The sequence below is a fragment of the Microvirga sp. TS319 genome (genome assembly GCF_041276405.1).
Lineage (GTDB): Bacteria > Pseudomonadota > Alphaproteobacteria > Rhizobiales > Beijerinckiaceae > Microvirga.
On record NZ_JBGGGT010000001.1, the window covers coordinates 448700 to 504927 of the forward strand.

General features: G+C 61.1%; 56 protein-coding genes, 1 tRNA gene and 1 pseudogene (1 of these 58 cut by a window edge). 34 read left to right on the plus strand and 24 right to left on the minus strand.

All coding sequences use genetic code 11. From position 1 onward, the window contains the following. The 5 genes from AB8841_RS02025 to AB8841_RS02045 all read left to right on the plus strand — a co-directional run. Positions 1 to 1823, plus strand: the 3' portion of a protein-coding gene (locus AB8841_RS02025; RefSeq protein ID WP_370434209.1) for a glycosyltransferase. It extends 148 nt beyond the left edge of the window; the window shows 1823 of its 1971 coding nt (coding positions 149-1971); its start codon lies beyond the left edge, outside the window; its stop codon occupies positions 1821 to 1823. Between the two features lie 23 nt (positions 1824 to 1846). Next, complete coding sequence (locus AB8841_RS02030) at positions 1847 to 2962, plus strand: cache domain-containing protein (protein ID WP_370434210.1); 1116 nt, start codon at positions 1847 to 1849, stop codon at positions 2960 to 2962. Positions 2963 to 3133: 171 nt separating this feature from the next. After that, entirely contained in the window at positions 3134 to 4066 is a 933-nt protein-coding gene (locus AB8841_RS02035) for a 3-keto-5-aminohexanoate cleavage protein (RefSeq protein WP_370434211.1), read from the plus strand. A gap of 164 nt (positions 4067 to 4230) precedes the next feature. Beyond that, on the plus strand, positions 4231 to 5430 hold the full coding sequence (locus tag AB8841_RS02040) for an ABC transporter substrate-binding protein (RefSeq protein WP_370434212.1): 1200 nt from the start codon (positions 4231 to 4233) through the stop codon (positions 5428 to 5430). A gap of 106 nt (positions 5431 to 5536) precedes the next feature. Continuing rightward, the gene (locus tag AB8841_RS02045; RefSeq protein ID WP_370434213.1) at positions 5537 to 6313 is read left to right on the plus strand and encodes an SDR family oxidoreductase; all 777 of its coding nucleotides are present in this window, start codon (positions 5537 to 5539) and stop codon (positions 6311 to 6313) included. 399 nt (positions 6314 to 6712) lie between these two features. Here AB8841_RS02045 and gcvA read toward each other — a convergent pair whose 3' ends face one another. Next, positions 6713 to 7621: a transcriptional regulator GcvA gene (gene gcvA, locus AB8841_RS02050; RefSeq protein ID WP_370434214.1), complete on the minus strand. Its 909-nt coding sequence runs from the start codon at positions 7619 to 7621 to the stop codon at positions 6713 to 6715. 129 nt (positions 7622 to 7750) lie between these two features. On the opposite strand from gcvA, the gene AB8841_RS02055 reads away from it, so the two are divergent. Next, positions 7751 to 8455: an SDR family oxidoreductase gene (locus AB8841_RS02055; protein ID WP_370434215.1), complete on the plus strand. Its 705-nt coding sequence runs from the start codon at positions 7751 to 7753 to the stop codon at positions 8453 to 8455. Between the two features lie 387 nt (positions 8456 to 8842). Here AB8841_RS02055 and AB8841_RS02060 read toward each other — a convergent pair whose 3' ends face one another. From AB8841_RS02060 to AB8841_RS02070, 3 genes are all read right to left on the minus strand, one after another. After that, a complete protein-coding gene (locus tag AB8841_RS02060; protein WP_370434216.1) occupies positions 8843 to 9061 on the minus strand; it encodes a YbdD/YjiX family protein in 219 nt (72 codons plus the stop codon). An 11-nt stretch (positions 9062 to 9072) separates the two neighbouring features. Beyond that, on the minus strand, positions 9073 to 11166 hold the full coding sequence (locus AB8841_RS02065; protein ID WP_370434217.1) for a carbon starvation CstA family protein: 2094 nt from the start codon (positions 11164 to 11166) through the stop codon (positions 9073 to 9075). A gap of 532 nt (positions 11167 to 11698) precedes the next feature. Beyond that, positions 11699 to 12313 (minus strand): 3'-5' exonuclease, encoded by a 615-nt coding sequence (locus AB8841_RS02070; protein ID WP_370434218.1) that lies wholly within the window; start codon positions 12311 to 12313, stop codon positions 11699 to 11701. Between the two features lie 159 nt (positions 12314 to 12472). On the opposite strand from AB8841_RS02070, the gene AB8841_RS02075 reads away from it, so the two are divergent. Beyond that, positions 12473 to 12832, plus strand: coding sequence for a hypothetical protein (locus tag AB8841_RS02075; protein WP_370434219.1), 360 nt, complete (start codon positions 12473 to 12475; stop codon positions 12830 to 12832). Between the two features lie 84 nt (positions 12833 to 12916). Continuing rightward, positions 12917 to 13411 carry an AAA family ATPase gene (locus tag AB8841_RS02080; RefSeq protein WP_370435505.1) on the plus strand — a complete coding sequence of 165 codons (495 nt, stop codon included), beginning with the start codon at positions 12917 to 12919 and terminating at the stop codon, positions 13409 to 13411. Positions 13412 to 13456: 45 nt separating this feature from the next. On the opposite strand, the gene AB8841_RS02085 is transcribed toward AB8841_RS02080, so the two are convergent. Then, positions 13457 to 13702, minus strand: a complete 246-nt coding sequence (locus tag AB8841_RS02085) for a hypothetical protein (RefSeq protein ID WP_370434220.1) — start codon at positions 13700 to 13702, stop codon at positions 13457 to 13459. 521 nt (positions 13703 to 14223) lie between these two features. On the opposite strand from AB8841_RS02085, the gene AB8841_RS02090 reads away from it, so the two are divergent. After that, positions 14224 to 15624, plus strand: coding sequence for a cytochrome P450 (locus AB8841_RS02090; RefSeq protein WP_370434221.1), 1401 nt, complete (start codon positions 14224 to 14226; stop codon positions 15622 to 15624). A 198-nt stretch (positions 15625 to 15822) separates the two neighbouring features. Here AB8841_RS02090 and AB8841_RS02095 read toward each other — a convergent pair whose 3' ends face one another. Beyond that, positions 15823 to 16041, minus strand: a complete 219-nt coding sequence (locus tag AB8841_RS02095) for a hypothetical protein (RefSeq protein ID WP_370434222.1) — start codon at positions 16039 to 16041, stop codon at positions 15823 to 15825. 376 nt (positions 16042 to 16417) lie between these two features. Further along, entirely contained in the window at positions 16418 to 16996 is a 579-nt protein-coding gene (locus AB8841_RS02100) for a L,D-transpeptidase (RefSeq protein ID WP_370434223.1), read from the minus strand. A 967-nt stretch (positions 16997 to 17963) separates the two neighbouring features. On the opposite strand from AB8841_RS02100, the gene AB8841_RS02105 reads away from it, so the two are divergent. After that, positions 17964 to 18719: a LuxR C-terminal-related transcriptional regulator gene (locus AB8841_RS02105; protein ID WP_370434224.1), complete on the plus strand. Its 756-nt coding sequence runs from the start codon at positions 17964 to 17966 to the stop codon at positions 18717 to 18719. Positions 18720 to 19556: 837 nt separating this feature from the next. Here the strand turns inward: AB8841_RS02105 and AB8841_RS02110 are convergent. Together AB8841_RS02110 and AB8841_RS02115 are read right to left on the minus strand one after the other, a co-directional pair. Continuing rightward, entirely contained in the window at positions 19557 to 20024 is a 468-nt protein-coding gene (locus AB8841_RS02110; protein ID WP_370434225.1) for a cupin domain-containing protein, read from the minus strand. A 1103-nt stretch (positions 20025 to 21127) separates the two neighbouring features. Continuing rightward, positions 21128 to 22180, minus strand: coding sequence for an ABC transporter substrate-binding protein (locus AB8841_RS02115; RefSeq protein WP_370434226.1), 1053 nt, complete (start codon positions 22178 to 22180; stop codon positions 21128 to 21130). A gap of 107 nt (positions 22181 to 22287) precedes the next feature. On the opposite strand from AB8841_RS02115, the gene AB8841_RS02120 reads away from it, so the two are divergent. The 10 genes from AB8841_RS02120 to AB8841_RS02165 all read left to right on the plus strand — a co-directional run bounded on the left by AB8841_RS02120 (position 22288) and on the right by AB8841_RS02165 (position 31739). After that, a complete protein-coding gene (locus tag AB8841_RS02120; RefSeq protein ID WP_370434227.1) occupies positions 22288 to 23253 on the plus strand; it encodes a LysR substrate-binding domain-containing protein in 966 nt (321 codons plus the stop codon). Positions 23254 to 23388: 135 nt separating this feature from the next. Continuing rightward, the gene (locus AB8841_RS02125; protein ID WP_370434228.1) at positions 23389 to 24732 is read left to right on the plus strand and encodes an acyclic terpene utilization AtuA family protein; all 1344 of its coding nucleotides are present in this window, start codon (positions 23389 to 23391) and stop codon (positions 24730 to 24732) included. A gap of 1 nt (position 24733) precedes the next feature. Next, positions 24734 to 25057: a DUF4387 domain-containing protein gene (locus AB8841_RS02130; RefSeq protein WP_370434229.1), complete on the plus strand. Its 324-nt coding sequence runs from the start codon at positions 24734 to 24736 to the stop codon at positions 25055 to 25057. A 32-nt stretch (positions 25058 to 25089) separates the two neighbouring features. Beyond that, complete coding sequence (locus tag AB8841_RS02135; RefSeq protein WP_370434230.1) at positions 25090 to 26163, plus strand: ABC transporter ATP-binding protein; 1074 nt, start codon at positions 25090 to 25092, stop codon at positions 26161 to 26163. 88 nt (positions 26164 to 26251) lie between these two features. Further along, positions 26252 to 27106: an ABC transporter permease gene (locus AB8841_RS02140; RefSeq protein ID WP_370434231.1), complete on the plus strand. Its 855-nt coding sequence runs from the start codon at positions 26252 to 26254 to the stop codon at positions 27104 to 27106. Then, a complete protein-coding gene (locus AB8841_RS02145) occupies positions 27103 to 27912 on the plus strand; it encodes an ABC transporter permease (RefSeq protein WP_370434232.1) in 810 nt (269 codons plus the stop codon). The genes AB8841_RS02140 and AB8841_RS02145 overlap by 4 nt, the downstream gene beginning before the upstream one ends. A gap of 62 nt (positions 27913 to 27974) precedes the next feature. Beyond that, positions 27975 to 29195, plus strand: coding sequence for a CaiB/BaiF CoA transferase family protein (locus AB8841_RS02150; RefSeq protein WP_370434233.1), 1221 nt, complete (start codon positions 27975 to 27977; stop codon positions 29193 to 29195). A 7-nt stretch (positions 29196 to 29202) separates the two neighbouring features. Further along, entirely contained in the window at positions 29203 to 30354 is a 1152-nt protein-coding gene (locus AB8841_RS02155) for a thiolase family protein (protein ID WP_370434234.1), read from the plus strand. Then, positions 30351 to 30764 (plus strand): Zn-ribbon domain-containing OB-fold protein, encoded by a 414-nt coding sequence (locus tag AB8841_RS02160; protein WP_370434235.1) that lies wholly within the window; start codon positions 30351 to 30353, stop codon positions 30762 to 30764. The genes AB8841_RS02155 and AB8841_RS02160 overlap by 4 nt, the downstream gene beginning before the upstream one ends. A gap of 30 nt (positions 30765 to 30794) precedes the next feature. Next, positions 30795 to 31739 (plus strand): ornithine cyclodeaminase family protein, encoded by a 945-nt coding sequence (locus tag AB8841_RS02165; protein ID WP_370434236.1) that lies wholly within the window; start codon positions 30795 to 30797, stop codon positions 31737 to 31739. Between the two features lie 180 nt (positions 31740 to 31919). On the opposite strand, the pseudogene AB8841_RS02170 reads toward AB8841_RS02165, so the two are convergent. Continuing rightward, positions 31920 to 32108: pseudogene (locus AB8841_RS02170) on the minus strand (IS6 family transposase); the annotation flags it as partial. Between the two features lie 213 nt (positions 32109 to 32321). On the opposite strand from AB8841_RS02170, the gene AB8841_RS02175 reads away from it, so the two are divergent. Continuing rightward, positions 32322 to 32696: a VOC family protein gene (locus AB8841_RS02175; protein WP_370434237.1), complete on the plus strand. Its 375-nt coding sequence runs from the start codon at positions 32322 to 32324 to the stop codon at positions 32694 to 32696. A 79-nt stretch (positions 32697 to 32775) separates the two neighbouring features. Here the strand turns inward: AB8841_RS02175 and AB8841_RS02180 are convergent, their stop codons facing one another. After that, positions 32776 to 33576 (minus strand): aldolase, encoded by an 801-nt coding sequence (locus tag AB8841_RS02180; protein ID WP_370434238.1) that lies wholly within the window; start codon positions 33574 to 33576, stop codon positions 32776 to 32778. Positions 33577 to 34216: 640 nt separating this feature from the next. Here AB8841_RS02180 and recA point away from each other — a divergent pair. The 3 genes from recA (at position 34217) to AB8841_RS02195 (ending at position 37455) form a co-directional block, all read left to right on the plus strand. Continuing rightward, positions 34217 to 35257, plus strand: a complete 1041-nt coding sequence (recA, locus tag AB8841_RS02185; protein ID WP_370434239.1) for a recombinase RecA — start codon at positions 34217 to 34219, stop codon at positions 35255 to 35257. Positions 35258 to 35586: 329 nt separating this feature from the next. Next, positions 35587 to 36129, plus strand: a complete 543-nt coding sequence (locus tag AB8841_RS02190; RefSeq protein WP_370435506.1) for a DNA-3-methyladenine glycosylase — start codon at positions 35587 to 35589, stop codon at positions 36127 to 36129. A 1152-nt stretch (positions 36130 to 37281) separates the two neighbouring features. Continuing rightward, the gene (locus AB8841_RS02195; RefSeq protein ID WP_370435507.1) at positions 37282 to 37455 is read left to right on the plus strand and encodes an MliC family protein; all 174 of its coding nucleotides are present in this window, start codon (positions 37282 to 37284) and stop codon (positions 37453 to 37455) included. Here the strand turns inward: AB8841_RS02195 and AB8841_RS02200 are convergent. Beyond that, positions 37391 to 37915 (minus strand): hypothetical protein, encoded by a 525-nt coding sequence (locus AB8841_RS02200; protein ID WP_370434240.1) that lies wholly within the window; start codon positions 37913 to 37915, stop codon positions 37391 to 37393. The genes AB8841_RS02195 and AB8841_RS02200 overlap by 65 nt on opposite strands. Positions 37916 to 38205: 290 nt before the next feature. Here AB8841_RS02200 and AB8841_RS02205 point away from each other — a divergent pair, with 290 nt between their 5' ends. Beyond that, a complete protein-coding gene (locus AB8841_RS02205; protein ID WP_370434241.1) occupies positions 38206 to 39309 on the plus strand; it encodes a helix-turn-helix transcriptional regulator in 1104 nt (367 codons plus the stop codon). A gap of 421 nt (positions 39310 to 39730) precedes the next feature. Further along, entirely contained in the window at positions 39731 to 40285 is a 555-nt protein-coding gene (locus AB8841_RS02210; RefSeq protein ID WP_370434242.1) for a hypothetical protein, read from the plus strand. 9 nt (positions 40286 to 40294) lie between these two features. Here AB8841_RS02210 and AB8841_RS02215 read toward each other — a convergent pair whose 3' ends face one another. The 8 genes from AB8841_RS02215 to AB8841_RS02250 are packed head-to-tail and all read right to left on the minus strand — an operon-like array spanning position 40295 to position 47906. After that, complete coding sequence (locus AB8841_RS02215; RefSeq protein ID WP_370434243.1) at positions 40295 to 41743, minus strand: amidase; 1449 nt, start codon at positions 41741 to 41743, stop codon at positions 40295 to 40297. Between the two features lie 12 nt (positions 41744 to 41755). Continuing rightward, positions 41756 to 42514 (minus strand): SDR family NAD(P)-dependent oxidoreductase, encoded by a 759-nt coding sequence (locus AB8841_RS02220; protein ID WP_370434244.1) that lies wholly within the window; start codon positions 42512 to 42514, stop codon positions 41756 to 41758. Between the two features lie 10 nt (positions 42515 to 42524). Then, entirely contained in the window at positions 42525 to 43286 is a 762-nt protein-coding gene (locus AB8841_RS02225) for an SDR family NAD(P)-dependent oxidoreductase (protein ID WP_370434245.1), read from the minus strand. Further along, positions 43283 to 44116, minus strand: a complete 834-nt coding sequence (locus tag AB8841_RS02230) for a polysaccharide deacetylase (RefSeq protein ID WP_370434246.1) — start codon at positions 44114 to 44116, stop codon at positions 43283 to 43285. Before AB8841_RS02230 ends, AB8841_RS02225 begins: the two co-directional genes overlap by 4 nt. A 14-nt stretch (positions 44117 to 44130) precedes the next feature. Next, complete coding sequence (locus AB8841_RS02235) at positions 44131 to 44928, minus strand: ABC transporter permease (protein WP_370434247.1); 798 nt, start codon at positions 44926 to 44928, stop codon at positions 44131 to 44133. Next, on the minus strand, positions 44925 to 45776 hold the full coding sequence (locus tag AB8841_RS02240) for an ABC transporter permease (protein WP_370434248.1): 852 nt from the start codon (positions 45774 to 45776) through the stop codon (positions 44925 to 44927). Before AB8841_RS02240 ends, AB8841_RS02235 begins: the two co-directional genes overlap by 4 nt. Further along, positions 45773 to 46855, minus strand: a complete 1083-nt coding sequence (locus tag AB8841_RS02245) for an ABC transporter ATP-binding protein (RefSeq protein ID WP_370434249.1) — start codon at positions 46853 to 46855, stop codon at positions 45773 to 45775. Before AB8841_RS02245 ends, AB8841_RS02240 begins: the two co-directional genes overlap by 4 nt. 28 nt (positions 46856 to 46883) lie before the next feature. Beyond that, on the minus strand, positions 46884 to 47906 hold the full coding sequence (locus AB8841_RS02250; RefSeq protein ID WP_370434250.1) for an ABC transporter substrate-binding protein: 1023 nt from the start codon (positions 47904 to 47906) through the stop codon (positions 46884 to 46886). Between the two features lie 215 nt (positions 47907 to 48121). On the opposite strand from AB8841_RS02250, the gene AB8841_RS02255 reads away from it, so the two are divergent. Beyond that, positions 48122 to 48655: a MarR family winged helix-turn-helix transcriptional regulator gene (locus tag AB8841_RS02255; protein WP_370434251.1), complete on the plus strand. Its 534-nt coding sequence runs from the start codon at positions 48122 to 48124 to the stop codon at positions 48653 to 48655. A 215-nt stretch (positions 48656 to 48870) separates the two neighbouring features. Here AB8841_RS02255 and AB8841_RS02260 read toward each other — a convergent pair whose 3' ends face one another. Beyond that, positions 48871 to 49341 (minus strand): opioid growth factor receptor-related protein, encoded by a 471-nt coding sequence (locus AB8841_RS02260; protein ID WP_370434252.1) that lies wholly within the window; start codon positions 49339 to 49341, stop codon positions 48871 to 48873. 174 nt (positions 49342 to 49515) lie between these two features. Here AB8841_RS02260 and AB8841_RS02265 point away from each other — a divergent pair, with 174 nt between their 5' ends. From AB8841_RS02265 to AB8841_RS02285, 5 genes are all read left to right on the plus strand, one after another. Then, positions 49516 to 49737: a hypothetical protein gene (locus tag AB8841_RS02265; protein WP_370434253.1), complete on the plus strand. Its 222-nt coding sequence runs from the start codon at positions 49516 to 49518 to the stop codon at positions 49735 to 49737. Positions 49738 to 49898: 161 nt separating this feature from the next. Continuing rightward, positions 49899 to 49974 (plus strand) — tRNA-Glu (locus AB8841_RS02270). Positions 49975 to 50279: 305 nt separating this feature from the next. Further along, entirely contained in the window at positions 50280 to 50906 is a 627-nt protein-coding gene (gene nthA / locus AB8841_RS02275) for a nitrile hydratase subunit alpha (protein ID WP_370434254.1), read from the plus strand. Further along, positions 50903 to 51562, plus strand: a complete 660-nt coding sequence (nthB, locus tag AB8841_RS02280) for a nitrile hydratase subunit beta (RefSeq protein WP_370434255.1) — start codon at positions 50903 to 50905, stop codon at positions 51560 to 51562. Before nthA ends, nthB begins: the two co-directional genes overlap by 4 nt. 4 nt (positions 51563 to 51566) lie before the next feature. Then, positions 51567 to 51932: a nitrile hydratase accessory protein gene (locus AB8841_RS02285; protein ID WP_370435508.1), complete on the plus strand. Its 366-nt coding sequence runs from the start codon at positions 51567 to 51569 to the stop codon at positions 51930 to 51932. A 165-nt stretch (positions 51933 to 52097) separates the two neighbouring features. On the opposite strand, the gene AB8841_RS02290 is transcribed toward AB8841_RS02285, so the two are convergent. After that, positions 52098 to 53297 (minus strand): MFS transporter, encoded by a 1200-nt coding sequence (locus tag AB8841_RS02290; RefSeq protein ID WP_370434256.1) that lies wholly within the window; start codon positions 53295 to 53297, stop codon positions 52098 to 52100. Between the two features lie 99 nt (positions 53298 to 53396). Between AB8841_RS02290 and AB8841_RS02295 the strand changes: the two genes are divergently transcribed. Next, complete coding sequence (locus tag AB8841_RS02295; RefSeq protein ID WP_370434257.1) at positions 53397 to 54290, plus strand: LysR family transcriptional regulator; 894 nt, start codon at positions 53397 to 53399, stop codon at positions 54288 to 54290. A 92-nt stretch (positions 54291 to 54382) separates the two neighbouring features. Here the strand turns inward: AB8841_RS02295 and AB8841_RS02300 are convergent, their stop codons facing one another. Both AB8841_RS02300 and AB8841_RS02305 read right to left on the minus strand, forming a co-directional pair. Further along, positions 54383 to 54742 (minus strand): glutathione binding-like protein, encoded by a 360-nt coding sequence (locus AB8841_RS02300; RefSeq protein ID WP_370434258.1) that lies wholly within the window; start codon positions 54740 to 54742, stop codon positions 54383 to 54385. A gap of 27 nt (positions 54743 to 54769) precedes the next feature. Then, the gene (locus tag AB8841_RS02305) at positions 54770 to 54916 is read right to left on the minus strand and encodes a glutathione S-transferase N-terminal domain-containing protein (RefSeq protein ID WP_370434259.1); all 147 of its coding nucleotides are present in this window, start codon (positions 54914 to 54916) and stop codon (positions 54770 to 54772) included. Positions 54917 to 55421: 505 nt separating this feature from the next. Between AB8841_RS02305 and AB8841_RS02310 the strand changes: the two genes are divergently transcribed. Continuing rightward, positions 55422 to 56105 carry a hypothetical protein gene (locus AB8841_RS02310; RefSeq protein ID WP_370434260.1) on the plus strand — a complete coding sequence of 228 codons (684 nt, stop codon included), beginning with the start codon at positions 55422 to 55424 and terminating at the stop codon, positions 56103 to 56105. Positions 56106 to 56228: the final 123 nt, after the last annotated feature.

A 56228-nucleotide genomic window follows, 5' to 3' on the forward strand; every position in this document is an offset into this window, starting at 1 on the left:
ACATGCTGTGGCGGATCACGGAAACCGTGCCGGGCAACGGGCTGACGACGGACTCGGTCGTGGGCTCGATCTTCGTGGCTATCGAAGCCCTGTCGCTGGTGTCGTCCACGCTGGCCTACCTGGTTCTCATGCGGCGCAAGGAGCGCCACGAGGAAGCCGACCGCAACCTGGGCTGGTGGGGGAGCGCTCCGCCGCGGGTCGATCTCTATATCGCGACCTACAACGAGGAACTCGAGGTTCTGGAGCGAACGCTCGCGGGCGCGCAAGCGCTGGATTACCCCAATCTGCGCGTCTTCGTTCTCGATGACGGACGCCGCGAATGGCTGACCGAGGCCTGCCGCCGCTACGGGGCTGAGCACAGGACACGGCCGACGAACGATCACGCGAAGGCGGGCAACATCAACTATACCCTGGATCAGCGCCTGAAGGAGGACGATGCTCCGGATTTCGTGGCGGTCCTCGACGCGGACTTCGTCCCACACCGCAATTTCGTCCGCCGCGCCGTTGCGCTGTTCCATGATCCCAAGGTCGGCCTTGTCCAGACGCCGCAGCACTTCTTCAACCCGGACCCGATTCAGCACAATCTCTATATTGCGTCCTCCTATCCGGACGAGCAGCGCTTCTTCTTCGATCATCTTGAGCCAGCGCGGGACGCCTGGGGCGTGGCCGTCTGCTGCGGGACCTCCTCGATGGTTCGCGTCTCGGCGCTCCGCGAGATCGGCGGTTTGCCGACCGATAGCGTGACGGAGGACTTCCTCCTGAGCATCCGGCTGGATAGCCATGGCTACCGGACCGTCTACCTCAACGAGGCGCTGACCGAAGGTCTCGCTCCGGAAGGCCTGCACGAATATGTCGTGCAGCGCGGACGCTGGTGTCTGGGGATGATGCAGATCGTACGCAACGTCTACAACCCCCTCGGCTTCAACAACCTTCGATTCATGCAGCGTCTGAGCCTTCTCGACTCGGTGCTGTTCTGGACGACGACGTTCCCGTTCCGCCTGACCGCGCTCGTCTGTCCGCTGCTCTACTGGTTCTTCGGCATCGTGGTCGTCAACGCCTCCGTGCCGGATCTCATCTCCTACTACCTTCCGTACTACGCCGCCGTCCTCATCTCTCTGAACTGGATTTCGGGCGGTCTGATCTGGCCTGTGCTCAACGACGTCTCTCAGCTCATTGCCGCATGGCCGATCACCCGCGCGGTCGCAATGGGCCTGCTGACCAAGGGGCCGCACAAGTTCCGGGTCACCGCCAAAGGCGGCGACCGGACCAGGACAATCGTGCAATGGCCGATGATGAAGCCGTTTGCCGTTCTCTTCGCGCTGACCGTGCTGGGTCTCGTCCTGCCGTTGCTCTTTCCGGAACATTTCGGCCATGTGGCGAAGGCCGGGGACGGCATCCGGATCATCCTGTTCTGGACGCTGTACAACCTGCTGGTGCTCACCGTCACCATGCTGGTCTGCGTCGAACGCCCTCGCGTCAACCGGCCTCAGCGCGATTCCGTCGAGATGGCCCTTCTGTCGGTCGGCATGCAACGGTTCTCGTCATGGGTGCTTGAGCTGGGCGTCGATCATGCACGGGTTCGGGGCGTGTCGCACCTTCCAGTAGGCGTCATGGGGACAATCACTCTGGCCGAGGTGGGCGATGTCGCCATCCGCGTCTCAGCGGAGACGAGCGACGGCTACCATCTTTCCCTGCGCCCGACACCTGAGCAGCGCGACGGGATTCTGCGCAAGCTCCACACGGCCGATGTCAGGCCAGGGGCCGGCCGGGGAGATATTCCTGAAATGGTTCGAGGCTGGATGCGGAGCCTGGTGTCTCGATAGGCGTGAAGCAAGGGAGTGCGAACATGCGCGTTGGGTTGAAAACACTTGTGTTCGTGATCGGCGCCTTGCTGATGCTCGCGCCAGCCATCGTGGCCGGCATGATGTTTACGGATGCCATGCAGAGACGGGCGGAAACGGCGAATGCCGCTCGTCTGCGGGTCCTCGGAGACATCGCGGCCAATCAACTCGGACGGCAGATGTATCGCCTCTGGCAAGATGTCGAAGGCATGTCGCGCATCGCCAATATGGGGGATCCCGAGGAGGCCCGCCGTCAGCTGACCTTGCTGAGCAGCGTCGATCGACGCTATACCTGGATCGGGGTGGCCGATGTCACGGGAAAGGTGATCGCCGCGTCACAGGGGATGCTCGAAGGGGCGAGCGTCGCCGAGAGACCTTGGTTTCGCCGGGGTCTCAACGGCCCGGCAGCGACCGACGTACACGAGGCCTTGCTTCTCGAAAAACTTCTCCCCGCGACCCCAGAGCCGCGTCGCTTCGTGGATTTCTCGGCTCCGATCAAGAACGCGCAGGCAGGCACGACGGGTGTGATCGGCGCCCATTTCGATTGGGCCCTAGTCAAGGATGGACTTCACGCTTTCAGAGGGCAGGGGGTCGAACTCCTCCTCGTTTCGCGAGACCGTGCAGTCTTGTCGGGCCCCTCCAATCTCGAGGGAACGACTTTGTCGGTCGGATCGGCAGTCGCAGCCGGGCAGGGCGCTTCCATCTCGCTCCGCGAGCGGTGGGGTGATGGGAAGAACTATATGACGGTAGTCGTCCCGGTGGTCTGGGAGGACATGCCCGGCTTCGGCTGGAGCGTCATCGTGCGGGCTGATACAAACACGGTGCTCGATCCGATCCGATCCATTGCGCGGGCCTTCTGGACCATACTCGGTGCAGGCGTCCTCGTGGGCTTGGTTCTGCTGTATCTGTTCGCGGCTTGGCTCGCCAAGCCGCTCCAGCGTCTGGTGACGGCCGGGGAGGCGCTCGCCAGCGGCCGATCCGATCAGCCGCCACACGATGAGACCCGCTATGAGGAGGCAACGCGCTTGAGCGCTGCGCTCGTGCGGCTTCAGACCCACTCCGTCAGACCTTATCAACCCTCGCGGACCAAGGCCGACAAGACGTCAATGTCCACGTCCTGAGCCAGCGCTCACCTTCCAGGCGGCTCCGTTGCTGTTCGCGTCTCGAGATCTGAACTGTGATGCAGCTAGGATCCTCCGGGACATGACGGTCTATGGACAGGCGCCAGCCGTCCAGCATAGCTTAGCAAATATTCTCAATCGGCAAGGCGGTTTCCGACCAGGGAGGTTTGAATGAGGCGATCCGAGAAAGTCATCATCAGCTGCGCGATAACCGGATCCATCCATACTCCAAGCATGTCGCCTCACTTACCGGTGACGCCGCAGCAGATCGCCGAGAGCGCCATCGCGGCGGCGGAAGCCGGTGCTGCGATCCTTCACCTGCACGCCCGAGACCCGCAGACCGGTCGCCCGACGCAGAGCCCCGAAGTGTTCAGGCAGTTCCTGCCGGCCATCAAGGAGGGCTGCGACGCCATCGTGAACATCACCACCGGCGGAGGGCTCGGAATGTCACTCGATGAGCGTCTCGCCGCAGCAAAATGGGCGCAGCCCGAGATCGCATCCATGAATATGGGCTCCTTCAATTTCAACATCTCCGGTGCGGGCGCACGCGTCGGGTCGTTCAAGAACGACTGGGAGAAGCCCTATCTTGAGATGACGAAAGATTTCATCCTCTCCAATACGTTCGCGCAGATCGAGCGGGGGATGACCGAACTTGGTGCGCTCGGAACTCGCTTTGAATTCGAGTGCTACGATGTCGGCCATCTCTATAATCTCGCCCATTTCGCCGACCGCGGGCTCGTGCAGCCGCCCTTCTTCGTACAGTCCATTTTCGGGATCCTCGGCGGCATCGGTCCGGAGCCGGAGAACCTGATGCACATGAAGGCGACGGCCGACCGCCTTTTCGGAAACGACTATTATCTCTCCATTCTTGCCGCTGGCCGCCATCAACTGCCGTTCGTGACCATGGGCTCCATCCTCGGCGGTCATGTGCGGGTGGGCCTGGAAGACAATCTTTATCTGGGCAAGGGCGAACTCGCGCCGTCCAATGCCGATCAGGTCCGCAAGATCCGCCGCATCCTCGAGGAGCTTTCCCTCACTATCGCCACACCCGACGACGCGCGCCGCATGCTCCAGACCAAGGGACCTGACAACACCGCTTTCTGAGTGGGGTCGATAGACCACCTTGCCAGTGAGCTGTCACCGAAGTGCTGTGTCCTGTGACGGTCTTCGGGTGCCGCTTCGGACAAGAGAAAAGCAGGCTTGTGGCCTGTGCTTTTCAAGCGTTCACAGGAATGCCTAAGATGGACGTTCCAAACAGGGAGGAAATAATGAAGACGGGCTATGTTCTCAGCGCTCTGGTCGCGATGGTCATGACAGGAGGGGCACAGGCGCAAACCTCGGTCAAGCTGGGCGTCCTAAACGACCGTTCCGGCGTTTATTCCGAGCTGACCGGCGAAGGATCCGTGATCGCGGCCCGCATGGCCGCTGAAGATTTCAAAGCGGCCGAGAAGGGCATCAAGGTCGACATCGTCGCGGCGGATCACCAGAACAAGCCGGATATCGGCGCCAGCATCGCACGGCAATGGTACGATCAGGAGGGGGTCGACGTCATCCTCGACGTTCCGACTTCCTCGGTCGCGCTCGCCGTGAACGGCATTGCCCGCGAGAAGAACAAGATCCTGATCAATTCGGGCGGCGGCACCTCGGATCTGACCGGATCTCAATGCTCGCCCAACACCGTTCACTGGACCTACGACACCTGGGCGCTTGCGAACGGGACCGGCGGTGCCATGGTGAAGCGGGGAGAAAACACGTGGTTCTTCGTCACGGCGGACTATGCCTTCGGGCATGCCCTGGAGCGTGACACTGCGGCCCTGGTGACCAAGGCGGGCGGTAAGGTCGTCGGCACGGTTCGGCATCCTTTCCCGGGCCAAGACTTCGCATCCTTCCTGCTGCAGGCTCAATCCTCGGGCGCCAAGGTCATCGGGCTTGCCAATGCGGGTGGTGACTTCACCAATACGATGAAGCAGGCGGCGGAGTTCGGAATCGTCCAGGGCGGCCAGAGCCTCGCCGGACTTCTCGTCTTCATCACGGATATTCACGCTCTCGGTCTTCAGGTGGCTCAGGGTCTCGTGCTGACCGAGGCATTCTACTGGGATCAGAACGAAGAGACCCGGGCTTGGTCGAAGCGCTTCGCCGACAGGAACGGGGGCAAGATGCCGACCATGGTCCATGCGGGCGTCTATGCCGGCGCACTCCATTACCTCAAGGCCGTCGAAGCCCTGAAGGGTAAGGAAACCGCGAGCGTCATGTCCAAGATGAAGGAGATGCCCACCGACGATCCGCTGTTCGGCAAGGGCATGATCCGTCAGGACGGCCGCAAGGTCCATGACATGTATCTGTTCGAGGTCAAGAAGCCGGCCGAGTCGAAAGGTCCCTGGGATCTCTACAAGCAGCTTGCCACGATCCCAGCCGATCAGGCCTTCCGGCCTCTCAACGAAGGCGGCTGTCCCCTCGTGAAGGGTTGATCGCAACCGAAGCCGATAGGGCCAGATCAGCCTGGCCCTATCTCTTTTGCGGGTTGATTCAAGAACGGCCGCCAGGAGGCCTGTTCAGGGATGGGAAGGGACGGCAATGGACTTGGACATTCGAGGTTTGCGCGTTCTCGTGACGGCGGGAGCTGCCGGCATTGGCCTGGAAATCGCCAGAAGCTTTGTCCGTGAGGGCGCGAAGGTTCATGTGTGTGACGTCGACAACGCGGCGCTCGCCGCGCTGGCGGCGAGCGATCCGGATATCACACGTTCCCACGCCGACGTTGCGAGCCGGTCGGATGTGAGTCGCCTTTTCGACGAAGCTCTTTCCGCTCTCGGCGGGTTGGATGTTCTCGTGAACAATGCCGGGGTCGCGGGACCAACGGCGCGGGTGGATGAGGTCGATCCCGAGGACTGGGATCGAACGCTTCAGGTCAACATCACGGGACAGTTCAACTGCGCCCGTCTTGCAGTCCCGCATCTGCGCGAGAGTAAGAACGCGTCCATCATCAATCTTTCATCCGCGGCAGGCCGTTTCGGCTTTCCCCTTCGCTCCCCCTACTCTGCGTCGAAATGGGCAGCGGTGGGCTTCACGAAAACCCTCGCCATAGAGCTGGGGCCGCTCGGGATCCGGGTCAATGCTATCCTTCCCGGTGTTGTGGAAGGCGAGCGGATCCGCCGCGTGATCGGGAGCAAGGCTCAGGTACGTGGGATCAGCTACGAGGAGATGGAGGACGAGTTCCTTCGGAACGTCTCCTTGAAAGCCGCCGTGGCGCCGCAGCAGATTGCCGATCAGATCGTCTTTCTGTGTTCACCGCGCGGACGGACGATCTCGGGTCAGGCTATCGCAATCGACGGCGATACCCAGTCCCTTGCATGACTTTCACCAGAGCATCGGACGTGAAAAGTGGAATCCACTTTTGGGATCGGATCCGATGCTCCGTTCTTGAAAAGAGCGCCTCGTGCGAAGAATCGGGACCACTTTTTCGCACGAGGCGCAAAACAGAGACGGTCCGACTGATGGACGCGATGTCGTCTTTGGGGCGATGTACTCCCGCCAGGCCTCGCAACGCGCCGAAGGCTTGTGCCCTCGGGTGCAGCAGGTGCGACTGACGATGGCCATGGACTTCTTGGCCATAGAGTGGGCGCTTCGATGCCGCGCTTTCGCTGAGATGAAGCTGCCGGTAGCAAGCCCGTGTGAACAGCGAGAACCACGGGCGAGCAATCGGCTCGCTCATGTCGCCTCGGTGCACGCTGAGCGCCTTTCCGCATGCCTCACTCAGGCTACGTCAGCCGACCTTCTTCGTGCGCCACGAGCAAGCCACGCCCTGACCGCTGCCACTGATGCCGCATGTCGCGGCTTGCGGGGAGAGACGATGTAGAAATCCGACCCGACCCGCAGCTCTGTGGCGAACAGGCGGACGAGGCGTCCGGCGGCGAGATCGTCCTCGACGAAGAACAGGCTGGTGAGCGCCAATCCCTGACCGGCAATCGCCGCCTCGATGGCGAGCGATGTCTGGTTGAAGCGGATGTTCTTGGTAGGGGCGGATGCGCCGTGCGGGAATGCCTGGTCGAGGAACTGCGGCCAGACATTATGGGCATCGTGCAGGAGAGGATAGCGCGTGAGGTTGACGCCTTCTTCGGGGCGTCCCAGCTTCTCGATCAGGAGCGGGCTCCCGACGGCCACCACGACCTGCTCGAAGAGAAGCTCCGCGTTCAGCCCCGGCCCAAAGGGAGGGTGCCCATAGCGAACCGCCAGATCGACCGCATCGGTCTGGAAGTTGGAGATCCGATCGCTGGCGAGGATTCTGAGATCGATCTCGGGATGGGATGCCGTGAAGTCGGGAAGGCGTGGAATCAGCCACTTCGAGGCAAAGGTCGGCGTGACGCTGATCGTCAGGTGCTGGGGCTCCGGTTTCAGCGTCTCGGTGGCGTCCGAGATCAGCTCGAAGGCGCGGCGGATGTTAGCGACATAGCTTCGGCCGGCTTCCGTGAGAGCCAGGGTTCGGGGATGTCGCTCGAACAGCTTCAGCCCAAGCTCCGCCTCCAAGCCCCGGATCTGCTGGGCGACCGCGCCTTGTGTGACGCCGAGCTCCTCGGCCGCGAGCCGGAAGTTCAGGTGCCGCGTGACAACCTCGAAGACACGCAGGCCATTCAGGGAGGGGAGGTGCCGGAGACTGTCCGTCATGCAATAGATTTTCTACTGGAAGATGAGAGCAAAACTGGTTCGTGCGACCTATCCGTTCCTGATATCATACTTAGGAGATGCGTGACAGGCGGCATGATCTGCCGCCATACCAACAAGATGGAGACGACGATGTCAGTAGAAAAAGTGGCGCTGATTACCGCAGGCGGCAGCGGCATGGGCGCCGCTGCGGCCCGCCGATTGGCGGCCGACGGGTTCAAGCTTGCGGTCCTGTCCTCCTCCGGCAAGGGCGAGGCCCTGGCCCAGGAACTTGGCGGCATCGGCGTGACGGGCTCGAACCAATCCAACGACGATCTGAAGCGGCTTGTCGATGCGACAATGGAGAAGTGGGGCCGGATCGACGTGCTGGTCAACAGTGCCGGCCATGGACCCCGTGCACGGATCCTCGAGATCACCGACGAGCAGTGGCATCAGGGCATCGACGTCTACTTCCTGAACGTGGTGCGCCCGACCCGGCTCGTGGCCCCGATCATGGTGCAGCAGAGGGCGGGCTCGATCATCAACATCTCGACGGCCTGGGCGTTCGAGCCGAGCACCATGTTCCCGACATCGGCCGTAGCCCGGGCAGGCCTGGCATCCTTCACGAAGATCTTCGCCGACCAGTATGCGGCCGATAACGTGCGGATGAACAACGTGCTGCCGGGCTGGATCGACAGCCTGCCGGCCACGGAGGAGCGTCGCGACAGCGTGCCTATGAAGCGTTACGGCACGAGCGAGGAGGTGGCCGCGACCATCGCTTTCCTGGCCTCGGAGGGAGCGGGCTACATCACTGGCCAGAACATCCGCGTCGATGGTGGCTTAATGCGGGCGGTGTGACGCCGATGAGGAAGGCGGTCCTTCTCGCCTTTGCATTCTTCGGTCTGGTCTGGGGCGGCAACCTCGTCTTCGTCAAATAAGGCAACGCAGGTGATCACGCCTGGGCAGATCGTGCTGTTCTGGCATTCCCTCCGATGCCTTCTTCTTGGAAACAGCGCATCGTTCCGGCGAAAAACCGGGACCACGTTTTCGCACGATGCGCTACAGCATCGGACGTGAAGTCGAACCCACATCCGATGCTGTAAGTCAGTGCTTTTGAGCATCTTTTCACGCAAAACCGGTACCCACTTTTGCGTCCGAGGCTCTAGGCGCTCCGCAGCCGCGTCGAGCTCCTGGCTGCGGGGCTGATCCGCGGCCTCGCCGTCGGGGACGGGCTGGCATTCTGCGTCAACAGCAGCGGAAACCGCTCCCACCGGCGGCGCCGTAGCGGGCGTTCTGGCGATCGCGGAAGAACTCCGCGTAGCTCATGACAGGCCGGTCAGGATGCGTCCGCCGCATGTGCTCGACATAGGTGTCGTAGTCGGGAACGCCCACCATCAGGCGGACGCCTTGGCACACGCATTTGGCGAACCCGCTCCAGCGCTCGCTTAGATTGGTGTCCGGCATGAATCCTCTCCTCAGCGCATGGCGGAGACCGCGGCTGCAGCATCCTCTTGCAATAGATCTCCTGTGGCCGACGCCTCCCGGGCGGTCCAGCGGTCAGCCCGATAGGCCTCGAAGCACGACCGAATACCGTAATAGAGGATACTCACCACCACGAGCACGAACAGAACCGACAGCGCCGCGTCGATGCGGTCGTTCCAGATGATCTGGCTCATCTGGCTCGGATCCCGGGCCGGCGCCAGCACCTCACCTCGGGCCAGTGCGTCCGAGAACCGGCTGGCGTGCGACAGGAAGCCGATGGTCGGATCGGGATGGAAAATCTTCTGCAGGCCGGCAGTCAACGTGCACACGACCAGCCACGCCGCCGGCAGGATTGTGACCCAGGCGTAGCGCTCCCGCTTCATCCGGAAGATCACCACCGTGCACAGGACAAGGGCGACTGCGGCCAGCATCTGGTTTGAGATCCCGAACAGGGGCCACAGCGTGTTGACCCCGCCTAGCGGATCTGTAACCCCCTGATAAAGGAAGTAGCCCCAGGCACCGACACACAGGGCTGTTGCCGCGATGCTCGATCCCCAGGAAGCCGTGGCCCGGAACCTCGGTATGAAGAATCCGAGCAGGTCCTGCAGCATGAAGCGTCCGGCCCGCGTGCCGGCATCCACCGCGGTGAGGATGAACAGCGCCTCGAACAGGATGGCGAAATGGTACCAGAATGCCATCATTGCCTTGCCGCCAACGATGTTGGAGAAGATCTGGGCCATTCCCACCGCCAGCGTCGGCGCGCCGCCGGTGCGGGAGATGATACTGTGCTCACCCACGTCTCGCGCCGTTTCCTCGATCCGCTGCGGCGTCACGGGAAAGCCCCATGCGGTAGCCTTGGCCGCCGCGCTCTCGGCGGTTGTGCCAATCTGCGCGGAGGGGCTGTTCATGGTGAAGTAGATGCCGGGCTCGATGATGCTGGCTGCGACCAGAGCCATGATCGCCACGAACGACTCCATCAGCATCCCTCCATAACCGATGAAGCGGGCGTTCACCTCGTTGTCAATGAGCTTCGGCGTGGTGCCGGACGCGATCAGGGCATGGAAGCCCGATACGGACCCGCAGGCGATAGTGATGAACAGGAACGGGAACAGGGAGCCGGACCAGACTGGACCGGTGCCGTCCACGAAGCGGGTCAGCGCGGGCATCTTGAGGTCCGGGGCCACCACTACGATGCCGAGCGCCAGTGCCGCGATGGCGCCGATCTTGAGAAAGGTCGAGAGATAGTCGCGCGGGGCCAGGAGCAGCCAAACCGGCAGGATCGAGGCGATGAAGCCATAGCCGATGAGGAGCCAGCACAGCTGGGTGCCGGTGAAGGTGAAGGCCGATCCCCAGGTCGGGCTCGTAGCAACAGGCTGGCCGTACACGATGGCCAGCATCAGCAGCACGAAGCCGATGACTGATACCTCGCCGATGGCGCCCGGCCGGATATAACGCAGGTATAGCCCCATGAGGATGGCGATCGGGATCGTGGCGGCGACCGTGAAGGTGCCCCATGGGCTCTCGGCCAGCGCTTTGACGACGATCAGAGCCAGCACGGCCAGGATGATGACCATGATCATGAAGGTGCCGAAGAGCGCGATGACTCCCGGCACCGGCCCGAGCTCCGCTCGGATCAGTTCACCCAGGGAGCGGCCGTCGCGGCGCATGGAGACGAACAGCACCATGAAGTCCTGCACCGCGCCGGCGATCACCACGCCGGCCAGGATCCACATGACACCCGGTAGGTAGCCCATCTGGGCGGCGAGCACGGGTCCGACAAGCGGTCCCGCCCCAGCGATGGCGGCGAAGTGGTGGCCGAACAGCACGTAGCGATTGGTCGGTATGTAATCGAGCCCGTCATTGTGCCGGACGGCCGGGGTGGCGCGATCCGGATCGAGCTGCATCACGCGCCTGGCGATGAAGAGGGAGTAGTAGCGGTAGGCGATGAGATAGGTGGCGATGGCAGCCACGACGATCCAGAGCGCGTTGACGTGCTCGCCGCGCTCAACGGCGATCAGCGCCAGGGCAAAGGCTCCGAGGATCCCGACAAGAACCCAAATGAGGTGGGATCTAACGGCACTGGTCATGGCCGCGTCCTCCAAATGGTGCTGACGGTCTGACCGTCCGCGATGTTCTCCACCAACGCCGATGGGCGGCCGGGGTTCGAGAGGCTGCTGCATGTGGCGCACGCCCGACGCGCTTGCGCTCGCCATTGCCTGAGACGAGGCGTTGTCACATTCACCGATGGTGGCGCACCGAGGCCAATGCGGTCAACTGACAGGCTCAGACAAGGCCAGCTGCCAACTTCCACGCCGCCATAGCCTTGAGCCGTGAAGGTGAATGGCAAGGGCCAGAGTGGCGGGAACGGGGCGAAACGAAGAGATTGCGGACGGCAGAGAACACACCCACAAACCACTGTAGGCCCCGGTAACCGGCCCCCTGCATCACCCGCTCTCGCCGGCGTAGCGGCTCGAGCGGAATAGGCATCAGAGCGGAGAGCTGCGAGGGATACCCCCGCGGTACCGTCAGGTTAACGCGTGGTCAATTCGGATCCTTGAAGGTCATGCCGATATCGCCTGTCACTCAGGACGGCGAATCCTTCACGGAGAGATTGACAGGCTAGGTGCGGTCGAAGACGTCGGGCTGCAACCTGCCGGTCCTCAGCAGGTGTTGCAGCGCATACGCCATCGAGAGGGCATCGTCGAGGGCGTCATGCCCCTGCAACGGAGGGTGCTCGACGCCGAAGTAGTCTGCCAGCTTGTTGCTTGGCGTCTTCGCTATGTCCTCGATCGGCATTCCCGCCGCGATCACGAGCTTGACGGCGTTGTCGAAGCGATGGGCCGGAATGGACCAAGGAATGCCCGCGACATAGCAACTGATGGCCACCATGTTCAGTTCGTCCTTCCCCCATGACCAGGACCTTGCGCCGTCTGAGAAGCGGTCAAATCCGGCAAGAGCTTCCTGTAGCGGTACTCCGTCCGCCTGGATGTTGTCTTCGGAAATGCCGGTCAGCTTGGTGAAGAACGGGTCGAGTGGATACCGGTTGCCGAACCGGTCCATGGGCTGAACGTAAGCTCTGAATGTCTCCAAGAGAGGGAAGTCGCCCTGCAGGCCGAGCTTCACGGCACCGATCTGCGCGATTACCGGATCGGGGTCGTGAGCCGCGCACCAGAACCTGCCTTGCGAGCCCTGGACGCACAGAAACTCGCAGTCGAAAATGATGGACGCCTTCATGATCGATGCTCCTCTTTCCCGCGCTTGCTGCTGACTAGGCGCCATAAGGGACAAAACCACCCTCAAGCACGTGTGAGGTGAGAAGATAGTCCACATAATGCTGAGGTGCCATTTGCGGGCTTGCGACCTATACTTTCCCGCTGTGGAGATCCGATCGACATGAAGAGCATTGCCAAGGGGTTGGTTTCCCTGAACGTCCTGGCCTTCGTCGTCACGGCAGCGGCAGCTTGGCTCCTGGGCCGGAGTTCTGCCTCGCAACTGCTCGATATGGCCAGCTATGTCGGACTTGGGATGGGCGTCCTTGGAGCGCTCATGTTCGTGGGCTCCGGTGCGGGCATCAGCGGCTCCACGGGGATGGCCGCAAGCGCGGCGGACCAGCCGAGCCGGATCATGAATGCGCTCTGGATGGACCGGACCTCAGGCATCTCGGCCGGGGCCCTGTTCGCGCTGGGAGGCCTCAGTTGGATCGCCATCGCGTGGCTGGTGGCGGCAATCACCGGCCACTTCGAGACTGCGTAATTCGCAGAAGGCCGTGTGTCTCGTGCGGAACGGCCCTTGGAGGTGGCAGTGGAGCAAGACGGAAAGTTCGGCCGAATCTTGATCATGGGCAACGGCGGATGCGGCAAGACTTGGCTTGCCCGCAAGCTTGGTGATGTTTTCGGGCATCGGGTGATCCATCTCGACGATCTGCATTGGGAGCCGGGCAACTATGGCATCGTTCGAGATCGGACTTTGCGCGACAAGGACGTGCAAATTGCGCGTGAGGCGGATTATTGGATTATGGAGGGCGTCTACGGCCAGCTCATTCAGATGGCGCTGGGCCGCGCCACGACCTTGATCTGGCTGGATCTGCCTGAGGAAGAATGCATCGCCAACATTCGACGGCGCGGGATACAAGGTGGAGGCAGCCAGACACGCTTTCAAGATCTGCTTCAGTGGGTGGCCGAGTATGGCACCAGGACGAATTGGAACTCGTTCAAGGGGCATAAATGGCTGTTCGACGGCTTCTCTGGCCCGAAAGCCTTGCTTAGGAACCGGGCCAAGATAGCCGACTATCTGGATCGTATCTCACAGTTTGAACAGCGCAGGCTTTCCTGATCATAGCTCCCCAGGGTCTGGTCCCTGACGAACGGCTGCCCGGCCTCATCTTTTGCGCTCAGGCTCGCTCGCTTTCGGTTGCACGATGATGGCACCAGCGCTGGGATGGCGATTCTTCTCCTGCACTCCTCGGCGGACACCATCACCCTTCATCCGTCCATCAAACAGGATCGGCTGTGTTCCATTCGTGCCTGTAGCACCCGGAGCCTGCGACTGTCTGAACGGAGCATCTTGAGCGTCGGCATTGGTCGCGGCCAGTGCTAACGCGAATGCGATCGCCAATCTCGACATGATAGGCTTCTCCTCTTCCCGCACGGAAACAGCGCGACGGTATAACTTGGATACGGTCACCGTTGGCGAGCAACCGGCTATCAGGAGGCCGGCGGTTAACCGGGTCTTCGACCTCGGTGTTCAGGTGGGGTATTCGGCTTGAGCCCTATTCGCAACAGCGATGGTGAGAGGGCAGTGCTTCGAGCTGATGATAGCATTGGGGGATCTTCACAACCATCAGGAAAGGGCGTGCAGCATGAAGCACTATGCTGGCCTCTCCCTCGAAGAGACCTCGATCTCGCCTTGGCGAACGCCCGAGGTCGGCCTGTTTCGGCAGAAGACGGCATATCTGCTTGGCGCAAGCACCGGACATTTGGATCGCGCAGGGTGCTTCTCAGTTTGATCTGAAGCCGACCGTTTGGAGCGCATGCAAGGGCAATCCTGTTCCACTGCCGACCCACGGAAGCAGCCGCTCCTCTGGTTCAGGTTGACAGGGGAGTTGGATGGTTCATCCTCTCGGTCTCGGACGGTGCGGAGGAGCCATGGTCACGCACGTCTCACCCGGGGCATCACTGCGCAAGGCTCCTGGTCCAAAAGGCCTGCCGCTCCTCGGCAGTTTGCCCGACCTCGGACGCGATGTCCTGGGATTCTTTACGCAGTGCGCACGCCAATATGGCGATGTCGTCAGCTTTCGCTTGGCTGCCTGGCCAGCCCTTCTCCTCAACCATCCTGACTTGGTGGAATTCGTTCTGGTCAAGAACCACCAGAACTTCGTCAAGCACCGCTTCTTCTGGCGTCATGTCGGAGCCATCTTTGGCCAGGGACTGCTCACCAGCGAAGGGAAGTTCTGGCACCAGCAGCGGCGTCTGGCAGCGCCCGCTTTTGCGGCGTCGCGGATGAACCGCTACGGTGACACCATGGTGCAATATACCGAGCGCATGCTCGGGCAATGGCAGTCCGGGCAGGTTCTCGACGTGCACCAGGACGCGATGGCGCTGACCCTGCAGATTGCCGCCAAGACCTTGTTCGATGCCGAGATGAACCAGGATGTGGCTAGGGTCAGCCGAGCCACCGATGATGTCATGGAGCAGATCTCAATCCGGTTTCGGCGGCCGTTCTGGTTTCCCGATGCGATTCCGCTCCCCGGCAATCTCCGTTACCGGCGAGGGGTGCAGCGCCTGGACCAGTTGGTGGCCCGAATTATCGCGGATCGGCAGAACAGGAGTGAGGATCGTGGCGATCTCCTGTCCCAATTGATGCTCGCACGCGATGAGGCAGGTCAGCCCATGGGTGAGCGCCAGATCCGAGACGAGGTGATCACCATGCTCCTCGCTGGGCACGAGACCACAGCCCTGACCCTTTCCTGGACGTGGTATCTGCTCGGATTGTACCCCGCTGCGGATGCGCAGCTTTCCGAGGAAGTGCATACGGTCCTGGGAGGGCGATCACCGACAGTCGATGATTTGCCTCGCCTTCAGTTCACTGAACAGGTGGTGAGCGAGGCCTTGCGGTTGTACCCGCCCGCCTATGCCATTGGCCGCGAGGCGCTGGCGGATTGTGAAATTGGCGGGTACCCCGTGCCGGCGGGCACCACGGTCTACATGAGTCCTTGGGTCATGCACCGGGATCCGCGATGGTTCGACGACCCGCAAGCCTTCAGGCCCGAACGGTGGGCAGGCGATCTGGCAAAGAAACTGCCACGCTTTGCTTATCTGCCGTTTGGTGGGGGGCCACGTATCTGCATCGGGAGCCGGTTTGCCATGATGGAGGCGGTGCTGATCCTCGCAACCGTGGCTCAACGGTTTCGGCTGGAATGGCAAACGGGCCGGCTGGTTCAGCCGAAGCCTTCCATCACGCTCCGCCCTGGCGGTGGGGTTTGGGTCAGGCTGATCTCGCGACCGATTGAGGTCACCGGGATAGAACGCAAGTCATGCAAACCTTGAGGCACTAGAGTATCGGACGTGAAAAGTGGACTTGCACTTTTGGGATCGAATCCGATGCTCCCTCCTTAGAAGAGCGCATCGTTGCGAGCAGACCCGAAGGGCCACGGCCGTGAAAACCGGGTCCACTTTTCGCTAGCGGCCCGCTGGGTCCGCACGATGCGCTAGCCGCGCCGCTCTGGCAATCCAGCAGCCGTCCGCTTATCGGGAGGGTTTCTGGTTTTGCTTCTCCTGGTCATTCTTGTTTGCTTCGTGGTGCCCAACGATGCATCCGGCCACTGCGCCGAGCTTGCCATGACCTGCCACATGCCCGGCAGCGCCGCCAACTATGGCTCCTTTGATGCAGCCCTTGGCTTCGGCTGAAGCCATCCCGCTCAGAGTGGCGATGACGAGAAAACCCGGAATGAGAATCCGTTTCATGACATACCTCAGTCGCTAAAGAGATCCGAGCACCAACGCCTGCAGAAAGCGGGTGGTTCAGTAAGCTCCGTGACGAGACGCTCAGGTCAGCCATGATCTGCGGGGATGGATTGTTCACCCGGCACCATAAAGTTAACGCGGCCGTGACGAGATGCCGGCATACGCGCCGGCATGCCGACCCGTCATCCTGGCTATGTCCGCTACCCGTTTCCTGCCGAGGTCATCAGCCACGAGATGGCACGGCAGTAGATGATGAAGGTCGGCCAGGATTACGCCGACGCAATGCAACCTCGACACTCTCCCATGACCTGTAAACTTTGGCCATGGCATCAAGCCACGGCCGAGCGGCTGGCATGGTCGATCGCATCAGGTCCTGTCAGGGTAAGACCACGACCCTGGTTCCAACCCGCGTTCGGTTATAGAGATCAGCGACATCGGCATTGGTCATGCGGATGCACCCGGATGAGACGGCATAGCCGATGGTTTCCGGCTCGTTCGAACCGTGGATCCGGTACAGTGACGAGCCGAGATAGAGAGCCCGGGCGCCGAGAGGGTTGCCCAGACCTCCTTTCATGTAGCGCGGCAGATCGGGGCGCCGCCGCAGCATAGCGGCGGGCGGGCTCCAGTCAGGCCATTCCCGCTTCATGCTGACCGTCCTGGTGCCCGTCCAGGTGAAGCCCGGTCGGCCGACCCCAATGCCGTATTGAAGCGCCCGACCCTGACCGAGCACATAGTAGAGCCGGCGTTGGCTGGTTGAGATGACGATGGTGCCCGGCTGCTGCATGCCCCGCCAGATGACCACTTGGCGGACCGTCGGCGAGGCCGGGCCTCCGAACAACCGCTCGAAGAAGTTGGCAGGACCACCACTGAGCGAGGTGGTCGATTGGGCCTGAGCGGAACTGGCCAGCATGGCGCTGCATGCCAGTCCCGCGAGCGTGATCATGAAACGCGGCATAGCGACCTCCCTTGTGCAGCATGGCACAGCTTCAACGCTGAAAGCGCAGCTTGAGATCCTTGGACTGGCACGCTTGCTTCGCCCCTTGGATACGAGGTGTGCCGGCCTCGGCTCTAGGAAGGGGAGGAGACTGAACGGTCGCGGTAGAGCGGAACAGAAGGAACGGCGAGCAACGCGCCGGAGATGCGGAAGATCGTTGGTGAGGTTTCTGTCCAGAGTATCGCCTACGTCACTGATAGAACCGTTTGAATGAGATCTCCTGTGGGCCAAAGGATCTCGCAAACCGTCTATTGAGAGTAGGCAATAGGCGGCCGCATTATGAGCCTTCCCCCCTTTCTCGCTCTGGCATTCTCAGTCTGCTTGAGGGCCTCAAGAGCGGCCTTCAAGGCTCCCCGATAGCCAATGGCTTGGATGGTCAGTGTCACAAACATCGGCTCCGGCAGATCAGGGTGGCGAAAGGTATTGAGGAGCCCCTGATTCTTATTGAACCCGTTCCGCGCCGTCGCAGCTACGAATTGTTTTTCGGTCAAATCACGTAGGAATAGCAATTTGCGGGATTGATCGTGGGTGCAACGCACGGGACGGCGTGCCTGCCCCGGAACTGAGGAGCCACCCTGTGCTTGGCTGTTGGAATGAGCAGAGCGATATGCCGAACCGGCTGGAGGAGCAAGATCATCTCGGAGCGGCAGAATGTTGGGGCTCTTCCCGAACCGTTGATCACCTTGAGGTCGCCCTCATCTATGGCACTTCTCCTGTGCCTTTTACATAGAGCATTGTTCGTAAAGGTGGGTATATTTACAGTCGTCTGCAGATATCACTAAGCTTAACAATCCCAACGTAATGAGGATCAACCTCTTAGACTATCGGATAACGCGATATGGTCTGGTTTCCGACAGACGGGTCACATTGAGCCAATCTACATTTGCTTAACTTGAGCACTATGTGAGGGTCACGAATGACTGCGCCAATGCTGCCGCTTATTCACAATCGCTCGTTCGATACTGAGTTTCCATCCAGTGACCTCACCCTGACCATCCCAACGACGCTCATCTGCGACAACCTCCTTCTGTGCTCAGGGCTTCAGACCATCCTCCAAGGGACGCCTTTTGCTCTTATCGAGGCTGTTTTTCCTGCTGTCTCAGGACGGCTTCATCGGACAGAGTCAGAGCCAGCCCTGGTGGTCATCGAGCACAAGCAGAACACCAGTCGCTTGGTTGAGGTTGTCAGACACGTGAAGGAGCAGTTCCCGCAAGCTCGGATCGTTGTCATGGCGGATCAGTTCGATTCCAGCATGGTACGGCTCGGGCACGGGGCAGGCGTGAATGGTTTCTGTCTCGCAGACTCTGCTCGGGAGGTCCTGATCAAATCGTTCGAACTGGTGATGCTCGGCGAGAATATTCTGCCCTCTGCGGTTCTGCACACGCTCATGGATGCGCCCCCGCAGGAACAAGAGCATCCGCTCCATGACAACAATGTAGCCGAACTGACACTGCCTGATGTGCAGACTTGCAAGCTCTCAGCACGAGAGACAGAAATCCTCGAGTGCTTGACCAAAGGAGAGCCTAACAAGGTAATTGCCCGCAAGCTGGAGATCAGCGAAGCCACCATCAAGGTCCACGTCAAAGCCATTTTGCGAAAGATCGGGGTTGCCAACCGAACGCAGGCTGCCATGTGGGCCTGTCAGCGTCTGCCGAGCACAGGAGAAGTTGCTCGACATGTGTGAGGCACTGACAACGAAGCTTGCCGTTGGTGACGAAGTTGCGTCTATTTTCATCAAACCAATCCATGGAAGAACTTTTCCGAAGGTGTGGTCAGACGAGTGGATGGGATCAACCCGGAAGGGCGCTTCTTCGTGCTCGAAGTCCGGGATGGGATCCTTCTTGATCAACCGCACCGGACCATGCTCAATTTCCAGGATTACGTCCGCTTTGGGCGCCGGAATGACTTTCCTGGTCGGATCGAGGTTTTATCCGCCGCAGAACAGAGCCTGGAGAGTGAGTGCCCCCTCGCTCCATCCCGGTAAAAAGGCCCGAAGCCTCCACGCAAGCGGCAGACGAGCAGCATTTGGGCGAACTTGCGCTGCCTTCGACATATGACACTGGACAAACACCCAATGCGGGAGGCAACTCTGGAGCGGTACAGGCTGATGTTGAGCATCAGCCTGTCCGTGACCATGGTGGTTTGCTTGCCGCGCGGCTCGGACGACGGGAATAGCGGGTGCGCGGCGGGCTCCTCACGAGCACGATCATCGCCGCCATGGCCACTCTGGATCACTCTTCTCACAGAACAGGCGCCGAGCCTCTTCCGCAGAGCAGGGCGTAGCTCGAATCCAAAAGTTACTTTGCCGGAATGGGCTCTCTTGTTGGGGCGGATGCCACCTTCTGCGCCGCCCTATCGGCTTCCTGCTTCAGCTTATCGACCGCTTCGGTGCGCTTAGCCTGAAGCTCCCTTTGACGACCAGCTTCAGTCTTCGCTCCATTCTCCGATCCATATGTTCCGCGATAATAACACACGGTGTCCTCCATCTCTTCGTTGCTTCGCGTGCGATTAGCGAGCCGTCTCACTGCGACTTGCTCGGATCATCCGCCGGATTGGCGTAGGTAATGGCAAAAGGCCCCATCGAGTCGATCTGCACCACCGCGTCTGTGTTCATGAAGGCGTAGTGATTCATGTTGGCCGGGAGATCGACGAAGCCGCCACTGCCGAGCTTTTCCGCCTTGGCCTGATCGAGCTTGTCGCCCATGCCAAAGTGGAAGTCGCCTGAGATGACGGTGATCCGCTCCGCCGTGGGATGACTGTGAGCCGGAATTTTGTAACCCGCAGGAGCTTTCAGCCTTATCGTGAATGGTCCGGTCTTGGAGGGGTCGCCAGACAAGACGGCCGCTTCTGCTCCTTTTGGTAGGACCGATGGCGCTGGCATCCACTGGAGTTGGTCGGGACGCATTGCGTGACCGGAATTCTGGTCCTGGGCCAGCACACTACCTGTTGTGACAAGGAGTAGGGCTGTCGTGAACAGAAGCGGGCGCATGGCAAACCTCCCTGAATGTTGACAGGTCATCTCAGATTAAGAGCAATCAACAAGGCCGGGAGGGGCACAAGCGGAGCCCTGTCTGACTGCTGCGGCCCCAGAGGCCGCTCCCAGTCTGCCGTCCCTCGATGTTCGCTAGGCTGAGGCCGGTCCGCGTACCTCAGTGGTCATCGCGGCCAAGTTCGGAGGTGGTTGCATCAGAACCTCCTTCCGCAGGAATGCACCGCTCTTTTCAAGGACCGGCGCGCTGCACCACTGCAGCGGAGAAAAGGTCCGCCTCTCGCAGCCCAATGTCAAGAACGAATATGTCTGCTGATCGATCCACCGGTCCACGGCCTCACTGCATCACCTGACACAGACTGCCTGGTAGGTGCAGCCATCCACGAGCGCCGCAAACAATCGGAAGTTTCGGGGGAGTGTCGCATTAACCCACATGAGGGCGCACTGAGGCGAACACGATCTTCTGACCGGTTTCTACCTCAGTCCCGGCTGCAGACTTCCGTGCCGCGATGGCGGTGGGTCGGTAAAGGTGGATGGCAAGGGCAGAGCGGCGGGAACGGGGCGGAGGGAAGAGATCCCGGACGGCCGAGAACACACTGACACATCTCTGCAGATCTCCCGGTAATTGGAAACCCTGCATTGCCGGCTCCCGTCGGAGCAGCCGCATAAGACCCAGCGTGGCCGTGATCGACCGCTTGGGCGGGCAGCCCTGCTTCTTCAACGGATGCTTCGGTAAGCGTTTGTCCCCTTGGGCTTTGCAGGACGGGCGGCAGCTACGTTCATTCATACACGGCGGACTTTATTCTACTGGGTAGCCGCTGCCGTTGCCGTTTGGCGCATCGTGCGGAAAAGTGTCACGGCTTTTTGCAAGAACGATGCGCTCACCTAGGAGGGAGCATCGGAGGGAATCCCAAAAGTGAACTCCACTTTTCACGTCCGACGCTCTAGTCACTGAATAGCGACGCCGCGTGTTGTAGGGAGAAGAGGATTGATGCCCTTCATACGCTTGTCTTGAGGCAGGTCGGATGAAGTCCGGCCTGCCTTCTGGCGAATAAAGTACTATGGGAGCCGATGGCCGCGCCATCTTTCCCTGGGCTCAGGAGTCACTTCTTTAGAGCGACATTCCGGTTGAAAGCCTCAATGATAGCTGCGCGATTTGCATTGATCTTATTCCAGTCGGGCAATGCCAAACTTTTGATCGACCCCTCAGGGCCCCACGGCATGCGTTGCTTGGCGTTGTCGCTTAGCTCCACGCCCGAAGTCGCCGGACCGACATAGATCCTCTCTGCCATACATTTTGCAGGGTCCTTGCCGATTGCATAGTTGACGAACTTCTCAGCCGCTTCCTGCTTCTTGCTGTTCGCCACGAGATGAAGACGGATGTCGCCGCCGATGGCGCCTTCCTTGGGAACGACGAATTCAATCGGAAGCTTTTGATCCCTCATGGCATATGCCGAATTGGCATAATGAGCTCCCACGATGACTTCTCCACTCTGGAACAGGTTAGTTCCCGCGCCCGCACTGTCAAAATAAGCGGTGACCTTCAATCGCTTCAACTTGTCGAAAGCTGGGGTCACGTTTTCGACGCTGCCGCCAACCAAGCCGGCCAGGTGGACGATGAACGGTACACCCATGGCGTTTGCAGGACTCGGGAAGGTGACTGCGCCCGCATATTCAGGCTTCCACAAATCGAGCCACGAGGTGGGCGCCTCTTTGATGTCCCTGGTGCTGTAAGCCAAGCCAACCGAGTAAAAGCCGGTACTGACCGCGAAGACAGCTCCTGCTTCGTCCTTGTAAATCCCCTCCGCGATGAGCCCGGTAACCGCAGTCACTTTGGCGGGATCGATCGGCTTCAGGAGCTTGTCGGCCGCTGCAACCTCGGAAACGCCGCCATCGAGCCAGACCGCATCCAATGTGGGGCTGTCCTTCTGCTGGCGGAGCTTGCTCAAGGTCACGCCGGAAACGCCCGGCTCGGGGACGACGCGGATTCCGGTGTCGCGCGTGAATGGATCGATGATGCAGGCCTGCATGGCCGTACCCCATTCGCCGCCATAGGTCGCGACCGTAATCGACTCCTGCGCGACCGCTGGCAGCGCGTTGCCGACGCCGGTCAGCAGTACAGTGGCAGCCAATACGCTGCGTGTGCTTGTGATCATCTCTCGATCCTCCTTCTTGTTGGCATGCGCCCTCTGGACGCGCTATGAGGAAATGTCTTTTGGTACAGGGCAAATCGAAATTCAAACCGCTGAGATAACCTGAAGTTATGAATATCCGGCAACTCGAAGCTTTTAAGGCGATCATGGAGTTGGGAAGCTTCACGCGAGCGGCCGAAAAGCTGCATCTCTCCCAGCCCGCAGTCAGCAAGCTGATCTATCTGCTGGAACGCAGTTGCGGCTTCACTCTCTTCCACCGGCAGAAGAATGGCGTCATCCCGACCGCCGAGGGCCAAATGCTCTATTCCGAGGTGGAGCGTGTTTTCCTCGGGGTCGATTCGGTTGCTGCGCGGGCCCGAGCCATACGACAGTTCGACTATGGTGAGATCAAACTCGTCACTTTTCCATCGCTCGGCACGCGGGTCCTGCCCCCGATTCTTGCCGAATTCATCGAAACCAAGCCCTCACTCCGGGTCACGATGGCAAGTCGCAATTCCTGGCTTCTCGTGGATCGGGTTGCCTCCCAGGGTGTCGATCTGGGCTTCGGAATGACCGTCTCTGATCGTCCTGGAGTGCAGTTCGAGAAACTCTGTTCCATGGAGGCGGTTTGCGTGCTCCCGCCGAACCATCGACTGGCGGAACGGGCGACTGTCGATGCACGTGACTTGGAGGGCGAGCGATTCGTGTCCCTTGTCGAGGAGGACCGTGCACAGGTCAAGATCGATCAAGCGTTTGCAGATCGTGGCGTCGAGCGGAACGTAATCCTGAAGGCACAATTGACCGAGGCCTGCTGCTCCTTCGTTTCGGCTGGAGTGGGTGTTGCCATAGTAGATCCGCTCAGCACAGTTGGGTTCGGGCCTAACGAGCTTGTCGTGAAGCCCTTCTCACCTACGGTCGTTCAGGACATCTGGATCATCACTCCGTCTTTCCGGGAAGCATCTCTCGGATCAAAGGCACTCATTGCCCACGTCAAGAAGCGGTTGACGGAGAGGCTGACTGAGATGGCTTTGTCCATTCGCGGGCCTGAAACCGATAGTAAGCGTTTGGGCTCAGCCATATCCTCTGGTTATGGCTGAGCCCACACAAGCAATTTGACGGATCCCCCTCGTCAGACCTCAATGTAGACGAAATTTCCCGCACCAAGCACATGCATGAGCAAAGTATTTGGCGGGATTCAGTTAGTTGATCGGCAGTCTGCCTTGAGGTGAATTATGGGTGCCATTACGGTTCTCACCCCAACGGGAACGTTGGGGTACGGCTTTGGTGACGATGCGCTGGCGCGTGGGATGTCGCTCGGGCCAGCGGTGATCGCGGTCGATGCCGGATCGACGGATCCCGGACCGCACTATCTTGGCTCCGGCAAGCCTCTCGTGTCGGACGTAAGCATCAAGCGCGAGTTGACAGCGCTTATCCAGGCAGGTCGCAAGGCCAAAATTCCTGTCATCGTTGGCAGTGCCGGTGGCGCGGGATCGGGTGTCCAGGTCGACCGAACGGTCGCGATCGTTCGCAATATTGCAAGGGATCTCGGCCTGACCTTCAAGCTGGCCTGGATTTATTCCGACATCCCCATTGAGCGAGCGAAGGAGGCGGTCAATGCGGGTGAGGTCGTGGATTTCGAGGCCGGCACGCCGCTGACCGGGCAGATGCTCGACGAGACGGTCAGTCTCGTGGCTCAGATGGGACACGAGCCGATCTGTGCAGCCCTTGATGGCGGTGCGGACGTGATCATCGCCGGACGAGCCTGCGACGACTCAGTCATCGCCTCATATCCGATCTGGCGCGGCAGCGATCCCGCGTTGGCTATCCATATGGGAAAGATTCTTGAGTGCGGGGCTTTCTCGGCAGAGCCGTTCGCGATGGACGTGATGCTTGGCACGATCCACGACGACCATTTCGTGCTCGAGCCGGGCAGCCTGAAGAGGCGGGCATCCGTAAAATCAGTCGCGGCGCATTCCCTCTACGAGCGTGAGAATCCTTTCAAACAGGCTGGTCCTGGCCACGAAATCTCACTCAACGACTGCTCCTTCGAACAACTCGGCGACCGTCAGGTCCGTGTGCGCGGCGCAAGTCTGACCGAGACCGAGGACTACTATGTAAAGCTCGAAGGCGCACGTCTTGCCGGGTATCGTTCGATCTGCATTGCCGGGATCCGCTGTCCAACGACCGTCGGTGCGCTCGACAGCATCCTGGAAGACGTGAAGGCCAAGGCGCATGCCTACTTCGCTCCGGAAGAACTGACGATTACCTTCCATGTCTATGGACGCGACGGCGTGATGAAGGAGCTGGAGCGAGAATCCACTCCGGCTCGTGAGGTCGGGCTCGTGATCGACGTCGTTGCAAAGGACCAGGCATTGGCCCACGCGGCATGTCACCAGATCAGCGGCGCAATGCTGCACTATCATTACCCCAGCGTGAAAAACACCTCCGGCAACCTTGCCTTTCCGTACTCACCATCGGATCTGGATATCGGTCCCGTCTACGAATTCAGTGCCTATCACCTGATGAAGGTCAGATCGCCCACTGAGCTATTTCCCGTGCATTTCGAGGATCTCTGATATGACTTCCCGCCCACTAAAGGACCTCGCGGATATCGTGCGCAGCAAGAACGCCGGCCCCTACCGCATTACGTTCGATATCCTGTTCCGGGACAAGGAGCGATATGAAGCCGTTCGCTCCACTGGAGCAATCAGTCCGCAGAGTGTTGCCGTCGCCTATGGGATTGATATCTCCCAGATCTCGTCCTTCTTCGAGATCGAGATGGCCAATGCGATGAAGATCACTATCATTCGACCGCGAGCGCAAGGATCGGCAGGTGACGGAGACATGTATGGCTGCCAGCATCATGTGCCGTTGATGAACCTCCAGGTACCTGTCTCGTAAATCCTTGAGGACCAATGCAGAGGAAAGAGCGGATGTCGGACGGCTTCATCAGGGTAGAGCACCTCACCAAGCGATACGGTGATTTGGTCGTGCTGAACAATGTCTCGATCGAGATTGCCAAAGGCGAGTTTGTTGCATTGCTCGGCCCGAGCGGATGCGGGAAGACAACCCTTTTGCGTTCCATCGCCGGGTTCATCGACATCGAGGAGGGGGACGTGTCCATCGACGGGCGTTCGATGAAGGGACTTCCGCCGAACCGACGCCCCGTGAACACGGTCTTTCAGAACTATGCATTGTTCCCCCATCTGACAGTTGCCCAGAACGTCGCCTTCGGTCCGCGCCGGGCAGGCATCGACCGCAAAGCAGTCGCGGGAATCGTAGACGAAGCCCTCGCGACGGTTGGAATGGTCAGCTATGCTGATCGCTTCCCATCTCAATTGTCGGGAGGGCAACAGCAGCGTGTCGCACTGGCACGGGCGATTGCCAACAAGCCGAAGGTCCTTCTGTTGGACGAACCGCTCGGCGCCCTCGATCTGAAGTTGCGTAAACAGATGCAGATTGAGCTGAAGGCGCTTCAGCAGAAGCTCGGCATGACATTCATATTCGTAACCCATGACCAGGAAGAGGCCCTGGTCATGGCGGACCGTGTTGCCGTGATGAATTCCGGGCGCATTGCCCAGATCGGTCGCGGTCGGGATATCTATCACGCGCCGTCCGAGCGGTACGTGGCTGACTTTATCGGCGATGCCAACCTGATCACCTGTAAGGTCTCGGGCGCGCGGACCCTTGTCAGTACAGTGGGCATGCTGGAATTCGACGTATCCCACTCGGCTCCCATCGGGGCCGACGTCACTTACCTGCTGAGGCCGGAGGCCATTGGGCTGGTCCACGGCTCAACCTCAGCCACAGATGGGCTGGCCGTCGTTCGCGCCAAGATTCGAGATGTTGTCTTCGTGGGCAATGCGACGCGGATCTATGCCGAGGCTGAAGGCGGTCAGGTCTTCGTTGCCCAGCAGCCGGCGCTCGTCGGAGGTCCCGAGTACAGCCGCGGAGAGGCGGTTACCCTGTCTTGGCGCCGTGACAGTGGCCGGGTCCTGACCCGATGAGAGCCAACATGATGAGCATGCAGCCGAAGGCAAGGATCTCCTCCGGACTCCTCATCGTGAAGAGTCCACGACGAGCAGAGGAGCGGCCATGAGGATAAAGAACTTCTGGGCAGCCATCCTGCTTGGCGTACCTGTCGCCTTCATGGCGGCCTTCTTCATCGTCCCGTTTCTGGTCGTCGTTGTGGCCAGCTTTCAGGACAAGGAGGGAGCCTGGACCCTCTCGAACTACGGTCGCATCTTCGCCGATGCCTATTATCCGAGCGTACTCTACACGACCTTCAAGCTGTCGCTGCTCTCGACTGCCGCTTCATTCCTTATCGGCTATCCGATTGCCTACTATATCGTAAACGTCGTGCGCAGCCGGATGGGTCGCCGTATCTGCTACATTCTCGTAATCATGCCGCTCTTCACGAGCAACATCGTGCGCTCGTTTGGCTGGATCATCCTGTTGGGCCGACAGGGTCTCGTGAATTCCACCCTGGTGGCGCTTGGACTCACAGATCGCCCAATTCCGCTTCTCTTCACTGAGTTGAGCATCGTTATCGGACTAACCTACATCCTCGTTCCATTCATGGTCCTGACCGTGGCGAGCGTTTTGCAAACCATCGACAGATCACTGGTTGAGGCGGCCCTCGACCTTGGGACCAGCCGAATTGGGACTTTCCTGAGGGTGACCTTCCCGCTCAGCCTGCCCGGTGTGGTTGCAGGATCGCTCATTGTATTCACCCTCGCGGTCAGTGCGTATGTAGTGCCGAGCATCATGAGCGGCGGCCGGACGGTTGTCATGGCGATGTCGATTTTTGAGCAGTACGGTGCCCTCTTCGACTTCAACTTCGGTGCCGCCCTCGCAGTCGGACTTCTGGTTGTCACGCTCATTCTGATCGCACTTTACCTATTCTTCATTGAACGACAGTCCGTAACCAGAAAGGCAGTTAAGTCATGACAACCTTTCCGGAGCGCATCGGTCGCTTTTTCCTCACCGCAATTGTCTGGGCCGGGTTCGTATTCCTGACGCTGCCACTCATCATCATCGTGGCGGTCTCGTTCACCGAGACCGAGTATCTGAGCTTCCCGCCCGTCGGGTTCACTTTGCGCTGGTACCACCAATTCCTCGCCGACACCTCGTATCTGGAGTCCATCGGCGTGAGCGCTTCCATCGCCATTGCTTCGACCGTTATCGCGACCCTCATAGGAGTCCCGGTAGCTTTGGTCATCGCGCGGAGCACCCTGCCCGGAAGGAGACTGGTGAGCACCATGTTCCTTTCTCCCCTGATCCTGCCGACCATCGTCATCGGGGCGGCTCTTCTGCAATACGCTAGCGCTCTTGGCTTCGCGCGGAGCTATCTCGCATTGCTCACCGGGCACGTGGTGATCATCGTACCCTACATCCTGAGGACCGTTCTCGCGTCCTTGGAGCGGTTCGACCAGTCACTGGAGGAGGCGGGTCAGGATCTCGGCGCCAATGGCGTCACTACCTTCTTCCTGGTGACACTCCCGATCATCAAGCCTGGAATTGTCGCTGGCACACTCTTCGCCCTGATCATCTCCTGGATCAACGTAGAGCTCAGCATCTTCAACTCGACCGCGAGCCTCATGCCGCTCCCGGTCAAGCTGTTCAACTACGTCCAGTATGCCGTCGATCCGATGATGGCCGCCATTTCGGCCGCAACCATCTACGTCGCGATCGTGGCTGTGGTCGTTCTCGACATCTTTGTCGGCATCGACCGGGTAGCGGCCACCCAGAAATAGCCGAGATTCTCTCCGTCCGGGTGCGGGATGATAATTCCCGCACCGCATCCAGCAGGCCAATCATGATAGCGAATACAATCCCGGAACCTGCTCCTGAAGGGGCACTTGCCGATCTGAAGGTGCTCGAGCTTGGCTCGATGCTGGCGGGTCCTTTCGTCGGCTCTATGTTGGCCGACTTTGGCGCCCGTGTCGTCAAGGTCGAGAAGCCCGGCAAACCCGATGCCCTCCGTGAATGGCCTCCTCACAAGGACGGCGTCGCTCTCTGGTGGAAGACGATGGCACGCAACAAGCATGTCATCACGCTCGACATCTCGCGGCCCGAGGCTCGTGACCTGACCTTGAAGCTGATCGGTGAGAGCGACATCGTCGTTGAGAATTTCCGCCCCGGGACGCTCGAGCGTTGGGGGCTATCACCGGACGAGCTGCGCGAGCGTTTCCCTCGCATTGTGTGGGTGCGGGTGAGCGGCTGGGGACAGACAGGGCCGAACAAGAGTCAAGGTGGCTATGCGACGATCGCTGAAGCCTTCTCCGGACTTGCCTCGTTTACAGGGCATCCGGACAAAGGGCCGATGGTGTCGGCATTCCCGATGGGCGACTACATGGCCGGCGTCTTCGGCGCATTCGGCGCTCTTGCCGCCATCCACCGCCGTGTGCGTACGGGTGTCGGACAGATCGTCGACGTTGCACTCTACGAGCCGCTTCTGCGGATCATCGAGTCGGTCGTCGTGCGATATGACCAGTCAGGCCAGAAGAAACCGCTGCTCGGAAACCAGATGGAGGAAGACGTTCCGCGGAACGTCTACCCGACGGCCGACGGCGGAAGCATTGCAGTAAGTTGTGGATCGCAACGCATCTACGAAGGTCTTGTCGACGCTATGGGGAGGTCCGACCTCAAGACCGATCCGCGCTTTGGAACCATGGCGGACCGGGTTGCCAACCGCGATGCGATCGACGCCGAGGTTGCCGCGTGGCTCGCCACGCAGAAGACTGGCGAGGCATTGGAGAAGCTTCTGAAGCACAAGGTCGTTGCCGGACGCATCAACGACATCGCGGACGTCCTGGAGGATGCACATATCGCGGCGCGGGAGGCCATCCGCACCGTCGTGGACGAGCACCTCGGCCCGATCCGCATGCCATCCCCAGTACCGAAGCTTAGCGACACGCCTGGATCCATTCGTTGGACCGGCCGCGACCCAGGTGCGGCGAACGAAGAGGTGTTCGGGAACTGGCTCGGCCTGTCCCGGGATGAGATCGATGCGCTGCGGCGCGCCAACGTTATCTGAGGCTGATATGAAGACCAGCACGATCGGAATTACAGGGTACGGCCAGACGGCCTACGAGAAACGGACGACCCGGACGTTGTTCTCGTTCTTGTCAGAGGCCGGGAAGAACGCGCTCGACTCCGCCGGGCTTACCTTCAAGGACGTCGATGGCCTCGCTATCTCCTCCTTTGAGTTGCACCCCGACAATGCGGTGACGGCAGCCGAGCAACTCGGCTTGTCCGTGTCGTGGGCCTATCTCGGGACAGCGGGCAGCGCCGGTCCGGTAGCCGGCGTGATCAATGCCATGCACGCCATCGAGACTGGCCAGGCGACGACCGTGTTGTGCATCGCGGGTGACAACTATGACGTCGGGGGTCACTTCAAGCTCATGGACAACTTCAGCCGTGGTCTCCGGAACTATGGCACGCCCCTGGGATTTGGCGGCGCGAATGGCCTGTTCGGGATCATCCAGCGCAAGCACATGGAAACCTACGGCACCCGCCGAGAGGACCTCGGGCGCATCTCGGTCGACCAGCGGCGGAGTGCACAGCGCAACGAGCATGCTCTCCTACGTGGGCCGTTGACGATCGAGGATTACCTGAATGCCCGCATCATTGCGGATCCTATCCGTCTCTATGACTGCGTGCTTCCCTGTGCCGGGGCGGAGGCAGTCGTGGTGACGACCCTGGATCGTGCCCAGCCGGGCAAGGGCGTGCGGATCCTTTCGGGATTCGAGAGGCACAATCACCCCCCAATGGAGATTGCTCCGCTGCGGGGTGGGTGGGAGACATTCGCCGGCAAGCTCTTCGCGAAGGCCGGGTACGGTCCGGAAGACATGGATTTTGTCCAGGCCTATGACGACTACCCGATCATGGTTGCCATTCAGCTCGAGGATCTCGGGTTCTGCAGGAAGGGCGAGGTGAGCGAGTTCCTGGCTCGAAACACCTTCGCTTGGGACGGAACGCTGCCGCTCAACACGGGTGGCGGACAGCTCTCGTGCGGTCAGGCCGGCATCGCCGGTGGGCTCCTAAGCGTCACAGAGGCCGTGCGCCAGTTGCGTGGCGAAGGTGGCGACAGGCAGGTCGCCAATGCGCGGCGTGGCGTCGTCGCAGGATACGGCATGGTAGGCTACGGCCACGGTCTTTCCGCAAGCAGCATCATCCTTGAGGCAGTGCAATGAGTGAAACCCTAGATTATCCGCGTCCCGTTGAGGACGAGGACAACCGTCCGCTCCTGGAGGCTTGGCGTGAGGGCAAGCTGATGCTCCAGCAGAGCGTGTCCGGCGGCCGTTCGTTCTTCTATCCGCGGTCTATTTGCCCCTATACCGGATCGACCGACCTCGTCTGGAGGGAAGCATCGGGACGTGGCCGTATCGTATCGTTCTCGATCGTCATGCGCCCCAATCATCCATCCTTCAACAATGAAGTACCCATCGTCCTGGCCGAAATTGGGCTTGAGGAAGGCGCCAGTCTGTTGGCCCGCATCATTACGAGTGACGCAGGCTCGGTAGAGAGTGGCGCCGCCGTCGAGCTCATGCCGATGCCCGAGGCTGCACGATACCCGCTGCCGACATTTCGATTGGCAGCCTAAGCACTCTTCAGATCCTTCGAGAGCCAAGCCATGCGCCATTTCACCAACAGCGAGATCATCGCGAATCTTGACTGGCAGCCGCTGGTCGACGCTCTCCGGGAGGGATTTCGCCGCGGGGCCCATAGTCCTCCGCGGCCTCACTACACCGTCTCGGTGCCGGACGCCCGCGACGCGACCTTGCTGCTGATGCCCGCATGGAGTGAAGGTCGCTATATTGGCCTCAAAACAGCAACGGTCTTCCCGGACAATGCGCGCGTCGGCCTTCCGGCCGTCACATCCTACTACATGCTCATGAGCGCCAAGGACGGGCAGTTGATCGCGACCCTTGACGGAAGCGAACTGACGGCCCGGCGGACCGCGGCCGCTTCCGCCTTGGCCTCCAGTTATCTCTCAAGGCCAGATTCATCCCGACTCCTCATTGTGGGTACCGGCAAGCTCAGCCCAAATCTTGCTGCGGCTCACGCCGCCGTGAGGCCAATCGAGGAAATTGCCGTATGGGGACGCGACCGGAGCAAGGCGGAGGCGGTCGTCGCTCAACTGGCCGAGCAGGGAATCAAAGCGGACGTCGCGAACGATCTCGAGCAGGAGGTGCGCAGGGCGGATATCGTTTCATGCGGTACTCTCTCAATGGAACCGCTCATTCGCGGCGCCTGGTTGGTGCCGGGTACTCACCTCGATCTTGTCGGGGCATTCACGCCGACGATGCGAGAGGCAGACGATGATGCGCTCCGTCGGGCGCGTGTCTTCCTGGACACGCGGGCGGGTGCCATGCTCGAAGCAGGGGAGATCGTTCAGGCCTTGGCTAGCGGAGCCCTGCGAAGGGAGAATATTCGAGGCGACCTCTTCGACCTGACGCGAGGCGATGTCCAAGGGCGATCAGGAAAGGACGAGATCACGCTTTTCAAGTCTGTCGGATGCTCGCTGGAGGATCTTGTCGCGGCCGAACTGTGCTTTGTCCGCAGTGCCGGACGCTGACGTTCACTTCGGAGACCTCCTTTGCAGCCGCGACGCCTTGAAGAGCTTGCGGCAAAGCATCTGGATCGGGCCGCTTCGCGTTCCGGTAGGCCAACTTCGGCTCGGTGACGCCGACCGTCAAAGCGCCAAGCATACTCCTCAATCGCGCAGCACACCTGATCCCACCGACGTTCCGCCATTCCGGCCTCGAACTTTGATGTAGGTCTCATCAATTGGCCACCTGCCGGTGACAGTCCCCTTGCCCGAATTGAACCTCTCCAACAGATCGGGGGTATCGGATAATCCATCTGCGGATCGTTGTATGGTCGACTCGGATGCCGCGCTCGGTCATCACCTCCCCAAGATCGCGCGGCTCAGGCTGTATGCCATGGATGCGGGGCGGGAGGCCGACCGAAGCCTGCAGAGACACCGCAGTGAACCTGCCATGGATTGTGGTTTGGACGCGGCCACCTCTAGGACCTAGGCAATAAGGTCAGGCTTCCGGGGAACGTCAATAAGAGCGTAGCGGTACAACGGCCGCCGCATGAATGGCGTCTGCGACAGGCGGCGAGGAGAACCACGACGGCCAAGTTCATTCATGTGATGATCAGGGTCGCGGACGAAAACCGGTCGAAGGCCTTTTACGAGAAGGCGTTCGGCTTCAAGGAGGCGGCGCGCTTCCCGTTCGAAACCTTCACTCTGGTCTATCTCCTCGACGAGGAGAGTGGGACCGAACTGGAGTTGACGATCAATCACGATCGCGAGGAGCCTTATGCCCATGGCGATGGATACGGCCACATCGCCATGGTTGTTGACGATCTGGAAGCCGAACACAAACGGCATACGGAACTCGGGTACGATCCGACGGCTGTCAAAGAGTTCTTCCGTGACGGTGCGTTGATGGCGAAGTTCTTCTTCGTGCAGGGTCCCGACGGCTACAAGATCGAGGTTCTGCAAAGGCACGGGCGATACCAGTAGCCTCCGCGTCGGCCGTATGCCCGTTGCCCCGCCCTAGCTACGGGAGTGCCATCCCCTCCGTCGGAACCAGGACCTTTTCTCAGTCCCGATATCCTGGTTCCTCGACATCCAGTGTGCGTCTGATTGAGGCCAAGTGCAGTCGGGCAGATTCTGGATCACCCTCCCGCATCTGACGATAAGCCGCCTCCGCAATCGCCGGATCAACCGGAAGGACCTTGCGCCCGGTCGCTAGCGCCAGGCACTGAGCCTGGCACGCGCGTTCAAGATAATAGAGGTCATCCCATGCCTCTGCAATGCTCGGTCCCAGCACCATGACACCGTGATGCTTCATGAACACGATGTCCGCATCACCAATCGCTCCCGCGATGCGGTCGCCCTCTCGCTCATCCAAAGCAAGCCCGTTGTAGTTCGTGTCGACGGCAGTGCGGCCATAGAACTTCAGAGCTGTCTGCCCGGCGAAGATGAGGGGATACCCCTCGGTCATGGCAAGGGCGGTCGCATAGGGCATGTGGGTGTGAAACGCTACCCGGGCGCGTGGGATCCTCTGATGGATCCGAGCATGGATGTAGAAGGCCGTAGCCTCAGGCTGGCCTTCACCGGACACCACATTACCGTGGAAGTCGCAAATCAGCAGCCTGGAGGCCGTCAGCTCCCGAAAGGCGTAACCGTAAGGGTTGACGATGAAGAGGTCATCATAACCCGGCACCAGCGCCGAGAAGTGGTTGCAGATTCCTTCCTCCAGACCGTACCGGGCTGCCATGCGGAAGCAGGCGGCAAGATCCGCCCTGGCCTGCCAAACGGCGTCGGAGTTGAGGTCGGGCTGGTTGGGACCGGCAGGAGCGCCAGAAGAGGTGCTGGCAGGCACGAACGAATGGGCCATTGGGAACTCCGAAGATCAAGACGAAGGCAGGATCCGTGACAATTCCGACGAGTGCAACCGTTACCGGATGATTACGGGGCGAAAGCTGCGCGAATTGGTGAACTCATCTTGCGCGTGGAGCTGAACGGCCACGCGGTCATTGTCCTGGTCGAGGGCCACCTATCCTCGCTCCGGCCCCTTACGGCCACAGCAGAGGAAGGAATGACAATGGCTACGAACACGGACGGCACTTCACGGTACGAGCGAGCCCGCTTTTCGAGCTCTGGAGCATAGCACTCCACCCAGCGAAAGATCGTGCTTGGATCGATGCTGACATCGCGCTCCGACATCATCTCAGCCGGATTACGGGAGCTGATCAGGTACTTGCTGGAACATCGCACGCACAGCAGGATGATCTCGATCGGAAAGCGGTGGCGCTCGAACAGTGACAACGGGACGGGTCCCCAATTCGCCGCCCGTTCCGAGCACGCCACGCTCAACGCAACGGAGCCTTGAGCCTCGCTACAGGCCCAAGTCTTGCTTCGTTCGCAACGGCTCAGCTTGTCCCCTGCACGGTAGCGACAATATGTTCTCATTTTGTTCTTTATTTCGCCACGCAATTCCTTAGAGTGGAGCTCTTCTGTTAAGGACTGGATTCGGGATGAGCATGGATAAGACAAAGGCGATTGAGACCGCCGTCAGCCAGATTGAACGGGCTTTCGGCAAGGGCGCCATCATGCGTTTAGGCGGCGATCAGGTTGTCGAAGTTGATACGGTCTCTACCGGGTCGCTGGGGCTCGACATCGCACTCGGCGTCGGCGGTCTGCCGCGCGGCCGGATCATCGAGGTCTACGGCCCGGAGTCCTCGGGTAAGACAACGCTTGCGCTCCAGACCATTGCCGAGGCTCAGAAGAAGGGTGGCATCTGTGGCTTCATCGACGCCGAACATGCTCTTGACCCCGTCTATGCCCGCAAGCTCGGTGTAAACCTGGACGATCTCCTCGTCTCCCAGCCAGACAACGGCGAACAGGCGCTCGAGATTGCCGATACGCTCGTGCGCTCAAGCTCGGTGGATATCCTCGTCATCGACTCTGTTGCCGCTCTCACGCCGAAGGCCGAGATCGAGGGCGAAATGGGCGAGAGCCGTCCGGGTCTTCAGGCGCGCCTGATGAGCCAGGCCCTGCGCAAACTCACCGGTTCGATCAGCCGCACTAAGACCATGGTGATCTTCATCAATCAGATCCGCATGAAGATCGGCGTCATGTACGGCAGCCCTGAGACCACCACAGGCGGCAATGCGCTGAAGTTCTATGCCTCGGTGCGCCTCGACATCCGCCGCACTTCAACCTTGAAGGACCGGGATGAGCCGATTGGCAACCAAGTTCGCGTGAAGGTGGTCAAGAACAAGGTTGCGCCGCCGTTCAAGCAGGTCGAGTTCGACATCATGTTCGGCGAGGGTATCTCAAAGATGGGCGAGCTGATTGACCTGGGGGTGAAGGCCAACGTCGTCGAGAAATCCGGCGCCTGGTTCTCCTATGACAGCCAGCGCCTCGGCCAAGGCCGTGAGAACGCCAAGGCTTTCCTGAAGGACAATCCCGAGATCGCGGCCGAGATCGAAGGCAAGATCCGCCAGAACTCCGGTCTCCTGGTTGCGGACCTGCAGGGGAACGATGACACCGGCCCATCGGAAGACGTAGCCTAGCGCATCGTGCGAGAAAGTGGCTCCGGTTTTTTGCAGGAACGATGCGCTCTTTCCATTCCAGGAAGGGAGCATCGGACCCAAAGGTGGGTTCCACTTCCCGCGTCCGATGCTCTGGCTTGCGAGGCTGAACGCCGGATCCACTTCGCCTGGTAGGCGCTGCCTCGTCCGGGGCAAATTGGAAAGGCCGCCGGTTAGGCGGCCTTTCCATCATGCGAAGGGATGACGGGGCAGACGCCGGCGAAGTGGCCTGAATATCGATGAGGTGTTGAGTGCCAGACAACGCGGACTGTCCGATCCCGAAGAGAGTCGAAGCGACTTTGAAGCCACACCTGTCCCAATCGTTCTTCACCCTTGATCCCGTCACGGCTGCACGTGATCTGATCGGGGCGACGCTCCTCGTTGACGGAATTGGCGGCCTGATCGTCGAGACCGAAGCATACGCCAGCGACGATCCTTCGTCGCACAGCTTCCGGGGGCCGACGCCTCGCAATGCGCCGATGTTTGGGCCCGCCGGCCACGCCTATGTGTACCGTTCGTACGGCATTCACTGGTGCCTGAATTTCGTCTGCCAGCCAGGAAGCGCAGTCTTGGTCAGAGCTTTGGAGCCAACCGCCGGCATCGAGACCATGAAGGTCCGACGGGGTGTTTCTGACCTCCGGCTTCTCTGCTCGGGCCCAGGGCGACTTTGCCGAGCCCTGAACGTGACGGGCGCTCATAACGAGATGCCTTTAGACGGGCCACCGTTTCAGATCTTCCCGCGAAAGAGCCCGGTCGAGGTTGCCGTAGGACAAAGGGTCGGGATTACCCGTGCCATCGAACGGCCCTGGCGATTTGTTCATGCGGGCTCACGTTTTGTTAGTCGCAAGATATGATCGCAGCCTGTGTTGAGGGAGGGGCCCTGGTGTGACGAGGCTGCTGGTCATGCCTTGCGCACGCTGAACTCAGATCACTCGTGCGGCGAGAGCTTGGGCATTCTGGAGAAGGCTTTGCACGCGGTGCCGCCGCGCTGAGCGAAGGAACGCATCAGCCGCGCAAGGGCATCCGTAGTCCTCCAGCATCGCAGCCATAAGGGCTAAATCCTCCGCAAGACAAGCCTCTTCAAGGGCGTGGTTCTCAAGGGCGCCGGCATATCCGCGAGGTGTTGGACGCGACGCGCGCGAGTCGTTCATCGGCAGGCTCTCAGAGTGGGAAGGGGCTTGCTGCAAGTGTGATCGGCACAGGCTAATTGCAAGACCGCGAGGTCCCCCACGAAACCATAAGGTCCTCGGTATCATAGCGTCCTGCCTGGGCAGGCGGACCGGGCCGACCGGCACATCCTAAATTGCCCGCGTTTCCGGGTTGCCTCGGACCATGGGTAACCGTGCTCTTAGGTCCATGCTACCATCGGTTGTCAGGACAGCTGGAGTCGCGTTCGTTGTCGGTGCGGGCGGGGCTTGAGGCCGTGGGGCGGGGGATGGGATTTGGAGGAGCCCGAGATGGCGCTGGCATGTGTCCAAGTCTTGGCCCTCGATGGGCACACCGGCTTCGACAACCCGTACGAGGTCGGCTCCTTCGCGGTTCGGGCGGCGACGGCGAAGCCCGTCACCCGGGCCCTGCAGCAGATGGCGGGAGGCGGTCATCGGCGCGTGCGTCTCAACCATCAGGCGTCTGCGCTGTCTACCCTCTGCAACTTGCAAGGCTGGCAGAGGCGCGGAAGGAACGCCGATTATCATCCTTTGGGATTGTCACACGAACGGCTGGTCGTCGGAGAACGATGGCCGGTAGGACCAGGACGCCTTCGAATCCATTCAGCAGGACGGGTTGGGATGGCAGGACAGCATCAAGGCGGCCTTGCGGAAGGCGGCTGGTAAGTCAGGAAATGTCTCATGAACTTTACAACTCCTCCCCACGGCTGGGCGTCATTAACCGCGCTGGTCTTGATAGGCGCCAGCACTGGAGCGGCTGCCAAAGATCCTAAACCTGTTCATTACACCTGTGTGGATGGCACAAAGCTCCAAGCCAGGTTCTCGCCTCCAAGCAGCTCGATGGGATCGGTGAAACTGGTTTATGCTGGATCCTCAACCGAAATGACGCTGCCGCAGGCTCTCTCTGCGGATGGGGCGCGCTATACGCAAGGCGACGTAGAGTTCTGGATCAAAGGCAAGGAAGCAACTCTGACCCGGGCGGGCAAGTCGACGACCTGCCGGACCGGCGACTAAGCGACACCCTGCGATATGCCGTCCCAATGGCTGCCTGAAGGTGGGGAGCCACGGGCAGAAGCCCCGCGATGAAGGTCACGGCAATGAGAGTTTTCGTCAGAGGCAGCGGGCTCCCCAGCAGGGGAACGACGCCCAACAGATACAAACCCGTAAGGGCGGTGTTCAGAGCCGAAATCCGCACCTGCGCGAACACGACGCTGCGGAAGGCCTCACCGAGCAGGCGCGCCCGCTCCCGTAACGCTTGTGCCAGGGGACCGGGCGCGGTCTCGCCGGCCTCGTGGCTGACCGCGATCATGGCCCCGATGACCATGCCGACAATGATGTGGACCAGGGCCCACCAGACGTCCTGGCCCACCAGCCGGAGCTGACCTGCGTTCTCACGCAGCCAAGCCGAGGCGGCACCCTTCAGCTCCCGAGGATCGGCCGGAACATAGAGCCTTTTCCATGAACTTCGGTTCACGGAAAAGGCATTTGTTGTTTGAGAAAGACGCCTTTTCTTCGCAAAACCGGCATCCACTTTTGCGGAAAAGGCTCTAGCTGCTGAGCCAGTCGGGCAGAAGGGGACGGGCGATGCCAGTCCTGTCGCTCACTGCCGGATCTCCTTCAAGTTCGGACCGAACCGAAACAAATCCTGGGATCTCAGCCGGCGACGCCTGATCCTCCCCCATTTGGGGGAAGGACGAGGCACTTGGCTCGCGTTAGGGTGGTGAATCTGTTCGTGATGGGGATGGGGTCTGCTCTGGGGGAACCATGAAGCCGGACGAAGCCTTCTCCGACCTGGTCGGTCACGTATACGACTGTGCCCTCGACAGGAGCCTGTGGCCCGCGGTCCTTAGGAAAATCGCAGAGGCGCTCGGCGGCACAATGGCCGACCTGATGGTCTCTCATCCGCTTGAGAGGACTCAAAAACTCGCCGCGCACTACAACTGGCCGGAGGATATGATGACCCTTGCGGTCGTCAACGCCGCGATCAACCCTGGTCTTCCGCTTGGTCTGACAGCACCGCTGGGCCAGGTGGTTTGCAGCACGCGAGACGTCGACATCGAGGCGTTCCATCGCAGCCGCTACTGGCAGGCTTGCTATGCAGGCAGGGGGCTGTACGATTATGTCGTCACTCCGATCACGCGAACGGTCACGACCTTCGCGACATGGGGAGTCATTGGCAGCGAGGCCAAGGGCGCCTTCACGGATGAAGACATCGAACTGGCACGCATGCTCTCGCCGCACATCAAGCGCTCAGTCGAGATTTCCGGGGCCATCGGACAGCAGAGGATCGAGACCGGCACGTTGCGGGCTGCCCTTGAGGCGCTGGCCACGCCTGCCCTGATCATCGAGCCCGACGGCACCATCCTGTTCGGCAACCACGCGGCTGACGCGGAGCTTGCCACCCGGCAGGTCTTCCGGGAGCACAAGGGGCGTCTCGTTGCGGTGACGCCAGAGTCGCTGAAGTTCATGGCGGCACTGTCGTCTCCTGCCAGCCGTCTGTCTCAGAAGGGGCTGGATGCCTTGTTGGTGGATGCGACCGGGCGGATGCTCCATGTGACCTGGGCTGAACTGGAGCAGGCAGGAGAGGAGGTCGGCAGCCCACTTCTCCTGCTGCTACGCGAACCGGAGGCGGTGCTCACAACGCCTTTGTCGAGTGCCGCCGCCTTGTTCCATCTCACCACGGCCGAGATCCAGGTGCTCGGCCAGGTTCTTCAGGGCCACGCGCTCGCTGATGTGGCCGACATCCTGGGACTCGCCCGCTCGACGGTGAAGACCCACTTGGATGCGATCTATCGCAAGACCCAGACCAACCGACAGGCGGAACTGGTCTCCCACATCATGAGTTTGGCATCGCCTCTCAAGCGGTAAACCACATTCCACAAGGCGGCTTGACCCGATCTCCTGGGGCCGTTGGACATCGAGGTGGATCCCCCAATTCGCGACACAACCGGCCGGGCGTCGAAAGGGTGGAGTGGCTGCCGCCGGTCGCACATCCACCGAATGGTGGATGTGCGCCACGCAGCGACCGTTTAAAGCATCGGACGTGAAAAGTGGATTCCACTTTTGGGGTTGAATCCGATGCTTCCGTCTTGGAGAGAGCGCATCGTTTGAGCGAAAAACCGGGGTCACTTTTTCGCACGAGGCGCTGAGCTTCGCTGGAACCAGGGTCGGACGGGCGTGAACTGGCTCGGGGATAAATCGAGGCCGGTCCGCCACGTGGAGTTCGTCGCGCGATGATTGGCCCAGCGCTCTCCGGAGTGCCCGTCATAGGGACGGATCGGGGGATTTCATGACACTTGCAGTAGCTGTGCGAGGCGGAAACACCGGCAGGGGTGCGGTCGCGGCGGCCATCGCCTTGATGCTGACGCTGATGCCCGTCGCCGCCGAGTACCGGGCCTATCCGACCGCGAAATCGAGCCCGGACCTTCAAGCCGCTGCCGAGCGGTCCGAGGTGCAGATCGGCATGGTTCCCGACGAAGGCGCGGCATCGTTCTTCACAACGCCCAATTCCTTCGACGATGTGATCGAATTCCATCTGCGCCATGGGCGCGAATATCCGATGCCGCCCATGCCTGGCCTGGACGATCACGGCCGCGACCGCGGCTTGGCGGCCGAGATCACGTTCGGTGCACAGGGACCGGAAGCGAAGCCGACCGGGATGCGAGTCAGGCAGGCCTTCATCATCTTCGGTGGCGCGACAGATATCACGGAATCGCGGGATTGGCTTACCATTATCCGGCCCATTCACCGGCACGAGCACACTCAACGGCGTGAGCTGGGCCTTCAGGCCGATCAGGACGGAGAGCGTGATGGCCATCGTGCGGATGCAGAAGCCACAGAGTAGCGGCGCCGGTTACCGGGCCCCATTCTCCACTCTGCCTGCAAGATCAGATCCAGCTGGTCGTGCCTCCTTCGCATGAGCTCTGAATTGGAGGCTTGCCTCCAATTCAGACGCCACCTCGATCAGGTAACTGTCCTCGAACCACCGGCCGACGAGCTGTAAGCCGATTGGCAGTCCGTCCCGTGTGAGGCCGCAGGGCAAAGAGATGGCCGGATGTCCCGTCAGATTGAACGGGAACGTATAAGGATACCACGCTCCCCGGATCGTGCCGGCGTCGCGACGGGCAATCTCGATCCGCCCCAAGGGATCGAGATCAACGGGAAGTGGCGGGGCTGAGAGCGTCGGCGAGGCAATTATGTCAAAGCGGGACAGGATATCCTGGATCTGGAGAAAGCAATTTGTCCTGGCGAACTGAGCCTCATGCAAGTCCACGGCACCATAGGTATGCCCTGCCTCCATGGTCGCCAGCAACGTTGGGTCGAGCTTTTCCGGTGAGCGAGCGGCATGAGGACCCAGCCGTGCCAACAGGAGCGATCGCAGAAGCAAGAGGAAGTGTGGCTCCATGGAGACGAGATCGAGCTCAATTGGCTCGACAATCATGCCGAGAGCCTCGGCCTGCTTCATGGCCGTAACGACGGATGCCTCGACTTCCGGATCGAGGATGTTGCCGCAGCGAAGCAAGAAGCCGACCCGCGGGCGCTCGCCTTTACCATGTTCACGCCGTGGCAGGGCTTCAGATTGCCCATACGGGTCGCGCCGATCAGGTCCCTTCAGGACATCGAACATGAGCTGCGTTCCGGAGACATCGCGCGCCATGGGCCCGACAAAGGAGTTGGCACCGAACAGATCCGGCGCCTGCAGGTTCGGGATCACGCCGAGCGTCGCCTTCAGCCCCACGATGCCACAGCAGGCTGCCGGAATGCGGATTGATCCGCCCCCATCCGTGCCCAGCGCCAGTGGCCCCATACCGGCCGCAATTGCAACCGCCGCGCCGCCTGACGAGCCGCCGCAGGTGTGATCGTGGCTCCACGGGTTGAGTGTGCGCCCGAAGAAGGGACCCTCGGTGAATGGCTTGTGCCCAAATTCCGGTGTTGTCGTTTTGCCGATCAGGATCGCGCCGGCCGCCCGTGCGCGAGCGACAGCAACGGCGTCGGCGGCTGGTACAGAGTCCGCGAACAGCGCACAGCCCTGCGTGGTAGCCACACCCTCTGTGTTCGTCAGGTCTTTGACCGAAAACGGAATGCCATGGAGCGGACCGAGCGGGGCTCCGCTCATGACAGCGGCCTCAGCCGCTCGCGCCTCCGCTCGTGCGCGATCGGCGCAGATCGCCATGAAGGCATTGAGCTCCCGGCGTTCCTCAATTCGGGCGAGAGCAGCCTCGACCGCCTCGACCGGAGAAACCGCCTTCGTCTGAATTGCAGCGGCGAGATCCCTCGCGGGAAGGTCAGCAATGGTGCTCATAAGGGCTCCTTTTCAGATCATCCAGCGGCCACCGTCGATCAGGAGCGTCTGTCCTGTAACGTAACGGGCCTCCCGACTCGCCAGGAAGGCAACGCAGCCGGCGACATCCTCCGGCTCGGCAATGTACCCTGCCGGCGTTGTGGCTTTGATCTTCTCGATAACGGCGGGCGTCAGCCGATCGTGGGCCCGGGTCCGAACGGCGCCGGGCGCGACCGCGTTGACCGTGACGCCGAAGGGCGCAAGTTCGCGGGCGAGCGATCGTGTGAGCCCGACAATCCCCATCTTGGCGGCCGCATAGTCGGTGAGACCGGCATCGCCCACAAAGGCGGCGTCGCTGGACATGTTGACAATGCGTCCGCCTCGCTCGCGCATAGCCGGCACAACGAGCCGCGACAAGCGCATGGTGGTCAGGAGCGACACCTCGAGCACGAAGCGCCACACGTCCTCCTCCGATTCATGGAAGTGGGCCGCCCGTTCCCGGCCACTCTGGCCGACATTGTTGAACAGGATGTCAACAGGCCCAAAAGCCGCCACGGCGCGCGCATGGAATTCAGTCAGGATAGATGCGTCGGTACAGTCGCCGACCATGACCATGAGGCGGTCGGACGGAAAAGCACCTCGGTACTCGTTGAAGCCATCACCCTCCCGGTCGATGACGGCGACACGTCCGCCCTCGGTCAGGAACCGCTGCGCGGTCGCGGCTCCGATGCCGTGAGCCGCGCCCGTAATGGCAATGGTCTTTCCGGAAAACCGGCCCTGGCTCTCGCCCATCACAGTCTCCTCAATGGAAGGTGCGCCCGCCGTCGACGGCGATCGCCGTGCCGGTGACATAGGATGACTCCCCGCTCGTCAGCCACAGGATTGCCGCGGCGATCTCGTCGGGCGAGGCGACGCGCTGCAGCGCATAGCGGGCGCGGACAGCCTCATAGGCAGCCTGTGGATCGGAAGCATGATCAATGCTCGATCGGAACAGCTCGGTCTCGACCGCGCCCGGACAAACCGTGTTGACCCGGATGCCGAATTCGGCGGCTTCCATGGCCACGGCTTTCGAGGCCATTTGCAAGCCGGCCTTGGACGCGCAATAGGCCGTGCGGTGCTTCAGCGGTGACAGCCCGGCCGCAGAGGATACGTTGACGATCGTACCACCTCCTGCCGCACGCAGGTGGGGAAACGCGGCCTGCATCACGATCACCGGACCGGTCAGATTGACAGCGAGCACGCGGGACCATTCCGTCAGGGTCGTCGCCTCGAGGTCCGCAATGAGGTCGATGCCAGCGGCATTGACCACACCATCAAGCCCGCCAAGGAAATCAACGGCGCTGGTGACCGCAGTTGCAACGGAGGTTCCGTCTGCAACGTCGGCCGTTACGACATGAATCGGCCCCCTCGTCGATATTTGCGCCAACATCGCGAGCGCTGCCTCGTCCCGGTCGAGTGCAACCACGTGGGCCCCTTCCTCGACGAATCGTCGGACCGTGGCGAGCCCAATCCCCTTGGCGCCCCCGGTGACGAGGATGCGCCTCCGGATCAGCAGGCCGCTCATCGCGACGCCTCCGCGCGCGCCTTGATCAGTTTCGGACGCATGTCATCGACCATCTCGTCGCAACGGCCGATCCAGACATTCGGGTGCTTCAGCGCATGCTCGATCAGTCCCTCAAGGACCTTGATGCGCGAGGGCTGACCAATGATCTGCGGGTGCATGCCGATCATCATCATCCGGTCTTCAGCGTAGAGCACGTCGAACTCGCTCCGCCACGCCTCAAGCAGGGCCGAGGGCGCCTGCATCGTGCGACCGGGCAGAACGATCGAGTACTGGAAGAAGGGGGCGTCATCGAGCACCCAGCGGAAGGGCAGCTCAACGATGTCCGTCTCCTTGCCATTGACGGCATGCAGGTACGGCGAGTCGTCGTCGAAGAAATTGGACGAGTAGTCAAATCCGTATTCGACAAGCATCGGCATGGTGATCGGGCTGATTTCGGCAGCCGGTGACCGCCACCCGCGTGGGGCCCTGCCGCTGACCCGCTTGATGGATTGGAAGCCCTTCTCCATCTCCTCGCGCTCCTGCTCGGGGGTCAGCGAAAGGATCCAGGCATGGGAATAGCTGTGATGCGCCAGTTCATGGCCGCGCTTCAAAATCTCCTCGATCAATCCCTCCCGCTGGTCGATCACGAGACCGGGTACGAAGAAGGTTGCCTTAATGCCATAGCGGTCGAGGAGGTCCAGAATACGGCCTGTCCCGACCTTCCAGCCATAAGCCCCCTGCGACATCAGGATGGGACGATTGGCATAGGAGGGATCGCGGGCGGTCCACATCGTCTCGGCATCGAGATCGAAGGTGAGGAAGAGGGGGAAACCCTTGCTGGTCAGCGGCATGATGCGACCTCGTGTCAGACGAAGCGGTGAAAGCCGGCACGACGTTCCGCCAGCAGGAGGACAATTCCAGTTGCGACAATGAGCAGTGTCGAGACCGCTGCGACGCTCGGATCGACGCCCATCTCAACGGACGAGAAGATCAGAACCGGCAGCGTGGTCTGGTTGGCGCCGATCAGGAAGATCGTAACGGGAACATTGTCGAGCGAGGTAATGAAAGCGAAGAGGGCTCCGGCCACGAGGCCTGGTCGGATCAGCGGAAGGGTGACGAGACGGAAAGCCTCAAACCCGCTGGCGCCAAGCACGCGCGCGGCTTCCTCGACCGCGAGGTCGAGGCCGCTCAGACTCGCGAGCGCCGAGCGGACAATGTACGGAACCGTGATCACGACATGGGCGAGGAGAAGTCCAATCAGGCTGCCGCGCAGGCCGGTCAGGCTATAGAACTGCAGCAGTGCGACGCCGATCACGACAGCCGGCAGAACCAGCGGCGCCATGAGAAAGGCGATGATGGCTTCAGAGCCGGGGATCGACTTGCGGAACAGGGCATAAGCGGATGCCACCCCCATCACCAGCGAGATCGCGGTCGAGCCGCAGGCCAGAATCAGGCTCATGCGGATCGCCGAGAGGTAGGTCGGGTCGCTCAGCACCTTGCCGAACCAGGACAGCGTCAGACCTTGCGGCGGGATGGTCAGATACGACGTGGTGGAGAACGCTGCCAGGACCACGACAATGACCGGGATCTGCAGGAACACGATGACGGCAAAGGCGGCGATCGTGACGCCGAGGCCGGGATGGGTCTCTCCGTCTGTGCTCATGCCATGCCTGCCCATCGTTTGGTCAACCGGCTCGACAGCCAGATGATGCCGATGGCCATGATCGTCAACGCAAAGGACAGCGCTGATCCGCTGGGCCAGTCGAGAAGCTGCATATATTCATCATAGATCAGTGTTGCCATGACCTTGTAGGTTGGTCCGCCCAGCATGCGCGGCGTCACGAGAGCGCTGATGGTCAGCACGAAGACAAGGATCGAGCCCGCCAGAATTCCTGGCGCGGACAGAGGCAGTGTTACCGAAGTGAAGACGTGGAGACGGCCTGACCCGAGAGTTGCGGCCGCGGCTTCGACGTCACGCGGAACGTTCCGGATGGCCGCCACAAGCATCAACACCATGAAGGGCAGATAGATGTGGGTCATGCCGATCATGAGACCAGTCAGGTTGAACATCAGCTTGATCGGCGCCGAGATCAGTCCCATCTGGATGAGCAGGTTGTTGACGAGGCCGCGATTGGCCAGAAGCGCGATCCAGCCGAAGGACCGGACTACGAGGTTCAGCATCATCGGAAAGATCACGAGCAGGATCAGTGGCAATCGCCAGCGCTCCGGGCCACGGGCAATGAGGAACGCCAGAGGATATCCTAAAACCAGACAGACGAGGGTCACGGACAAGCCGAGGCCGAGCGTCCGCCAGACCACCTCGCGGTAATACTCGTCAGTGATGATGCGCGTATAGTTTTCCAGCGTCCAGACACCCTTCACCAAGCCTGAACCCGGCATATACTCGCCAAAGCTCGTCGGCAGCAGCATCAGCACAGGGATGAGGAAAAAGCCTGCGAGAACCAACGCCAACGGTGCGATCAGCATCAGGCTTCGCCGGACGGAGATCATATGCCGGCTTCCTCGGATGGCATGGCAAAGACGGAGTCGGCATCAACCGCCAGCATGACTGGCGTATCCGGCGCAAGCGCAGCATTCGGCCCGTGCGACCCTGTCTCGGCAACGAGTTCGATTCCTCCTGAGAGGCGCACGACATACTGGACCCGGGCACCGCTGAAGGAGCGAAGGACGATGGTGCCCTGAAAACCGTCAGATGCACCCGTGTTATTCAGAAGCCGGATTGCCTCCTGGCGGATGACGACATCGACCTTTGCGCCGACAGGTTGGTCGACCGAGGCGGCAGGCAACTCAATGCCGTCACCCAGGCGCAAGACGCCGCCCTTTCCTTGTCGGGACGCGATGGTTCCGGCAAGCCGGTTTGGCTTGCCGATGAAGCTGGCGACGAAGCCGGTCGCCGGCCGGTGATAGATTTCCTCCGGCTTCGCGAATTGCTGCATCACACCTTTAGCCATCACCCCGACGCGGTCGGACATGGACAGCGCCTCGCCCTGATCATGGGTCACGAAGAGCGTGGTGATACCGAGGCCACGCTGCAGGCGCTTGAGCTCGATCTGCATTTCGTCGCGAAGTTGCGCATCGAGGTTGGAGAGAGGTTCGTCGAACAGCAGGACGCGGGGTCGAGGCGCAAGAGCCCTTGCAATTGCGACACGCTGCTGCTGACCGCCTGAAAGCTGGCGTGGGTAACGCTCGCCGAAATTCGCGAGCCGGACCATTGCCAGGGCATCCTTCACGCGCTTGTCGAGTTCCGCACCGGCGACTTTGCGCCTGCGCAGCCCGAATGCAACGTTCTCGTATACAGTGAGATGCGGGAACAGGGCATAGGACTGGAAGACAAGACCGAGCCCGCGCTTGTTCGGCGGCAGTACGGTGATGTCGTCGCTGCCGATCAGAATGCGACCGCGGCTCGGCTGAACGAGGCCCGCCACCATTCTCAGGATTGTGGTCTTGCCGCAGCCGGACGGACCGAGCAGCGAGACGAACTCGCCCTCGTTGATCGTGAGAGAAATATCACTGACGACTGTGACATCCCCGTAGGATTTGCCCAGCCGCTCGAAGCTCAGCGCACTCATGGAAGTTCCTGCTTGACAGGCGGCCGGTTCAGCGCGCCACCTCACGCTGCCAGCGACGCGTCCATGCGGGCGAGTTCTTCGCAATGACATCGGGATCGATAAACCAGGCCTTTTCCAACGCGTCGCCGTAGGGCACGATCTTCTTGAGCTTGTCGGAGAGCTGAACCTTGGTGTTCACCGACCCGATATAGGCCCGCTCGGAAAAGCAGCCTTGCCCTTCCGCTGAAAGGATTTGGTCGAGGAACTTGTGTGCCAGTTCCGACTTTCCAGTGCCCTTCGGAATGATCACGGCCGGTAGAATGCCGACGGCGCCTTCCTTCGGATAGGCAACCGCGAGCGAAAGACCTTTGTCCATGGCAACGCCGGCGCGATCCGGATACCAGGGTGCGATCGCGATCTCCTCCCGCTCGAAGAGCGAGATCAACTGGTCCGCCTGGGTGTAGAGCACCGCCGAACCCTTGGCGATGGGCTTGATGGCCTCAATACCCGGATCGACATTGTCAAGCGTACCCCCCTTGAGCTTGTTCAAGGCCAGGAAATAGTGCAGGCCTGCGGTGCCGCTGATATCGCCGATGGCGTATTTGCCGGCATAGGCCGGGTCGGCAAGATCCAACCAGGAGGTCGGAGGTGTCTTGACCAGCTTGGGATTGTAGACGAGCGCGGTCGCGCTCACCATGGCGACGACGTAGCTGTCATCCTTCCCCCATGCGTTCGGAATGACGTCGCCTGCGTTCTTCAGCTTCGACCGGTCGATGCGCTCGTTGAGGTTTTCACTATGTGTCTGGGCCGCCAGGGAGTTGTCGATATAAACGATGTCCATGTCGGACTTGCCGCCGGTAGCCCGGAGCGCTGCGGCGAACTGCGAGGAATTACCGAGCTTTAGGGACACGGTTGCGCCGGTGGCCTTCTCGAAAGCCGCGACGTGGCAGGCCTTGACGTTATCGGCGAAGGATCCGCCGAACGCTCCCACCACCAACTCTTCGGCCTGGGCGGTGACGGACAGGCCGGCGATCAAAAGGGCGGCCGTCGTGTAGCGAAGACAATGGCTCATAGTTGCAGCTCCCGTCTGGTTGCGGAGCACGAACCAGTTCCTCTGGCCTCGTGCCGCGAAGGCGAGGCCTCCGCTTGACCCTTGGGAAGGACCATTGCACGGGTCGATTTGTCTTTCAAGAAAGATAATTGAAAGATATATTGCATCTTCTGGCTGCCGGTGGCCTGCCGTGCAGCGCGCCTGTCCGTCGGACAGGCTCGACCTGGAGGATGAGTATGGGCAATGGTGCGCTGCGATCTGCCGCGACCGAAGAGACCGGCGCGCTGGTGGAGCGAGACCGCATCGGTTCCGGCATGCAGCGGTGGCGCCGAGAGTTCTCGGACGTGGATTGCTCCGGCAAGGCCGTCGTCGGCCGCCTGCTGCATCTCCATGAGATCTTCTTGACCGAAATCAACCGTACACTCGCGAAGCATCGGCTAAAGTATCCCGCATTCGCCGTGCTGGCGACGCTTCGGGTGGAAGGGGCGCCGTATCAAATGTCGCCGAAGCAGTTGCTCGACTCGCTGATCCTGACCTCGGGCGGGTTGTCGAACCTGCTCCGGAAGCTGGAGAAGGCCGGCCATATTCGCCGCATGGCTGATGACATGGACGGGCGAGGGGTCATCGTCGAGCTCACCGGGCAGGGACGCCGGCTGGTCGAGCCTGCGATGCGTGACCATGCCGAAACCGAGCGAAGGCTCGTCGCGGCACTGTCAAAGGAAGAGCAGCGTGTCGTCGCGTCCGCCCTGGGACGGATGATGATCAAATAGATCGTGGCGGATGCTTCCGACGAATTTCGGCAGATACCGGTATCTGTCCGAGGAGGCTCTGTTGCAGGACCTTAGACATGTCACGGCAATCCTCGAGCATCGAACGCGAAAGCTGGAGCCGGTTTTGCGGGAAAAGAGGCTCGAGACCAAAGACTTTCGGCCTCAATGGCCTTGTTGAGGTGTTCGAGGTCCGGTGCTCCACGTCATGTGCCAACTCAATCGTGGGCGGCCTCGGCCCAGAACTGCAAGCTGCGGGGATTGACCGGCGCGCCCGCTCTATCGTGGAGGGTCAGGATGTCCCGGTGAAAGGCTTGCGCCGTGTCCGGACCCACGAGCAGTCTCAGGCTGCGAATGATGCGGGTGATCCGCAGGTGATTGTGGTCCTGCCCTGTGAGCCACCAGCGCGTCCGGCTGTAAAACTGCAGCATCCGTTCCGCTGCACGCCTGAGGGTCTCCACAGCCCGGGGGTCGACCTTGATGGCGTCGATCTCGGCCTTCGTCAGAACGGGTGCATTCGGTTGGGCGATGCTGCGGGTGGGCAGGGGAAACAGCCACTGGATGTAGTCATGGACCTCTTCCAGTGTCTCGTCGGGCAGGAGGAGCACATCACCCGCGCACCGCCCACGGCTGTCGCGTCCATCGCCGGTTAAGTAAGCATGCAGCGGGCCTGAAGACGGGACCGGCATCTGTTCGCTCCTTTCTTTCGTCACGGCTCTGTGAAGGGTGACGGCACTCCAGCAATGAGAGCAGGACGGCATCACCCCCATCTGGCGGCCTCATGGCCGCGCTGTCTGGGTTTTGGACTGGCCGATGCCGATCTAGCCTCAGTGATGAACTGTGCGCCTCTTGTGATACGTGCGATGCCGTTGGACGCTGCCGGTGTTCTGTGGGATTCCAAGCACGCCCTTCACACCGCCGACGATGCCGCCCGCCACGCCTCCAACCGCCCCGCCGACGGCCCCGCCCACTGGACCGGCCGCACGGTGACCGACAGCTGCCCCCTGCTGGGCTCCACGGACAACTCCCTGCGCATGACCGGCACCCGGCAGAGCAAGAACGGCGAGGCTGATCGCGGAAAGTAGAACGGATGCTTTCATCAGGGTTGCTCCTCTTTGCGAAGAGATCAAACCCAAGCCTCGCGGGAGGTTCCTTGCCTGGCCCATGTCTGATCGTAACGCCGGTAAAAACCCTGTCCGACGATGAGGTGCCGGCCCTTCTTGAGCCAAGGCGGGCTCACCTCCGGGAGCGCATAGCCAAGCCGATAGGCCATCCGGCGTTCAATTGGAGGGTCCTGGGTTCGAGGCCCAGCGCGCTCACCAATAATTTCAAAGGGTTACCGGAAACTTCGCTTTGAACCGTTTTCTCCCAGGTAGCCAATGGTCGGCCACACGATCTCTCTGGCGGCTTGTTATCCTCGGCATACGACCGCGGCCTAAAGGCTGATCGGCCGCTGTACAGGATCGGGTTTGACATCGAACCCACATCCGATGAAGTCAGTCTACGTTTGGAGCATCTTTTCCCGCGAAGCCGATCCCCACTTTTGCGTTCGATGCTCCAGGCTGGTCTTGCTACCATCATCCGGTTAGCATGGCCCGACTCATCCGAGCAGGCGAGGGCGGTACGTATGGGGCACGACCATCACCACGATCATGACGACCACAGCCATCTCTCGGAGATCGAGCTGCGGGTGCGCGCACTCGAGTCCATCCTGGTCGAGAAAGGCTATGTTGATCCTGCGGCCATTGACGTACTGATCGAGACCTATGAGGTTAAGGTTGGACCCCGCAATGGCGCCAAGGTGGTGGCCAAGGCCTGGTCCGATCCGACGTACCGGGAGTGGCTCCGAACCGACGCGACAGCCGCGATCGCGTCCTTAGGCTTCGTCGGACGCCAGGGCGAGCACATGGTGGCACTCGAGAACACGCCCGAGCAGCACAACATGGTGGTGTGCACCCTCTGCTCCTGCTATCCCTGGCCGGTGCTCGGCCTTCCCCCCGTCTGGTATAAGTCCGCACCCTACCGCTCTCGGGCTGTCCTTGATCCTCGCGCGGTTCTCGCCGAGTTTGGGGTCGACTTGCCGGAGACCACCCGTGTCCGTGTCTGGGACTCGACCGCAGAGGTCAGGTACCTCGTGATCCCGATCCGTCCCGAAGGCACGGAGGGCATGAGCGAGGAGGCATTGGCCGAACTCGTCACCCGCGACTCCATGATCGGCACCGGCCTTGCTCTGCAGCCGGAGGCCGTTCAATGAATGGCGCTCAAGATCTCGGCGGCATGATGGGCTTTGGCCCGATCCGGATCGAGCAGGACGAGGCAAGGTTCCATGCCGAGTGGGAGCGGCGGGCCTTTGGCCTCACCCTGGCAATGGGGGCGACGGGAAGCTGGAACCTCGATATGAGCCGGCATGCCAGGGAAAGCCTGCCACCACCGGAGTATCTCACCTCGAGCTACTATGAGATCTGGACGAAGGGGGTCGAAAAGCTGGTTGTCGCAACCGGTCTCGTCTCTGCGGAGGAGTTGAAGCGTGGGCGGGCCCTGGCGCAGCCAGCGCCGATCAAGCGGGTGCTCAAGGCGGAGGACGTGCCGGCAGTGTTGGCCCGCGGCGGCCCGGCGGAGCGCTCGATCGGGCAGCCGGCGCGCTTTGCCGTCGGTGACCGGGTCCGCACCCGCACCATGCACCCCCAGGGCCATACCCGCCTGCCGCGTTATGCTCGGGATAAGACGGGCGTCGTCGAGTTGGTGCATGGAGGCCATGTGCTCCCGGATGCAAATGCACATGGCCAAGGCGAGCAGCCGCAATGGCTCTACACAATCAGCTTCTCTGGGCCAGAACTGTGGGGGGAGCAGACGGATCCAACCATCAGCGTCTCGATTGATGCCTGGGAGAGCTACCTTGAGCCTGCATGAAGATATGACCCGCGCGGCCGCGGCGGTTGCGCCGATCCCCCGCGACGAGGATGGCGAGCCTGTCTTCCGCGAGCCGTGGGAGGCCCAGGCCTTCGCAATGACATTGGCCCTGTACGAGCGGGGTCTGTTTACCTGGACGGAATGGGCCGCAGCACTGTCAGCCGCGATCAAGCGCGCCCAAGCGGCGGGGGACTGCGACGACGGTTCGACTTACTATCAGCACTGGCTGGCCGCGATCGAGCAGTTGGTTGGCGACAAAGGCCTTGCAACCGAGCAGGCGCTCGCGGAGCGCCGGGACGCATGGGACCGTGCGGCACACGCGACGCCACATGGGCAGCCGATCTCGCTCGAGAACGATCCGCTTCGCTAATCCAAGAGACACACCATGCATGCATGGCAATGACGCAGGTGGGGCGATGGATGAGCCTTGGGGCGACGCCCAGCTACATCGGGCTTGCCTGGACAGCGCACGGTCACATGGCCACTCGCGCCTTGGTCGGGGTTGGTGTGCCATTCGCGGGAGTCGGTGGGAGGCTCACGCGGCTTCGGTCGACCCCGCACGCTTCGTCACGAACGCCATGATGCCCGCAGCTACCAGCATGGCTGCGCTCGCGCTGAAGGTGCTCTGATAGCCGCTCATGTCGAACAGGAGGCCACCAACGGTCGCGCCCAAGGTGATCGCCAACTGAATGGCGGCTACCATCAGTCCGCCGCCCGCTTCGGCGTCTTCGGGCAAGGTCCGGGTCAGCCAGGTATTCCAGGCTACGGGGGCTGGGGTGCCCACCAAGCCCCACGCCCCGAGCAGGAACGCCGTTCCGGCAAGCCAGTCGCCGAAGGTGATCAGAGCAACGGCAATCGCCGCCATCGAGAGTGGAATGGCGATCATCACGCCATACATCCCGTTCTTCAGGAAGGATCCAATGAAGGTCGTTCCGATGAGGCCGGCGACGCCCAGGAGCAGCAGGATGAGCGACAGGGTCCGAACGTCGACATGGGTCACCATCTCGAGGAACGGCCGCAGGTAGGTGAACAGCGCGAACTGGCCCATGAAAAACAGTGTGATCGCCACCATCCCGGAGGCCACCACGGGCCGGCCGAGCAATCTGAACACGTTTCCCGAGCCCGTCGGCCGCCCAGCGTGCATGGAGGGGAGCGTTGCCAGCAGCCACAACAGCGCGACGGCTGCCAAGGGCACCACGCAGAAGAAGGCTCCCCGCCACCCGATGTACCCGCCAAGAAAGCTCCCGAGAGGCGCCGCAACAATGGAGGACAATGCAGTTCCGCCCTGCAGGATCGCCAGGGCGCGAGGCACACTGTCCTCCGGCACCAGGCGCATGACGGCCGCGGCAGCCATCGACCAGAATCCGCCGATGGCGATGCCAAGGACCGCCCGGCCGAGCATGAGGATCGTGTAGTTCGGCGCAAGAGCCACGATCGTTCCAGAGACGATCAGCGAGAGGGCCAACACGAGCAGGACGGGGCGTCGATCCCATCGGGACGTCAGGCCCGAAATCGACAGGCTCGTGAGGACAGCAAAGATGCCTGAGACGGAGATCGCCTGTCCGGCTTGGCCTTCGGTCATGTGAAGGTCGGCGGCGATCGGGGTCAGCAGGCTGACCGGCATGAACTCGGAGGCCACGAGGACCATGCAGCACAGCGACATGGCAACGACTGCGCCCCATGCCGGAGAGCGGTCCGGGATTATGTCACGGGTCGAAGCGGTTCCGATTGTCATTTATGTCTCGTGATATGTGCTCGCGGTCGCAACATAGGCTGCGCAATTGCCATGGATTAGGTGCTAAGACGCGCATGTCCCTATGAGTGGAGCTCATGAATGGCCCGCGAGAACTTCAACGACCTGATTGCCTTCCTGGCTGTTGCGCGGGAGCGAAGCTTCACGAAGGCAGCGGCACAGCTCGGCGTCTCCCAATCGGCCCTGAGCCACACCGTGCGCGGCCTCGAGGAGCGGTTGGGCGTGCGGCTCCTGACCCGAACCACCCGCAGTGTGGCGCCCACTCAAGCAGGAGAGCGCCTGCTCCGGACGGCAGGCCCCAGGCTGGCCGAGATCGAGGCTGAGTTGGACGGATTGAGCGAGTTCCGGGAGAAGCCAGCCGGCACGATCAGGATCACGGCAGGCGACCATGTCACCGAGACGATCCTCTGGCCGAAGCTCAGAACGTTTCTTCCCGACTACCCTGACATCAAGGTCGAGATTGCCCTCGATGAAACCTTGACGAACATCGTCGAGCAGCGGTTCGACGCGGGCGTTCGCCTCGGCGAGCAGGTTGCCAAGGACATGATCGCGGTACGCATCAGCCCCGACATCCGCTTTGCGGTGGTCGGAGCGCCGTCCTACTTCATGGAGAGACCGCGGCCCAGAACCCCTCAGGACCTCCTCGGCCATACCTGCATCAACCTGCGCCTTCCTACCTATGGCGGGCTTTATGCCTGGGAGTTCGAGCGTGATGGACACGAACTGGCCGTCCGGGTCGAGGGGCAACTCGTGTTCAACGGCATCTTCCAGGTCCTCAAGGCCGCATTGGACGGCTTCGGGCTCGCTCACGTCCCGGAGGACATTGCGTTGCCGCACATCGCCTCCGGACGCCTCGAGCGCGTCCTCGAGGATTGTTGCCCATCATGGACGGGGTACCACCTGTACTACCCGAGCCGTCGGCAGTCCTCCCCGGCCTTCAACCTCGTTGTCGAGGCTCTGCGCCATCGAGGGTGATACATCGTCATCGGCAGCGTGAGAGTGGATTTACCTGAGCGCAAGACAGACTTCCTCGGTTCCCCTGCTTGCGCCGCACGATCTCAGTTGGATTACCCGAATTCAGGTGAGGTCTTCTGCATAGACGGCCGCTGACTGGTTCTCTCCCACCATTGCCGCAGCCCGGATGTCGGCTTGAGCAGAGTTTCGGCGTCTGGGGTCATTGTCAGAAGGGCAAAGATCGGCCCAAGGAAGCAGTCGGCCAGGGTAATCTCTGGCCCGGCGAGGAACTCATTTGCCCCCTTAAGACGCTCGAACTCCGACAGGCAGAGCTGCACAGTGTCCAACGACTCCTGTACGATGCTCTCGTTAGCCTGGGCTCCCTGCATCGGAACGACAAGGCGCTGCCACACCAGCTTACGAATGATCGCCTCGTACGCGTATGAGTCGATGATGCCGATGATCTGATCCATGCGGGCCGCGTGCTTGGGGTCGGATGGCTACAGGGATGGGCCCGAGAATACGCGGTCGATGTACCGCGCGATGGCGATCGATTCATACAGGGAGAAGCCATCCTGCTCGAAGCTTGGCACTTTGGCAAAGGGATGACGGCCGATGTGACTGGCTGCGTGGGCCTCTCCCATCATGATGTTGACCGGCTTTAGTTCGTCGTCGACGCCTTTTCCTCGAGCACGAGCTGAACCGTAGGGGTATAGGTGCTAAAGGACAGGCCATAGATGATCGGGGCTGCCATAATCTCCTCCCAGGTCGGTCAATAATTGGAGAATAGGCTTCTCGACACGTCAATGGGCGCAATGGGATGGGACCGATAGTGAGATGATCAGTGTCGCAGAGCAAACCTACGATACTGGCTCTGCTGCATTCGGTGGGGCAGCTCCTCTCGGATCGAAAGCTCGACATCGATGTCATGAAAAAGCCAAGGTATCCGACCCTGATGGCCCCATGAGCAAAGCCCCGAAGCGCCCCAGCCAACGGAACGACCTCCAACAGCAGGATAATGGGGGTGGTACGCTACGCTCCTCAAAAGCTCCTGGCCGCAAGCCACGAAATGCGCCAAATCGCAGAGCAGAGACCGCTTTGGACACCTCGAGCGCCGAGTTGCCGAGCGGTGCCAGAGATCCAGAAGGAAACATGCCTGCTACCCTCCTGTCAGCACAGGAGGACACTGACGCCAAAGCCCGCAACCTCACGGCCGAGGGCGATCAAATGAGAGAGGGGCAACAAGACCCTGGTAGAGAGATCCGGGACGAACCCAACCAGCACACACAGGGGAGCATGTCCGCGAAGGCCATTGACCGGGAAGATGCCAATCAGACCGGCGAAAGCAATCTGCTCCGCTTCGCCCTTGGCGCAGAGCATGAAGCCGATCAGATTCAGGTGCCAGCCGACCATCGTGCAATCATTCCCGAAGTCAGACAGGAAAGCCATGAGAGTGCTGAAAATCGAGCCTGTCCTGGTCTGGGCAATGAGGCACCACGAGTGGAAGGGGTGGAAACCTCACCTTTCAGAGCCGCGCCGGACCTCGATGGAAGCGCCTCAGGTCATGTAAAAGTCTGGTCTCAGGACACCGCGACGCATCACAGGCAACAGGCTGGTGGATTTGGCGAGCCTGCCAACCCGATCTACATCTTGGCGGCGATTACGCTGGGCCTTCCGGCTCTGGCGCTGATTGCGCTGGTCGGGATGAACCCTGGTGTTCAGGACGGGACCTTCATGACCCTCCTGACATTCCTCGTGATCTCAGCCTTCGTGATTGCCGCCGTATTCGAGATCAAGAGGCTGGCGGATCAACGCTCCAACGTGGATGATCATTAGGTGACCATTGCGCCTGAGGGGCGAGCGTACTCCGGACCGAATTTGATGGCTCAGCGTCGGACGGCCTCGCAAGACACCAGGATGCCGCGTCCCAGCAGCATTTTCTCGACCGATAGCAGCCTC

Coding starts and splice junctions, on each gene's coding strand:
- AB8841_RS02030 (WP_370434210.1), top strand. CDS start 1,847: ATGCGCGTTGGGTTGAAAACACTTGTGTTCGTGATCGGCGCCTTGCTG.
- AB8841_RS02035 (WP_370434211.1), top strand. CDS start 3,134: ATGAGGCGATCCGAGAAAGTCATCATCAGCTGCGCGATAACCGGATCC.
- AB8841_RS02040 (WP_370434212.1), top strand. CDS start 4,231: ATGAAGACGGGCTATGTTCTCAGCGCTCTGGTCGCGATGGTCATGACA.
- AB8841_RS02045 (WP_370434213.1), top strand. CDS start 5,537: ATGGACTTGGACATTCGAGGTTTGCGCGTTCTCGTGACGGCGGGAGCT.
- gcvA (WP_370434214.1), bottom strand. CDS start 7,621: ATGACGGACAGTCTCCGGCACCTCCCCTCCCTGAATGGCCTGCGTGTC.
- AB8841_RS02055 (WP_370434215.1), top strand. CDS start 7,751: ATGTCAGTAGAAAAAGTGGCGCTGATTACCGCAGGCGGCAGCGGCATG.
- AB8841_RS02060 (WP_370434216.1), bottom strand. CDS start 9,061: ATGCCGGACACCAATCTAAGCGAGCGCTGGAGCGGGTTCGCCAAATGC.
- AB8841_RS02065 (WP_370434217.1), bottom strand. CDS start 11,166: ATGACCAGTGCCGTTAGATCCCACCTCATTTGGGTTCTTGTCGGGATC.
- AB8841_RS02070 (WP_370434218.1), bottom strand. CDS start 12,313: ATGAAGGCGTCCATCATTTTCGACTGCGAGTTTCTGTGCGTCCAGGGC.
- AB8841_RS02075 (WP_370434219.1), top strand. CDS start 12,473: ATGAAGAGCATTGCCAAGGGGTTGGTTTCCCTGAACGTCCTGGCCTTC.
- AB8841_RS02080 (WP_370435505.1), top strand. CDS start 12,917: ATGGGCAACGGCGGATGCGGCAAGACTTGGCTTGCCCGCAAGCTTGGT.
- AB8841_RS02085 (WP_370434220.1), bottom strand. CDS start 13,702: ATGTCGAGATTGGCGATCGCATTCGCGTTAGCACTGGCCGCGACCAAT.
- AB8841_RS02090 (WP_370434221.1), top strand. CDS start 14,224: ATGGTCACGCACGTCTCACCCGGGGCATCACTGCGCAAGGCTCCTGGT.
- AB8841_RS02095 (WP_370434222.1), bottom strand. CDS start 16,041: ATGAAACGGATTCTCATTCCGGGTTTTCTCGTCATCGCCACTCTGAGC.
- AB8841_RS02100 (WP_370434223.1), bottom strand. CDS start 16,996: ATGCCGCGTTTCATGATCACGCTCGCGGGACTGGCATGCAGCGCCATG.
- AB8841_RS02105 (WP_370434224.1), top strand. CDS start 17,964: ATGCTGCCGCTTATTCACAATCGCTCGTTCGATACTGAGTTTCCATCC.
- AB8841_RS02110 (WP_370434225.1), bottom strand. CDS start 20,024: ATGCGCCCGCTTCTGTTCACGACAGCCCTACTCCTTGTCACAACAGGT.
- AB8841_RS02115 (WP_370434226.1), bottom strand. CDS start 22,180: ATGATCACAAGCACACGCAGCGTATTGGCTGCCACTGTACTGCTGACC.
- AB8841_RS02120 (WP_370434227.1), top strand. CDS start 22,288: ATGAATATCCGGCAACTCGAAGCTTTTAAGGCGATCATGGAGTTGGGA.
- AB8841_RS02125 (WP_370434228.1), top strand. CDS start 23,389: ATGGGTGCCATTACGGTTCTCACCCCAACGGGAACGTTGGGGTACGGC.
- AB8841_RS02130 (WP_370434229.1), top strand. CDS start 24,734: ATGACTTCCCGCCCACTAAAGGACCTCGCGGATATCGTGCGCAGCAAG.
- AB8841_RS02135 (WP_370434230.1), top strand. CDS start 25,090: ATGTCGGACGGCTTCATCAGGGTAGAGCACCTCACCAAGCGATACGGT.
- AB8841_RS02140 (WP_370434231.1), top strand. CDS start 26,252: ATGAGGATAAAGAACTTCTGGGCAGCCATCCTGCTTGGCGTACCTGTC.
- AB8841_RS02145 (WP_370434232.1), top strand. CDS start 27,103: ATGACAACCTTTCCGGAGCGCATCGGTCGCTTTTTCCTCACCGCAATT.
- AB8841_RS02150 (WP_370434233.1), top strand. CDS start 27,975: ATGATAGCGAATACAATCCCGGAACCTGCTCCTGAAGGGGCACTTGCC.
- AB8841_RS02155 (WP_370434234.1), top strand. CDS start 29,203: ATGAAGACCAGCACGATCGGAATTACAGGGTACGGCCAGACGGCCTAC.
- AB8841_RS02160 (WP_370434235.1), top strand. CDS start 30,351: ATGAGTGAAACCCTAGATTATCCGCGTCCCGTTGAGGACGAGGACAAC.
- AB8841_RS02165 (WP_370434236.1), top strand. CDS start 30,795: ATGCGCCATTTCACCAACAGCGAGATCATCGCGAATCTTGACTGGCAG.
- AB8841_RS02175 (WP_370434237.1), top strand. CDS start 32,322: ATGATCAGGGTCGCGGACGAAAACCGGTCGAAGGCCTTTTACGAGAAG.
- AB8841_RS02180 (WP_370434238.1), bottom strand. CDS start 33,576: ATGGCCCATTCGTTCGTGCCTGCCAGCACCTCTTCTGGCGCTCCTGCC.
- recA (WP_370434239.1), top strand. CDS start 34,217: ATGAGCATGGATAAGACAAAGGCGATTGAGACCGCCGTCAGCCAGATT.
- AB8841_RS02195 (WP_370435507.1), top strand. CDS start 37,282: ATGGGATCGGTGAAACTGGTTTATGCTGGATCCTCAACCGAAATGACG.
- AB8841_RS02205 (WP_370434241.1), top strand. CDS start 38,206: ATGAAGCCGGACGAAGCCTTCTCCGACCTGGTCGGTCACGTATACGAC.
- AB8841_RS02210 (WP_370434242.1), top strand. CDS start 39,731: ATGACACTTGCAGTAGCTGTGCGAGGCGGAAACACCGGCAGGGGTGCG.
- AB8841_RS02215 (WP_370434243.1), bottom strand. CDS start 41,743: ATGAGCACCATTGCTGACCTTCCCGCGAGGGATCTCGCCGCTGCAATT.
- AB8841_RS02220 (WP_370434244.1), bottom strand. CDS start 42,514: ATGGGCGAGAGCCAGGGCCGGTTTTCCGGAAAGACCATTGCCATTACG.
- AB8841_RS02225 (WP_370434245.1), bottom strand. CDS start 43,286: ATGAGCGGCCTGCTGATCCGGAGGCGCATCCTCGTCACCGGGGGCGCC.
- AB8841_RS02230 (WP_370434246.1), bottom strand. CDS start 44,116: ATGCCGCTGACCAGCAAGGGTTTCCCCCTCTTCCTCACCTTCGATCTC.
- AB8841_RS02235 (WP_370434247.1), bottom strand. CDS start 44,928: ATGAGCACAGACGGAGAGACCCATCCCGGCCTCGGCGTCACGATCGCC.
- AB8841_RS02240 (WP_370434248.1), bottom strand. CDS start 45,776: ATGATCTCCGTCCGGCGAAGCCTGATGCTGATCGCACCGTTGGCGTTG.
- AB8841_RS02245 (WP_370434249.1), bottom strand. CDS start 46,855: ATGAGTGCGCTGAGCTTCGAGCGGCTGGGCAAATCCTACGGGGATGTC.
- AB8841_RS02250 (WP_370434250.1), bottom strand. CDS start 47,906: ATGAGCCATTGTCTTCGCTACACGACGGCCGCCCTTTTGATCGCCGGC.
- AB8841_RS02255 (WP_370434251.1), top strand. CDS start 48,122: ATGGGCAATGGTGCGCTGCGATCTGCCGCGACCGAAGAGACCGGCGCG.
- AB8841_RS02260 (WP_370434252.1), bottom strand. CDS start 49,341: ATGCCGGTCCCGTCTTCAGGCCCGCTGCATGCTTACTTAACCGGCGAT.
- AB8841_RS02265 (WP_370434253.1), top strand. CDS start 49,516: ATGCCGTTGGACGCTGCCGGTGTTCTGTGGGATTCCAAGCACGCCCTT.
- nthA (WP_370434254.1), top strand. CDS start 50,280: ATGGGGCACGACCATCACCACGATCATGACGACCACAGCCATCTCTCG.
- nthB (WP_370434255.1), top strand. CDS start 50,903: ATGAATGGCGCTCAAGATCTCGGCGGCATGATGGGCTTTGGCCCGATC.
- AB8841_RS02285 (WP_370435508.1), top strand. CDS start 51,567: ATGACCCGCGCGGCCGCGGCGGTTGCGCCGATCCCCCGCGACGAGGAT.
- AB8841_RS02290 (WP_370434256.1), bottom strand. CDS start 53,297: ATGACAATCGGAACCGCTTCGACCCGTGACATAATCCCGGACCGCTCT.
- AB8841_RS02295 (WP_370434257.1), top strand. CDS start 53,397: ATGGCCCGCGAGAACTTCAACGACCTGATTGCCTTCCTGGCTGTTGCG.
- AB8841_RS02300 (WP_370434258.1), bottom strand. CDS start 54,742: ATGGATCAGATCATCGGCATCATCGACTCATACGCGTACGAGGCGATC.
- AB8841_RS02305 (WP_370434259.1), bottom strand. CDS start 54,916: ATGATGGGAGAGGCCCACGCAGCCAGTCACATCGGCCGTCATCCCTTT.
- AB8841_RS02310 (WP_370434260.1), top strand. CDS start 55,422: ATGCCTGCTACCCTCCTGTCAGCACAGGAGGACACTGACGCCAAAGCC.